We start from the raw sequence: 52,085 nt of genomic DNA on the forward strand, positions 1-52,085 counted from the left end.
CGCCTTTTTCAATCAAACGTGCCGCGCTTCCGACCTGCTCACGCAAGTCGGGCCGCAGCCATAAAGTCTTGACACGTGGCGATGCCATCGTGGAGCAGTCGGGCATGGTCTGGCGGAAAGAATGATCTGCCAGGGCGGACACAGCCATCCGGTGCTTGCCGCGGGCGGCTTCATCGCCTATTCCTCGCGCCCTATGTCCGCCATCCCAGCCGAATTCACGAATGTCACCGCCGTCACGAAAGCGAACGTCTATTTCGACGGCAAAGTCGTCAGCCACAGCATTCTGTTTCCTGATGGCAGCAAGAAGACACTCGGCCTGATCTATCCCGGCGACTTCCACTTCGGCACGGCCAAGGCGGAGCGCATGGAAATCGTCGCCGGCGACTGCGTGGTGAAACTCGACGGCAGCGAAACGAAGACCACTCACACCGGCGGCCAGTTCTTTGACGTTCCCGCCAACAGCGGCTTCGACATCAGCGTCAGCTCCGGCATCTGCGAGTACATCTGCTCCTTCCTCGACTAAACCGGGGCCTTCACACTTTCTTAACGCCCTGCGTCCGCCCGTTCACTGGCGGGCACTCAGGCGGCGCGACATGTGCCGGTGTCATGAACGACACCGAAAAAACCGGCCTCCACAAGCTCTCCACCACCACGCTCGTCATCGCGGCGCTCGGCGTGGTGTTTGGAGACATCGGCACCTCGCCGATCTACACGCTGAAGGAGTGCTTCAGTCCGCACAGCCCGCATCACGTCGCCACCACACACGCGAATTTGCTCGGCGTCGTCTCGCTCGTGCTCTGGTCGCTGATTTTGCTCATCTGCGTCAAATACCTCGTCTTCATCCTGCGGGCGGACAACAAAGGCGAAGGCGGCGTGCTCTCGCTGATGGCCCTGGCCTCACATGGCATGGGTGAAACGACGAAACGCCGCATCGTCATCGTGCTGCTCGGGCTGTTCGGAGCCGCGCTGCTGTTCGGCGATGGCATCATCACGCCCGCGATCTCCGTTTTGAGCGCCGTGGAAGGCCCCAAAGATGGCGGGTTGCTCGGTGCGGCTCCCGCAGATGCTTTGGAGGCCGAAACGTGGAATCATCGCATGCAGTGGCTCATCATGGGCATCACCGCGATCATCCTCATCGTGCTCTTTTCGGTGCAGTTTCTCGGCACAGCCAAAGTAGGTCGCTTTTTTGGCCCGATCACCGGTTTGTGGTTCGTGAGCCTCGGCGTGCTCGGCGTGTCGCAACTCATTCACGGCCCCGAAATCCTCGCAGCCTTAAATCCGTGGCATGGATGGCACTTTTTGACCACTGGCGGTCACGCGGGCTTTGTCATCCTCGGCAGCGTTTTCCTCGCGGTGACCGGTGGTGAGGCCTTGTATGCCGACATGGGCCACTTCGGTGCCTCGCCGATCCGTCGCGGCTGGTTCTCGCTCGTGTTTCCGGCCCTCGCGCTCAATTACCTCGGCCAAGGCGCTCTTTTAATGAAGCAGCCGGAGCTCGCGCACGCGCCGTTTTTCCAAATGGCACCCGGATGGGCCACGTTGCCGCTCGTGCTGCTCGCCACCGCCGCCACCGTCATCGCCTCGCAAGCGCTCATCACCGGCACCTACTCGCTCACGCTCAGTGCCGTGCAGCTCGGCTACCTGCCGCGTTTGAGCATCCGCCACACCTCCGAGCACGCTCGCGGCCAGATCTACATCCCGCTCGTGAATTGGGTGCTCATGCTCGCCTGCCTCGCGCTCGTTGTCGCATTTCGCACCTCGTCGAATCTCGCCGCCGCATATGGCGTGGCCGTGACGATGACCATGCTCATCACCACCATCCTCTTCTACTTTGCCGCGCGGCATCTGTGGAAGTGGAGCATGCTCAAAACGTTGCCGCTGTGCCTCGTGTTCGGTTTGATCGAACTCGCTTTCCTCAGCGCAAACTTGGTAAAATTCTTCGATGGCGGCTGGTTCCCGCTCGCCGTCGGCGCAGGCATTTTCGTCGTCATGACCACCTGGGCCACCGGTCGCAAGCTCGTCCGAGCCTCCATGGAACGCAGCGCCATCTCGCAAGAGATGCTCATCCAAAGCCTCGCCAGCGGCAAAGTCATCCAAGTGCCCGGCACCGCGATTTTCATGACCAGCACCAGCGGACGCACGCCCGTGGCGTTGCTGCACAGCCTGAAACACTACCAAGCCATTCATCAGCGCGTCATCTTCATGACGCTGACCACCGAAGACGAGCCCTGGGTGCCACCGAGCCGTCGCGTCGAGGTCGAAAAGCTCGGCGACCATTTCTGGCGTGTCACCGGTCGCTTCGGCTTCATGCAAAAGCCCAACGTCCCGCGTTTGCTGCGTCAGTGCGCCGCGCACGACCTCGACGTCGATCCCGACAAGGCCACCTTCTTCCTCGGTCGCGAAATCATCATCCCCAGCAAAGCCCCCGGCATGGCCAAATGGCGCGAACACCTCTTCTCCTTCGCCAGCAAGCTCGCCCAGCAACCCGCAACGTATTTCCAGATTCCCGTTGGGCGGGTGATCGAACTGGGGCAACAAGTGGAGATATGACCCACCAACAAGTTCACTTTAAGAAACTTAACTCTTGCTGAATACTACTCGCGAAAGAGTGCGTTTCCGTGGTAGAGTTTAATAATGACGGGAAAAGTTCACCATCTAAGAGCTGCCAGCTTCAACACGCGCCGGAATTTGCCGGTGAACGTGGCTCGGAAACGTGGAGAGGCGAACTTTCTCCGCGCCTTTGAAAAAACATATTTCGCCCGCCATTTGAATGGCGTGGCTGCTGGTGAATTTGCAATTGGGGGGTTTGGCGTCGCCGATTTGGTCTGGATCGCGTGGAAACCTCTGGCGGACGGTGAAGACTTCTCCGCAATCTCGCTGGAGAAGCAGCTTTCCAGGCGACAACTGTTCGCGTTTGAAGCCAAGCTTAAGGACTGGCAGCGAGCGCTTCAGCAGGCATTCCGCTATCGTTATTTTGCGGACAAGTCCATCGTTGTGATGCCTGCTGCGAATGCCAAGGCCGCCTTGGCTCACCTCGAAACATTCAAAGAGATGCAAGTCGGTCTTTGGACATTCGACTCAGAGAAACAATTGATCAGGGAGCACTACACCCCCACTCGCATCAAGGCATTGAGTGCGTCCGCAAGGTCGAGGGCCATCAAGATGCTTTCGTCAAAGTTTGATCTCCGCAAGCTCTGCGAATTTGCGGATACCTGTGTCTAATGCCTCGAGATGGGCATTGTTCGACCTGCCCGAGAGGCGCAGGCCTGGCGCGAGATTGATCTGTGCATAGAGTTCTTCAGCGTCGAAAATGCGCTTCAGACACTCGGCAAGCCCGCCTTTGCCAATTGGCACTCCGAGACTTGAAATAGCCTCCCAGGTTTGAAGGACCTCTTCGATCTGGCCATCAGGCTCAGAAGCTCGCTCCTCGGAGTAAAAATCATCAGTCGGAAGGCCGCTGAGGACTTCTGGGAAGCGCATTCGGAGGCGCTCCAACTCATCAAATCGAATTGAGTTAAGAAGCTTGGTCGAGAGATACCGTAGCACCGGACGCCTTCCACCTCCGGATGATGGAGCAAAACGATCCATCGAAAATACCTTCTGGCTATTAAACCAGCCGGTTGCCCCGGCTTCCCCTCCTGCGGCGCAAAGAAAGGGGGTCAAAATATCTGAATAGCCATTGATGACACGAAAGCCGTTCACATGAAGTGCCTGATTGATGAACATCCAGCCGCTCAACGTCCGGTGATCAATGAGTTCTGGAGCAATTTCCGAAGTAGGGTTGTTCACCAGCAAATAGAAGCCGTCTGGCCGGGACTCCATCACAGTGAGTTCCTGGACAAACTCCTCGAGTTCCTCCTTCTCTTGGATGGCCTCGGCATCCATCGCCAGCGTGACAAACAATGGCCGACGTCCTCCCTCTTTATCCCAGGCTTCTTTCGCGTGTCGGATGAAATTTCGGGAAATGAGTCCCTCAATCGAGTTAAATCGCCTGCGGATAACGATGTTCGGCGAGATGATAGCCGTTACATCGAGTTGAGATTGGAACTGGAGGCAGTTCTGAATTTCAGTCTTCAGCTTTGGCTCACTTTCCAGGTAGCTGCGGCGTCTTGGCGTAAAATAAGCCTGATAATCTTCCCCCAGCAGCTTTCCCAACCTCCCATCGGGTTCATGGGCAACCATGCAGGCATAGTATTGGGGATCAAACAGACGTTCGGCGGTAGGAGATTGCTCTTTGATCTCGCTTAGCGTTTCACCAATCCGCCTGGCATCGTAATCCTTTGGGCTGAGAATGGCCCCCTGGATCAGCCCGCGAGCCAAGCCCTGCAGCACCTTGTTTCGCTCACCGCTGCCAGCTTGGCTTCCGTGTTGTGCGTAAAGTTTCATGGTCAGGATTGGGTGACTTGAATGAGATGATCGAGATTCGCAGGCCGAAGAGCCGGCTTTTTCTTCAAAAGCTGGTCGATCAGATTGCAGAACTCCACAGAGTAAGTGGGACGCTCATCTCGCAAGTGTTTAGGCGCTGCGGTCAGTGCCCGCGAAATGGTGTGAATCTGGTCATCGCTGTCACGGGCGATTGGATGGCGTCCAGCCGCATATTCAAAGACAGTCAGTGCGATGGTATAGAGATCACTGCGGTAATCGAGACTAGCTCGGAAATTCGGATTGGCCATCTCTGGAGCCAGGTAGCGAAGCGTGCAGGGTGCTCCACCCACTGTGATTCCAGTTTCTTGCAAGCCAAAGGCAATGCCCAAATCTATCAGGACAAAGGGGCGGCTTTCATCATTCAGCTTGATGACATTCGCAGGCTTGATGTCGCGATGAACGTATTGCCTCGACCAAAGCTCTTTAACCGCCCTCAAGAGACAATTCATCAGTTTCTTGGCTTCCTCCTCATCCGGCAGCACGCCTTGCCCTCGGATCAATTCACGCAGATCGGGGCCAGGCAGAAACTCTTCCGAATAGATCGCATAGTGTGACTGGCCGACCTGATAACCTTTGAGCGGCAGCGTGCCTAGTTTAACCATGTAAGGCGTGGCGCATTGATTCAGAATATTGACCTCGCGGCGAACCCGCTGGAGACATTCATCGCGATACCTTTCCTGGTCATTTGAGCCATCGGTCAGAGGAATGGCAATCACCTTGATGACCTCGCTTTTTCCGAGGAATTCAGCTCGATAGACTGTCTTGAAACCTCCTGACCCGATTTCGACTATATTAGAAAAATCAGGAAACAGCGCGGCGAGGTTGGCAGGACTTAGTTTTGGCGGTGTAATCATGACTAAGACTGAACGCATTTTGGGACTTGAGAAGTGGAAAGTGTACTATCAAAAAGAGGAGTCGTTTACACCTTCTTAACGCGAAGCCGTGCCCTGTTTACTGGCGTGCCAGCATTTCACGCGCACGATAAACACATGAACGATCCATCCAAACCCCGGCAAGCCGTGCCAGTGCACGTCGTGGGCCAGTTTAGCTGGGGGCTGACGATTCTTTTTGTGCTCGCCTCGGTGTGCTGGGTGCTGCTGCCCTACACGGGTTCCACGTTTTCCGCGCTGGTGTTTTTGCTGGCCATCGTGCTCGCGGGCACGCGGTGGAATCGCGGGCCGGTGCTGGCGATGGGCGTGGTGAGTGCGCTGGTGTGGAATTTCATCTTCATCCCGCCGCGGTTCACGTTTCATATCGAGAAGCCGGAGGACGTGGTCATGTTTGCGATGTTCTTCGTTGTGGCGCTGAGCATGGGGCATCTCATCACGCAGCTTCGTGAGCGAGAATCGGCGCTGGAGCGCACGCATCGCGAGCAGGAGCAGCTTCAGGAGGCCAAACATCGCGCTGAGCTCGCGGCGGAGGCCGAGAGGTTGCATCGCACGCTGCTCGACAGTGTGTCGCACGAGCTCAAAACGCCCATCACGATCATCCGCACGGCCTTGGATGGCCTTGGCACCTCGAATCCCTTCGCGGCGGAGATCGACACGGCCACGCGGAGGCTTCAGCGCATTGTGGAGAACTTCTTGGAGATCACCCGTGTCGAATCCGATGCCGTGAAGCCTGCGCCGGACTGGTGCGAGTTCCTCGATGTGATCCACTCGGCCACCTCGCCCCTACAGCGTGAGCTTCTCCCGCATCCGCTGCGCATCCTCGGCGCGGAAAACCTGCCGCTGCTGAAGCTCGACAGCCGATTGCTCTCCCAAGCGCTCGCGAACGTGCTGCACAATGCCACGCAGCATGTGCCAGCGGGCAGCGAGATCGAAATCCATGCGACATTGACGCCGGAGAGCGCTTTGGAGATCCGCGTGCGCGATCACGGGCCCGGTTTGCCGCCGGAGATGGAGGAGCGAGTGTTTGAGAAGTTCGCGCGGGCACCGGGAGCGCCTGCGGGCGGCACCGGACTCGGCCTGGCCATCTCGCGCGGCTTGATGCGGGCGATGAAGGGTGACATCACTGTGCACAACCATCCGGAAGGCGGCGCGGAGTTTCGTTTTAGCCTGCCGGTCAAAACACGCCAGCCATGAGCAAAGCCCTCATCATCGACGACGAGCAGCAGATGCGCCGACTGCTGCGCATGCTGCTGGAGTCCCGCGGCTACGAGGTCTGCGAGGCCGATGAAGGCCAGCGCGGGCTTCAAGAGGCCGCGTTTCATCGCCCGGATGTCGTGTTGCTCGATCTCGGCCTGCCGGGTCTCGGCGGCCTGGAGGTGCTGAAACGGCTGCGCGAGTGGAGTGACGTGCCGGTGCTCATTTTGAGTGTCCGCGATCAAGAGGCCACAAAGGTCCAGGCGCTCGAAATCGGTGCCGATGACTATGTGACGAAGCCTTTTGGCAGCGCGGAGCTGCTGGCGCGGCTCGATGTCATCCAGCGGCGACGCGGACCTCGTCACACGCCCGAAATCATCGCCGGACCGCTCAAAGTCGATCTGTTGCATCATGAGGCCCAAATCGCAGAAGAAGCCCTCAAACTCACTCCGACCGAGTTTGCGCTGCTCAAAGTGCTCACCGAGCACGCGGGCCGGATTGTGACTCAAAACCAGATCGTGAAGCAAGTCTGGCCCGGCCAGTCCAGCGATCCGAGTGAGGGCCTGCGGGTCCACATCAATCACCTCCGCAAAAAACTCGGCGAGCGCGGCGTGCGTATCGTGAACGAGCCCGGCATTGGCTATCGGCTGGAGGTGGAGTGAAATCGGCTTTCATCATGCCAGCATCAAATCCGGGCATGAATTCAGGCTTTTCATGCCACGCGGAGTGTGATTCATGGCGGGATGTCCGCGTCTCCAACCACTGACGACTCATCCTCGCTCTCACGCCGTGCCTGGCTCGTCGTGGGTCTGCTTTTCCCCGTGGCGCTGCTGAACTACCTCGACCGGCAGATGATCGCCTCGATGAAGGTGTCCGTGATGGGCGAGATCAAGGACATCGGCAGCGAGGAAAACTGGGGGCACATGCTGGCCTCCTTCAAGTGGGTGTATGCCATCTTCAGTCCCATCGGCGGTTACATCGCCGACCGCTTCAGTCGCAAGCTGACCATCTGCAGCAGCTTGTTTGTGTGGTCGCTCATCACCTGGCTCACCGGGCATGTGGGCAGCTTTGACCAGCTTTACTGGGCACGCACGGCCATGGGCATCAGCGAGGCCTTTTACATTCCGGCGGCGCTGGCGCTGATCGCCGACTACCACACCGGCGGAACGCGTTCGCGCGCGGTGGGCGTGCATCAGATGGGCATCTACTGCGGAGTGATGACCGGTGGCTTCGCCGGATTTGTGGCCGATTCGCCGGATCTCGGCTGGCGCTCGATGTTCGATTTCACCGGACTGGCGGGAATCCTCTACGCCATTCCGCTGCTGTTCCTGCTGCGCGATGTGCCGCGTCAGTCTTCAGCTTCGGAGCCGATGGCGAAACCGTCTGCAGCGAATGCGTTCACAGAACTGCTCACGAACCGCAATTTCATCCTGCTGGTGCTCTATTTCACGCTGCCGGCGCTCGCCGCCTGGGTGGTGCGTGACTGGATGCCCGCCATTCTTCAAAAAGCGTTCAACATCAGCCAGGGCAAGGCGGGGGTGTCGGCCGCTCTCTACTGGCAGGCGGCCGCATTGCTCTCCGCCATCCTCGGCGGGTGGCTGGCGGATCGCTGGATGCAGCGAAGCGAGCGCGGCCGTATCTATGTCAGCGCGATCGGCATGATGCTGATCATTCCAGCCATGTATGGCGTCGGCAACGCGCCGGCGCTGAATTCCTTCGCGCTCGCAATCGGGTCGCTCGTCCTCTTTGGCATCGGCTGGGGCTTCTTTGACTGCAACAACATGCCGATCCTGAGCCAGATCACGCGTCCTGAGCTGCGGGCCACCGGCTATGGCGTCATGAACTTTGTCAGCATGACCTCAGGCGGTGTGGCGGACTGGGGCTTTGGCGTGATGTCAGATCGACACGTGCCGCTCAACCTGATCTTCGGCGTCTTCGCCCTCGTGTGCGTCGTGTCGCTCATCATCGTGCTCATGATCCGGCCGAAGCCGGGCGCGTGATCAGCCGCCGCATTTCTGACAGGGCTTGCCATCGGTGGCCTGGCAGGGCTTGTCGGCCTTGTAGAAGCGGCACTTGGCATTGTGGCGTGTGCCGGAGCTGCTGAGGCTCCAGCCGGTCGGCGCATTCGCACCGCCTGCGGGTGGGGTGCCATTCGCCGCGGCTTTCGGTGGCGGTGGCGCTTTGGATTCCTCACGCGTTGCAAGCACGATGACCGAAGACTTCCTGAGCGCATCCACTGCGGCCTCCATCTCGTCGCCATTGGTGCCGGACTTCAGCGTGGGGACGCCGGGCACGCGCTTCTCCTTGCCGTCCTTGTCCTTTTCGAGGGCCAGTTTCTCCAAAGCTTCGCTGCGCAGGCAGTCGGCCAGGCCTTTCGTGGCTGGTGGGGCGGTGCTGGCCGATGTCGCCGAGCGTTTGCCTTGAACCCGCGATTGCGCGGAGAAAAACAGGCCCAGCACGTCGCCCTTCTCGCCGATGACATAACCGCCGACGCTTTTCTCATCCACGGCCGCGTCGTGTTCAAAGCTGTCGGTGCCAGACACGTGACTGACGATGCCTTTCGTCAGCCGTGGTGGAGAGAAAGTCTTCCCTGTCGCGCTCGTCAAGGCGACGGCGTAGATCGTCTGGCCGAGTTCCAGCGGCTTGCGCGGCAGAAACCTTCCTTGCCCCATCTCGACCTCGCTCTGCAGCAACGCCAGCCCGAGTTTGTCATCGACCTTCAAGACCTTCGCCGGGACATCTTTGCCATCATGATGAAGCGCGACGGTCTTCGCGTCTTTAAGCAGCGCTGTCTCGGTGATGAAGAAACCTTTGCCCAGCGGCAGCCCCAGGCCGCGGGTGATGATCGTTTCGATCACGGGCTCCATGACAGACGGCGATGGCTTCGCAGAATCGCCGCCACTGGCCATCTGGATCTGCAACACCGTGTTCACCGCCTCATCGAGCGAGGTGCTGTAGGCATTGATCAATGAGCTCGTGCCGTCGAGCGCGTGAAAGGTGCGTGTGCCCGCGTGATAGAGCACCTTCTGCATCACCTTCTCGCCACGCTCTGCGGCGAAGTCATCGCTGCGCAGCACCAGAAACGGCGATCCGCCGGCAACCCACGTGCCTTTCTGATCCGGCAGCTCTTTGATCACGCGGCAAAGCGAACCTTCCGCCAGCCTCTGATCGACCTGCAAGTTCAGAGGCCCCGTCTTCACCGCCGCTTCCATCGTGACCTGCGCCTGCTGGGCGAATTGCTGGTCTTCTTTCGAAAACGCAGCCGCCGGATAGACGGTGCTGCGTCCATCTTTGGCTTTCAGCAGCAGCTTGCCGTCCTTCATCCCGGCAAACTGGGCCTCCACGGTGCGGGAACCGTCCGAACTACGCCATTCGCGCGCAGACAGATATCCGCATGCCATGAACGAGAAGATCAAAAGGCCCCGCCAGCTCATGTGCGCGAGCCTAGGCACGATCCTCCGCCGGGCAACTGCCTACTGCGGTCTGCCGCCCCGGTTCAGTTCACCCCAAACTTCTCCGAAAGCCACGGCGAGCGCCTGCCAGTCTTCCGCGCTGGTGTCCCAGCCGCCGCTGATGCGCACGACGCGTCGCAATTCGTCCGCGCTGGCTCCAAGCGCGGTCACGACGACGGATGAGCCTTCCTTGCCCGAGCTGCACGCCGAGCCGGTGGAGATGCTGAACCCGCGTCGCGACAAAGCCGTGAGCCACTTCAGGTTATGATGCGCTGGCATCACCATCAGCACGGTGTTCCAAAGGCGTGGCGCAGACTCGCTGATCACGCGCAGATCATCGAAGCGCGAGCGCAGGGCGTCGATGAAGGCATCGCGTCGCTGGCTTTGATCGATCTGGATCTGACTCAAACGCGGTGTGATCGTTTCCAAGGCCGTCACCATTGCCTCGATCGCCGGATAATTCTCGGTTCCGGCCCGGCGGCCACTTTCCTGCGGACCGCCCTGGAGAAAGCGGGGACCCAGCCGCTGATAAGCCGTCGGGTCTGCGACCACCAGAAAGCCAGCACCTTTCGGTCCTCCGAATTTGTGAGCGCTGCCCGTGACAAAGTCGCACATGCCCAGGTCTTCTGCGTCAAGCTTTCCCAGCCACTGGGAGGCATCGGTGTGAAACAAGACTCCTGCTTCATGGCAGAGAGCTGCCAACTCCTTCCAAGGCTGCTGGGCACCGCTTTCATTATTGGCAGCCATCAGCGAGACGAGCGAAGGCCTGTCTTTGATGGCCGCCTGGATCTGCTCCTTGGCAGCAGCGAGGTCCACGACACCGTCCGGACCGACTGGCAGACTGGGTTCTTGCCCCATCCAATACCAGGCAGGCTGCCTCATGCTGGGGTGCTCGATTCCAGAAAAGAGGATCCGGGCATCTTTGGGAAAGGTGGCCAGGACTGCGTTGTTCGACTCCGTGGCTCCGCTGGTGAAGACAATCCGCTCTGCTTCGACGCCGATCAGCGTCCCAAGCCGTTCACGAGCCGATTCGAGCTGCTGGCTGGCGAGTCCGGCGTCGCGATAGAGGCTGGAAGGATTGTGCCAGTGCTTGTCGCTCGCACGCAGCCACGCCTCGCGTGCTTCTGGAAGCAGCGGCGTGGTCGCGTTGTGGTCGAAATACCCGTTCATGCGGCGGATTTGAAACGCGATGGCAGCGGGATGTGCAGCAGCATCAGGATGAAGGCGAGGCCGATGTAGGGCAGCCAGGCCTCACCGCGCCCTTGATTGCTGATGCCGTTGACGAATCCCAGCGCGCCGACGCCTTCGCTCAAAGCAAATACGACGACGTTGCCGGCCACGAAGCGGCCACGATTCGCGGGATCATCGGTGCTGAGCTTTCCAGATGTGAAACCGCCCAGCAGCAGCTTCCGGAGCACGAAGCTCAACGCCGCGGCACTGCCGGCGGCCAGGGAGATCACGTTGCTGAGCGTGGAGGCCTCATTCTTGCCGGGAACGAAGGTCATGCTGCTGAGCATGGCGGCATATACGAGCAGTGAGGAGCAAAGCGCGCCCCAGATCACGAAGACAATCAAATGCGCCGGTTTCATGGCTGGAGGATGCGTTGGGGATGCGTGTAAACATTCATCGTTTCGCCACGCAGGAAGCCAACGAGCGTCTGTCCGGCTTCTTGGGCGAAATCGACGGCGAGACTGCTCGGTGCCGAAATGGCGGCCACCAGCGCGATTCCGCCTGCCAGGGCCTTCTGAATGATCTCAAACGACACCCGGCCGCTGACCAGCAGGATGTGCCGGTTGAGCGGCAGCATGCCGTTCATGAACGCATGGCCGAGGATCTTGTCGAGCGCGTTGTGGCGGCCCACGTCCTCGCGCAGCACGACCAGATGGCCGTCGAGGTCAAACAAACCGCTCGCATGCAGGCCACCGGTTTTGGAAAACGTCTCCTGCGCGGCACGCAGCTTGTCCGGCAGGCTTGCGATCAAGGCCGGTGTCACCTGCCAGCGGGTCTCCGCGGCAGGAAAGCGCTGAAAAACACTCTCGATGCTCGTCTTGCCGCACAGTCCGCAACTGGAGGCACTGAAGACGTGTCGCGTGAGCGAATCCCAGTTCACCACAGCACCGCCGAGCAGGACATCGACCACGTTGCCATGCTTGTTGCCGATGCTCGGACACTGCGAGACTTCAAGAATGTCACGCGGATGCTGCACGACGCCTTCACTGACGAGGAATCCAGCCGCGAGTTCCTCATCGTGGCCCGGGGTGCGCATCACGACAGCCACGGAGCGGCCCTCGACACGGATTTCGAGCGGTTCCTCCGTCGCGGTGACATCGGCGACCTCCACGGCAGCGTCTGAGACGTTGACCTTGCGCACATTCACCTGGGAGATCGCTGGACGAACCGCGCTCATCACGACGCCTCCATGAAATCGGCAGGCAGCACGCCAGCCGGCACACGACGCGGCTCGGCGATGAGGCGCACCATCTTGTCAAAGATCTCACGGCCACGGATGATCTCGATCTCCACGCGCATGAAATAGAAAGGGATGTCCGACTTTGGCAGCTTCGGGAAGCGCACGTAGTCTTTCTCGGTCGTGACCATGCAGTGAACGTCACGACGCTCGCAACGCTCCACAAATTGCCGCAGTTCCGGCCCGTGGAAGCGATGATGGTCGGCAAACCGTGCGATCACCTCGATCTTCGCGCCCAGTTTGCGCAGGCCGTTCTCAAAACTCTCCGGCACGGCGATGCCTGACAAGGCGCCGACGAATTTGTCCTTCAGGCCGTCGATGGGCATGCGCTCGCCGGTGTGGATGTCCTCGAAGTGCATGGCGCGGTGACGGCACTCGATGATCTCGGCCGCCCGGTTGTAGCGGCGGATCTGCTTGATGATGTCCTCGGTGTCGCCATCGGACTTCGTGATGAAGATGTAGCTGGCGCGGCGCAGGCTGCGTGGCGGCTCGCGCAGCGTGCCACGCGGCAGCATGTAGCCGTTGTTGCCGAAAGGCGCGGTCTTGTCGATCAGCACGATGTCGTGGCGATGTTTGAGGCGGAGGTATTGCAGGCCGTCGTCGAGCACGAGCACGTCCGCGCCGAAACGTTGGATCGCATGCGCGCCGGCCTTCACGCGGTTTTTGTCCACCACGACCGGGATGCCTTGGCAGTTCTTCGCCAGCATGAAGGGCTCATCGCCCGCGTTGTGCGAGTCGAGCAGCACCTTTTCACCATCGGAGACGATGCGCGGCAGCGGTTCGGCCGGCTTCGGGATGAAACCGAGCTTTGCCGCCATCTTCTTCGAAAATGGCAGCTTCTTCTGCCGCTTGCTCTTGTAGCCGCGGCTCAGGATGCACACGCGGCGGCCGTGCTCATGCAGCGCCTTCGCCAGCATCTCCACGACCGGCGTTTTGCCCGTGCCTCCGACTGTCAGATTGCCCACGCTGATGACCGGCACGCCAAGATGATGATCGTGAATGTAGCGATGGCGATAAAGATACAGGCGGGTGCGCACCGCCGCCGAATAAATGCCCGACAGACCACGGAAAACGAGCCGCAGCAACGACGCACGAATGCCGCGGCGGTTGTGGATCACCACGTCGATGACGAAGTTTTCGAGGTCTTCCAGAGTGTCTCTCACTGCGTGCCATAGGAGGCGGGGAACGGTGCCGCGTCAAACGAGACGCCTTGATGTTTCCAACGGCATTTCGTAGCATCGGCGCATGAAATCCGCCATCCTCGCATGTGCAGCCATGTTGTCCGCCTTCGACACCGTCTATTCACGCCCGCTCGCCGATGCGGCCAAAGACCTCGCCAAGTCTCTGGAAGCCGGCTGCATCGTCACCGGCGAACACATTGGCGATGAGTTGCATTTTGCCCTCGCTGGCAAGGTTCAGGAGGCCAAAGGAGCCGCGCCGGAGAAAATCCTCTTCGAAATCGGGTCGATCAGCAAAGTCTTCACCGGTCTGCTGCTGGCTCAGGCCGTGGTGGAAAAGAAAGTGACCCTAGAAACGACGATCGGCAGCCTGCTGGAGCCGAAGGTGAAGTTTGCGGATGCGCGTGTCGCCGCGATCACCTTGAAGCAGCTTTCCACCCACACCAGCGGCCTGCCGCGCCTGCCGGACAATCTCGCGGCGAGTATGAAGAACGAGGACGATCCGTATGCCGACTACGATGAGAAGCTTCTGTTTGACTACCTCTCCAAGGCCAAACTCGACAAAGATGGTCCGCATGAATGCAGCTACTCGAATCTCGGCGTCGGACTGCTCGGCCATCTGCTCGGCCGGGTGTATCAGACGCCGTGGAATGACCTCGTGGTGACGAAAGTCTGCCTGCCCCTGGGAATGAAGGACACGGCCGTGGAACCTGGAGCGCACGTGGTGCGTGCCGCGCCGCATGCTGGCGGGGAGGTCGTGAAGCCGTGGCACATCGATGCCCTGGCAGGTGCCGGGGCCTTGCGCAGCCACGCGGCGGACATGATGAAGTTCGGTGAGGCGATGCTGAATCCCGAAAAGACGCCGCTGAAGGAGGCTTTCGCGATGATGATGACGCCACAGGCCGACGCAGCAGCCATGGGTGGGAAGATCGGCCTCGGGGTCTTCATCGGACGATTCAACGGTGACCAGGTCTTCAACCACGATGGCGGCACTGGCGGCTTCTGCTCCGGTCTTCAAGTAATCCCAGCGAAGGGCATCGTGCGTGTCGCCTTGATCAACAACAACAGCATCGGTGGCTCAGCGGTGATTTCCGCCGTGTCAGAGCAGAACAAACCGGCTCCTGGCCCACAAAAGGAGATTCAAGTTCCCGCCGATGCCTTGAAGGAATACGTGGGCGTTTACAAGCTGGACAGTGACGCACGCTTCACCGTGATGCTGCATGACGGGCAGCTCTGGGACCGGCTCACGGGCCAGCCTTTCCTGAAGCTGTTCGCAAAGGAGAAGGACCGTTTCTTTTACAAGGCCGTCGCGGCGGAAATCGCGTTCAACCGCGAAGACGGTGCGATCAAATCACTGACCTTGTTTCAAAACGGTCGCGAAATGACGGCCCGCCGCACTGAGGACGCCGTTCCGGCCATCACGCTGCGCAAAGGCAAGGAATGGCAGCCTTACGCTGGTGAGTATCGGCTGATGGGAACGAAGAAACTCACGCTCACGGTGCGTGGAGACACTCTTTTCGCCAAACTGGAAGGCCAGCCGGCTGCCCCCGTGTTCGAAACCTCACCGGATCGCTTTGAATACGATGTGGTGGAGGCCGCGCTGGTCTTCACTCGCGACGACAAGAAGGAGATCAACGGTCTCGTGCTGCATCAGAACGGCCTCACGATTCCCGCGGCGAGGGTCAAGAGCCCGACCAATGCCCCGAAGGAGTGAGCCGGTTCTCCTTCTCCGCCAGCGCCAGGATGGTCTGAAAGTGCGGGCTCTTGCTCTCGCGATGCACGACGCTGGTCTCGATTTTCTTGAAGCCGGCCCTGCCCAGCATGTCATGCAGGTCGCTTTCGGAGAAGCCGAGCCACACGTCCGCGTAGAGGTCGCGTGCCTTTTCGAACTGATGTTTCAGCAGATCGAGCACCACGATGCGTCCGCCGGGCTTCAGGATGGTGAAGGCAGCTTTCAGCGCCTTCTCCGGATTCTGCGCGTGATGCAGCGCCTGGCTGAGGAAGACGAGATCCACATTCAGCGGCGGGATCGGCGGCGATTCGATGTCGCCCAGACGATACTCGAGGTTGGCGAAGCCGTGCTTCTGCGCCAGTTCCGCCCCGTAGGAGACCATCTTCTCGCTGTTATCGACCGCGATGACCTTCTTCGCCCGTTGGGCGAGCAATTGTGACAAGGTTCCCTCTCCTGCGCCCAGATCAGCGATGACCAGCGGCGGCATGAGCTTGAGCAAAGTCTCGCCCAGACCTTTCCACGAACGCCCTGGGATGTAGTGGCGGCCAAACTTACCCGCCAAGGCGTCGAAATAGGCCTGCGCTGTCTGCGCCCGTTTGCGCAGCACGACCTGCAAGGCATCGGAGTCCTTTTTGACCTCGCGGAGCTCCATACCCGCCGCCTCCAGCAGTGCGATGAAGTGCTCATGCGCCGGCTGGTCCTTGGCGCTGGGTTCATCGAGCTGGTAGAGCCGGTTTTTGCCGCTGCGGCGGTCACTCACCAGCCCGGCGGCCTTCAGCTTCGCGAGCTGGGCGGAAATGTTCGACTGCGGCAACGAAAGCACCTCCTGCAGCTCCGCCACGCTGAGTTCCTCCTGCTTCAGCAACAGCAGCAGCCGCACCCGCGTGGGATCGGCGATGAGGCTGAGGGATTTGAGGACGGAAGCCAAGGTCCGGCCATCGTATCAACGCATCATCATTCATCAATGCCGGAGTTTCCGACGGTCGCCGGCCTCGGATCACAGGTTCGATGCCGCCCAGACGCCCGCTTTGTCTCGCTGCGCTTGTTGCCGCAGTTGCTGGAGCTCCAGCGCGTAGTCGTTCAGCGAACGCGAGTCCGCAGGCAGGCTCGTCGTGACACCCGCGACACGGGCGTACCCCTTTTGCACCAGCAGGTCGGCCAGATACACCGGCGGCCGGCCAGGATGGATCTCCACCAGGATCAGCGCGTAGTAGCGGCTGAGGCCCGGCACTTCCTCCCAGCGGGTCATCACGGTGAAGGCATGCTGTTTGAGCAACTGCGTGACATACGCCACCGCCCGCTGGCCTTCCTCGACCACGCGCTGGCTGCTCACGCCAAAGTAGCGGCCCTGCTCCTGCACACGCTGCGGATGCGTGGTGGACGCGTCCAGCGCATCCACGAAGTAGAGCACGAACACATGCTCGTCCTCGGTGTCGCTGACCTTGATGCGCAGCGTGTCGGCTTCGTTCGTGCGGCTCTCGATCAGCCGCGCTTTTGGGAACACCTTGAACTCCGGCAACGCCACCCGCGCACCATCCGCCGTCTGGCCGGCCGGCACCTGCGCCACACCCACCGGCAGCGCCGCCACCGGCACCGGGCGGCTTTCCTTCAACAGGATCGCCACCAGCACGACGATCAGCACCAGCACGCAGGTGATGGCGAGATTGAGCAAGGTGTCGCGCAGGGGCATGATTCGAGGACGGCAGTGGGAGGGCGCACTGTCCCGTGATCGCGGAAAGGCTCAAGTTGCAAAGTGAACGTGAACCGGGCACCGCCACCAAACTTCCCCGGGCATGAAAGAAACAACGTCGGCAGTCACGATAAAACGGGCCGTCCGATGGCACCTGAAAACGCGATGAAACAACCCCTGGAATCTGCTGCGCGTGCTTTTGCCGCCTGACTGAAGCGATGAAAACCGCCGCATTCATCCTCCTCGCCGCGTTCTCCGCACACGCCGTCGATTTCGAACGCGACATCCGCCCGCTGCTTCAAGAGCACTGCGTCGAATGCCACGGTGCGAAGAAACAAAAGGGCGAGTTGCGTCTCGATGCGAAGTCTTTTGCCTTCAAAGGCGGTCATGAGGGTCCCACCATCATCGCAGGTCATGCGGATCGCAGTCCTCTCTTCCAGCGCATCACTCATGCCGATGCCGACGAACGCATGCCGCCAAAGCGCGAGCCGCTCACGGCACCACAGATGGCGGCCGTGAAGCAGTGGATTGATTCCGGAGCCGTGTGGCCGGAAAACGACGCGGATCGAGCCGCGATGGCGGACAAACGGCTCGATCATTGGGCGTGGCAGCCGATTCAAACGTTACAAGTTTCAGGTTCCAAGTTTCAAGTGCCGAACCCGGCACAAGGCGGCTCGAAAGCCCATCTTGAGACCTTGAACTTGAAACCTGAAACTCAGTCGCCCTCCATCGACACCTTCATTCATGCCAAGCTGGCCGACAAGGACCTCCAACCATCTCCCGCTGCCGATGCACGCACGCTCATTCGACGCCTGACCTTCGATCTGACCGGCCTGCCGCCCACGCCGGAGGAAGTGGAGGCGTTTGTGCAGGACGCCGATCCGAAGGCTTACGAGAAGCTGGTGGATCGGCTCCTCGCCAGCCCGCATCACGGCGAACGCTACGCCCGCCATTGGCTGGACATCGCGCATTACGCCGACACGCACGGCTTTGAGCGCGATCAGCGCCGGGACAACGCCTGGCGCTATCGCGATTACGTCATCCACGCGTTCAACACCGACAAGCCCTACGACCAGTTCCTTCGCGAGCAGATCGCGGGCGATGTCATCGCTCCACATGACGTGCAAGCCGTCGCAGCCACGGGATTTCTCGCGGCCGGGCCATGGGACTTCGTCGGACAGGTGGAAACGAAGAGCGATGTGCTGCGCCGCTCCGCACGGGCGCTCGATCTCGATGACATGGTCACCCAGGTCATGACGGCCTGCTGTGGTGTCACGGTGAACTGCGCCCGCTGCCACGATCACAAGCTCGATCCCATCTCCCAGCGCGAGTACTACTCGTTGTGGGCCGTCTTTGCCGGACTCAAACGCGGAGATCGCGATCTCGATGCCGCTGCATCCGTAAGGCTCGCCACCGAGCGCTCCAAAACGCAAAACCGGCTGCGGGAAGTCACAACCGAACTCGCCAAACTGACCGGGGAGGGTCTCGATCTCGCTGACATGATCGGTGGTGGCAACGGTCGCGGCACGGGAACCAAGGGCGCCGGCCTGCACATCGGCAACGGCACCGTCGTGAAAGACAAGCTGGGCTACCATCGCGACATCAAGGCCAACCGCTTGCAGAAGCCGGAGTGGGGCCATGTGAATGCGCCCAAGTTTGTGCAGTGGCTTTTCGTCCCCGATGGTCGCGAGGAGGTGAACGTCGCCTTCAAACAGCCGGTGACGGGCGTGCCGGCCACATCCGCGCACACTTGGGACGCCATCCGCAACGGTCCGCTGGCCGCACAAGTCTCCACCACGATCGACGGCATCGATTTCGCGCAGGAAGGCCGCAGCATCCTGGGCCTGCACGCGAACAGCGGCGTCACCTTCGATCTCAAAGCCATCCGCCAGTCCAGCGGCTACGCAAAGATGCGGCTCACCGCCCTGGTCGGCTTTGGAGCGGGTCCACAGGGGGCCGCCAGTCTCGCCGACTTCACCGTCTTCGTCGGCAGCGAACGGAAGTTCCAGCGCCTCAAGATGCGCAAAGATCAATTCGCCCGCATCGACCTCAGCATTCCGGCCAATGCGCCGACACTCACCCTCATCGCCACCGATGGCGGCGATGGCGGCATCGGCCACGATCTGCTGTTTCTGGGCGATGCACGGCTCTCTCTCGACATCGAATCGCAGCCGCTCTCCGCTGCCGACAAGGCCCGCGTGCAAAGCTTGCGTGCCGAGGAGAAGCAACTCAGCGCCCAACTGAACGCCAAAGTCACCACGGACAAAGTCTATGCGGTCATCGCCGACAAACCGCCCGCGATCCAGGTCCTCAAACGCGGTGATCCCGAGTCTCCCGGCCCGGAAGCCATCCCTCCCGGCACACTCAGCCTCTTGAATCAGCTCACGCCTCACTTCGGCAGCGCCGACATGCCGGAAGGCGAGCGGCGCAAGGCGCTGGCAGCCTGGATCACCGATCCACGCAATCCGCTGACGCGCCGTGTGATCGTGAACCGGCTGTGGCACTGGCATTTCGGGCAGGGCATCGTCAACACGCCGAGTGATTTCGGCCTCGGCGGCAGCAAGCCCTCCCATCCCGAGCTTCTCGACTGGCTGGCGGACGAACTACTGCGCAGCGGCTGGTCTTTGAAGCATCTGCACAAGCTCATCGTGATGAGCGACACCTACCGCCAGCGGAGTGAAGTGACGGCAGGAAATGCGGCGCACATCGACTCTGCGAACCGCCTGCTCTGGCGCCAGAATCCACGCCGTCTGGAAGCTGAGGCGCTGCGCGATGCCGTGCTCAGCGTCACCGGAAAGCTCAATCCACAGCAAGGCGGCCCCGCCTTCACCGACTTCACCTACACCGAGGGCTACGCACCGGTTTACCAGCACCTCACCGCCGACTCGCCCGAGTTGTGGCGGCGCAGCATCTACCGCTTTGTGGTCCGCAGCACGCCGCAGCGTTTCCTCACCACGCTCGATTGCCCTGATCCCGCCAATCTCACCCCTGCCCGGCTGACCACGACCACCGCGCTGCAATCCCTGGCCCTGTTCAACAACGACTTCATCCTGCGGCAGTCCCGTCATCTGGCGGATCGCGTCCGGCAGGCTGCGGTGGATGCCGACTCTGCCATCACACGGGCCTTCCAGCTCTGCTTTCAACGTCCGCCGACCCGCCAGGAGCTGACGGACGCCCGGTCACTCGATCTGTTCTCGCTTTGCCGTGCGCTTCTCAACTCCAGCGAGTTTGTGTATGTGGACTGATGTCTGATGGGGCCACGTCTTACAGCCGCGCCAGCGTCGTCGTGAGCAGTTTCCAAAACTTCTGCGCCGAGGAGATGCTCGCGCGTTCGTTTTCGGAGTGCGCTTCTTCGATGTCGGGGCCGAAGGAGATCATGTCGAGGCCCGGATAGGTCTGCGCGATCACGCCGCACTCCAAACCGGCGTGGCAGGCGCTCACGCCGACGTCGTGGCCGAAGATTTCGCGGTAGATGCCTTTCATCTGATCGAGGATGACGGAGCTCGCACTCGGGCTCCAGCCGGGATAGCCGTCGTCGTTGCGCACTTCGGCACCGAGCAGTCGAAACGGAGCCGCAAAGGCCGCGGCGACATCGCGCTTGCTCGATTCGACGCTGCTGCGTTGAAGCCCGCTCCATTCGGCATGGCCTTTCCCGAGCTCGATGAGCGAGAGATTCGACGACGCCTCGACCAATCCAGGCACTTCGGGGCTCATGCGATACACGCCGTTCACCACCGCTTGCAGCGCCAAAACGAGCGCTCGCTGCTTTTCGGCCGTCAGGGTCGAAACAGAGCCGTTTTCGAGCTTTGTCGTCGTGATCTGCAAATCGGGCTCGAGGCGTTTGAACTCATTTCGGATCGCTTCGGCCTCTTCGGCGATGTTTTGAGCAAAAACGGCCTCATCGAGCACCACGACGCGGGCGATGCATCGCGCTGGAATCGCGTTTCGAGCACTGCCGCCGCGCATCTCGATCAACGCAGCCGCTTTTCCGCCGCAGGCGGCCAAAAGTCGCGCCATGAGCTTGATGGCGTTGCCGCGGCCTTCGTGGATTTGCAGGCCGGAATGGCCTCCGCGCAGGCCTTCGACGCGAATTTCGGTGATGCTGGCCTTCTCGTGCTTCGTTTCGGGATAACTCCAGCTCACCAGCGTGTCGATCCCGCCCGCGCAGCCGATGGTGAACTCGTCATCTTCTTCCGAATCGAGGTTTAGCATCCTTTTGCCGGTGAGCAGGCCGCTTTGCAGCATGCGGGCACCGCTCATGCCCTGCTCCTCATCAATCGTGAGCAGCGCCTCGATCGGCGGATGCGGCAGATCCTTCGACGCGAGCACCGCGAGGATCGCCGCCGCGCCGAGACCGTTGTCCGCACCGAGCGTGGTGCCACGCGCTCGCACCCAATCGCCATCCACCCACATTTCGATGCCTTGATTCGCGAAGTCGAAGCTCACGCCGTCCGCCGCCTTGTGCACCATGTCGAGATGCGCCTGCAAAATGACCGGCGCACGTCCCGCACGGTCCGCCGTGGCCGGTTTCTTCACGATCAAATTGCCACCACTGTCCTCGAGGCACTCCAGCGCATGCCTGGCCGCAAACTCACGCACAAACGCCTTCACCTTCCCCTCCTTCTTTGACGGCCGCGGCACGGCATTGAGATCAGCAAAGCAATTCCAGAGAGCGCGGGGTTCGAGAGAGCGGATGGCGTCGGACATGAGAGTTGCCCGCGATGATGCCGAGTCCTGCCGCTAGCTCAAGCCGGGCGTCGGCAAACCGCAAACGCGTCCGTGAGGCGCTGGCGGAGCTGCGCATCGTCAAACGTGGCAATCAGCCGCTCGATCTCCACCGGTCGGATGAAATGATGCTTCAGCATCGCGCGGATGAAGGCGATGTCCTTCGGGCGTGCTGCGTAAAGCTTCGCGATGGTGAGATCGCACGGGTCAATGCACCAGCCGGTCGCGCCGCCGGTGTTTTCATTGCACACCGGTGTGAGACGCGTCTCCCATCCCTTCGGCAGCAGCGCTGTGTCCGGCCCCACGCCGTCGGCAAAGTAGCCGTAGGTTTCGCTGAAGCGTGACAGCTCACCGAGATTCCGTTCGATCTCGATGCGCAGATCGGGCTTGTCGCGTGCATAAATGTCGAGCTCCATCGACTGGCGCAGCTCGCGTGGCGCGTCGGGATGCTTGCCGAGCACCGACTGACTGCCGATGATGATGAAATCCTTCTCGCCGGTGGTGCCGCTAGACGCCCGCAAGAGATGCTCGAGTTCGGCGCGCTTCATATTTGTCGAGAATTTCCAGCCGCTTGTCTTGCGGCATCAAAACGGCAAACGGCGTGCTCTGACGCATGCGGACGGCCTCCTCGCCTCGATCATCCAGCACCGCCAGCACACCGCGCACGCCTTCGAGGTCGATCACACGCTGCCATTCTCTCAAAGCATCCTTGTTCTGCTCCGAGTAGTCCGGATTGCCCAGCATGCGGTCGATCCACGTCTTCACGAGTACGAGCTGCCCTGGTGAACGCCGCAGCACATCGGCGATCACCTGGTGCATCTCGTAGCTGCGCTCGTCGATGACTTGGTGCCAGTTCATGCACAGAGAATAACGCATCCGTTCCCTCGCGGCAAGACATGCCTTTTTCCCCGCAGGAAGCCGTTGGTCGTGTCGTTTCAGAATTCCGACCATGAAGTTGTTTCCGTTCATCCTCTTCGCTCTCTGCCCTCTACTCTCCGCTTCGGCTGCGGACAAGCCCGCGCATCTCTTCATCCTCACCGGGCAGTCGAACATGGCCGGGATGGACCCGAAGCTCGGATTTGAGCCGGAGGCGAAGATCGCGTTTCCGGATGCGGACGTGGCTTACATCAAGGTCGCGGTCGGTGGCATGCCCATCCGTTACTGGGTGGACGAATGGAACGACATCGCCACGAAGCACGGCGTCGATGTCGCGAAGGCGCGTGAGAAGGACAAGAGCAAGGGCACCCTTTTCTACCCGCGCATCCTGGAACAGTTCGCCGCGATGCTGAAGGAGCACCCGAACGCAAAATCCGTCACCTTCTGCTGGATGCAGGGCGAGAACGACTCGAAAACCGGCCTCCACGCGCCTTATGCGGATGCTTTGAAGCAACTCATCGCCAACCTGCGCCGCGATTTGAAGCACCCGGACCTCAACGTCGTCATCGGCCGCATCAGCGATCACGAACGCATCAACCCGCCCGCCTGGAAAATCGTCCGCGAAAGCCAAGTCGCCGTCGCCCAAGCCGATCCGCACGGCGCATGGGTCGATTGCGACGATCTCAACAACAAGGAGATCAAGGGCGTCATGACCAACGACCTCCACTACACCAAACCCGGCTACGAACTCCTCGGCCGCCGCTTCGTGCGTCAGGCGAAGGCTTTGATCGAAGGAAAGAAGGCTGCGGAGAATGGGCGGCCGGAGTGATTGCTGCCCACGCATCACTCGATCCTTGGGCGTTTTGGATCATAGATTTCGAATTTGGGATGCTTCCAAAACGCTTCGAGACCGATCCGCCCATAAAGGTCCACTTCGCTGCGATAAAATGGATAATACTGGCTTAGATGCACCCGGTAGTTCGAAAGTTGAACGGATGCGGCTTCTGGCTCCAAAATCGATTGGGCGAAGATCAAGACCGCATCCATCTCGGTGTCTTCCACCAGCGGTCCATCGACGGTGAAAACGTCTCCATAACAAAAGCGCTTTTTGCTGGCAAAGTAGGCCGTGAGATCCATCGCAACTGCAGGCCAGGCGTGACTGGTGGACTCCATTGAAATGATCATTTCGGGTCTGCTTTGGGTCCAATCGGGATAATTCCGCTGACTGAGCCCATAAGTAACACCCGTGATCATGCCGGGTTCTGGCGTGCTCTCGTAAATGAAAATGGAAATGGCTGGCCCACCATCATCTGCGTCCTGCTTTAGAATCTTTTGTTCCCCACCAAAGATCGTAGTTAGGTGATCCAGATAGACTTCGGCGTCGCTTTTGGGCATTTGGTTTTGAGTTTGTTGTCGCACACTGCTCTCGCAGGCCATTTTTCGTCAACTCCTCTTCCGACAATTTTCCCGCGAGTTCGCCCCGAGGGCCACGTTACCACGCGCCACCATGAAATCGCTCCTCGCCGCCTTCTTTGCCCTCGCTGCCACGGCTTTGGCCCAACCGAAGTTCAATGTGCTGCACATCGTCTCGGATGACTTGAACACCTCCCTCGGCTGCTACGGGCATGCGCAGGTGAAATCGCCGCATATCGACAAGCTCGCGGCGACCGGTGTGCGCTTTGAGAAGGCCTACTGCCAGTATCCGCTGTGCAATCCGAGCCGCGCATCCTTCATGACTGGCATGCGGCCAGGCAGCACGAAGGTGTATGAAAACAGCACGCATTTCCGCAAGGCATTGCCGGACGTGCTCAGCATCCCGCAGACGTTTTCGAAGGCGGGCGCATTCGCGGCACGCGTCGGCAAACTGTATCACTACGGCGTGCCGACGCAGATCGGCACCAGCGGCCTCGATGACGAGCCGTCGTGGCAGCAGGTCGTGAATCCCATCGGCCACGACAAGAAAGTCGAGGATCAGATTCACACGCTCGTGCCCGGGCAGTTCGGCGGCACGCTGAGCTGGTTCAGCGATCCCTCCGACGAGCCGCAAACCGACGCCGTGGGCGCGGCGGAGGCCATCAAGCTGCTCGAAGCGAAGAAGGACGGCCCGTTTTACCTCGCGGTGGGCTTTTATCGACCGCACACGCCGTATGTCGCGCCCGCGAAGTATTTCGAAGGCTATCCCATCGACCAAATCCAGCTCGCCACCGGCCCGATGAAGGACGCACCGGGCATCCCGGTCGCCGCTTACGCCAGCTACAAAAAAGATCAGGACCAACTCACCGACCCGATGCGCAAAGAGATCCTGCAGGCCTACTTTGCCTCCACCACCTTCATGGATGACCAGGTCGGGCAAGTCGTCGCCGCCATCGAGCGCCTCGGGCTGCGTGAGAAAACCGTGATCGTGTTTCACAGCGACCATGGCTACCATCTCGGCGATCACGGCTTGTGGCAAAAGCAAAGCATCTGGGAAAACTCCGCCCGCGTGCCGCTCATCATCAGCGTGCCCGGCAACGCGAACAACGGCAAGAGCTGCCCGCGCCCCGTCGAGCTGATCGACCTCCACGCCACGCTCGCCGATGTGTGCGGCCTGCCGCTTCCGCAAAGCGATGGCACTAGTCTGAAGCCGCTGCTCGACAATCCCCAGGCTGCGTGGGACAAGCCCGCCTTCTCGCAAGTGCTCCGTGGTGCCCCCGTCGCCACCACCGCGCCGAACTTTGACCCGAAGAACCTCGAAAAAGGCAAGAAGGGCCCGGGGAAAGGAAAGGGCAAAGGCAAGGCTGGTGCCTTCCTCGGCGTCAGCGTGCGTACCGAGCAGTTCCGCTACACCGAATGGGACGAAGGCCGCCAGGGCGCGACCCTCTTCGACCTGCAAAACGATCCGCAAGAATCCAAAGACCTCGCCAAGGATCCCGCACACGCTGAGACCGTCGTGAAGATGAAAGCCATGCTCGCGGGGCTGAAGAAGTGATCGACGCGGAAGTTGGAGTGCAGGCTTTAGCCGATCCGAACGATCCCCAGATCGGCTAAAGCCTGGACTCCAACTTTCCAACTCGATGCCGCTGGCAAGAAAGGGGCTCGTGAGGTTGATTTCAGGCTTTCCCGCCATGAAACGCCTTCTCGCTGCTTTTGCCCTGTTTCCTGTGATGAGCCACGCGGCTTTGGAAGAGGTCGCGCCGGGGCTGTTTGTGTCGAAAGGCACCTGCAACACCTACATTCTCCGCGATGGCGATGCGGCGCTAGTCATTGATCCGGGCGATGCGAACGTGCTGGAGCAGATCGGTGTGAAGGATGTCGAGCAGGTGCTGCTCACCGGGCATCATCGTGAACTGCTGCAAGGCATCCAACGCCTCGACCGCAGCATCACGAAGGTGGCTGCGCCGAAGGAGGAGCAGGAGCTGTTCGAGACACCCACGGCTTTTCGAAAGTGGCATCCGAGGCTGGGGGACAAATTCAGCGTGCATGGTTCCAGCTATGTGAGACCTCCGGCGCAGCCGGTGAAGGTGGATCGCTGGGTCGCCGATGGCGATGTGATCGAATGGCATGGCCGCACAATTCGCTGCGTGAGCACGCCGGGGCACTCGCCGGGCGGCACGAGCTATGTGTGGGAGGACAAGGTCTTCCTCGGCGGCGTGATGCACGATGGCGCGAAGATGACGAACTGGTTCGACACCGAATGGGACTACGGTTTCGCGAAGGGACTCGTTGCGTTGATGGGTTCGGTGGACCGATTGATCGCATTGAAGCCTGCGACGGCGTTTTCATCGCAGGGACCGGTGATCGCGAAGGCCACCGAGCAGCTCAGCGAGTTCAAAACGAAGCTCGCCGACTTCCGGCCGGACTACGTCCGCGGCTATCCGGTGAATGATTTGTCGAAACGCGGCCCGCATCCGGCCACGAAACCGACGAAGGCGCACTACATCGTGCAGGTCTCGCCGCATCTGTACATGTTCGGCCCGGAGATGGCGGGGAAGAATTTTGCCATTCTCATCGCCGACACCGGCCACGCGTTGCTGCTGGACTGCGGTTTGTTCCCGAAGCTCGTTCTGGAGCGGATCATCAGCGACATGAAGGAGCATCTCGGGCTCAAACAGATCGACGCGTGCTGGATCTCCCACTCGCATGGCGATCACTTCACGCTCTTCCCGGCGCTGCAGGACCATGGCGTGAAGTTTTGGACGATGGGCAGCATCGCCGACAAGTGTGAGAACCCGCGCTTCTACGACTACCCCGCGATGATCGGCGCCTACAACGCAGGCTTTGAGAAGGCGAAGATCGACCGCGTGCTGAAGGCGGGTGATGTGATCGAGTGGGAGGGTTACCAGCTTCACATCGACTGGATGCCCGGCCAGACGGAGTTCGGCAATGCGCTGTGGCTAATGCTGGATGGGAAGAAGGTCGTCTTCACCGGTGACAACCTTTTCGGCGATCCGAGCGATCCGGCGCAAAACGGCCACGAGTGCGTGAATGCCCGCAACAGCGCGATCATCGAGGAAGGCTATCTCGTGGCCGCGAAGTACCTGCAAAAGCTGCAGCCGGACATCATCATGGGTGCCCACGGCGTGCTCATGACGGAGCCCAAGGCCTTCATTGATCGCTACCACGACTGGGCGCTGCGGGCGATCAGCAAGTACAAGGCTCTCCTGCCCGATGCGGACTATGAATACGGCTTCGATCCTTACTGGGTGAGTGCGTATCCATATCGTGTCGATCTCACGAAAGAGGACACGCAGGTCGTGCAGGTCACGGTGCGGAACTTTCGAGACAGGCCGCAAAAACATCGCGTGGTATTGAAAACGCCTCCGGGCATCGTGGCGGTGCCAAATGTGCTCGAAGGCAGCGTCGCCGCGAAAAGCCGTGAGAGCTTTCCGGTGACGCTGAAGGTGCAAAATCGCAATCAACAGCCTGCGGGGGTGCAGATCGTGCCGTTTGACATCACGCTCGATGGCCGCCAACACGGAGAGCTGTTTGATTTCATCCTGATGACCCAGGAGCCGGTCAAAATCGAAGCCACCAAGCCATGAATGCCTTTTCAAGACGCCAATTCCTCGAAACGGCCGCAGGCGGCATCGGCGGCCTCGCCTTGACGACGCTGCTGGCTCGTGGAGCGCAGCCGCATCATGCCGCAAGGGCCAGCCGGGTGATCCAGATCTTCTGTCCCGGCGGCATGAGCCAGGTGGACACGTTTGATCACAAGCCGGAGCTGATCCGGCGCGCCGGGAAACCCTTCGATCCTGATGGCAAGCTGCAGTTCTTCGCGTCGAAGCCCGGCAACTGCCAGCCGGGCTGGTGGCCGTTCCGCCAGCATGGCGAATGCGGGCGCTGGATGAGCGATTTGTTTCCGAAACTGGCGACGCATGTCGATGACATCGCGTTTATCCACTCGATGCAGAGCAAGACGGCGCTGCATGGCCCGGGCTGTTTCATGATGAACACCGGCCAGACGCTGCCCGGTTTTCCCAGCATGGGTGCCTGGGTGACGTATGGCCTGGGCAGCGAGAGCGAGAACCTGCCTGCGTTCGTCGTGCTGCCAGATCCGCGTGGTTTGCCGCCTGGAGGGCCGATCAACTGGGGGGCGGGATTCCTGCCCGCCGTGCATCAAGCCACCACGTTGGATGGGTCGAATGCCGAGCAGCCCATCGCCGATCTGTTTCCACCAAAGGACTTCAGCGGCACCGGCCGTGCGGAGGACCGGCGCACGCTCGCTTTTCTGCAGAAACTCAACGCCAGTCACCGCGATGCGCGGAAGGCCAACACCGAGCTCGACGCACGCATCGCCGCCTATGAGATGGCCGCACGTTTGCAGCTCAGCGCTCCCGAGGTCACCGATCTCCACGGCGAGACGGAGCTGACGCGGCGGCTTTACGCGCTCGACGATCCCGAAATCGGCCCGTTTGGCCGCCAGTGCCTGCTCGCGCGTCGTCTCGCCGAACGCGGCGTGCGCTTCATCCAGATCTACTGCGGCGCTGAAAACACCACCGCGAAGAAAATCCGGCCAAACTGGGACAGTCACGAGGACCTCGTGCGCGACCACGGCTACTGGGGCGCGGTGCTCGACACCGGTGCCAGCGCCTTGCTGGCCGATCTGAAGTCACGCGGCATGCTGGACAGCACGCTGGTCATCTGCACGACGGAGTTTGGCCGCCAGCCGGCCGCGCAAGGCACCGGCGGCAAAGGTCGCGACCACAATGCCGGTGCCTTCACCGCGTGGATGGCCGGTGGCGGCATCCGCGGCGGCACGGCCTACGGTTCCACGGACGATCTCGGCTTCCAGGCGGTCGAAAACGCCGTGCACAGCTATGAACTGCACGCCACGGCGCTGCATCTGCTCGGGATTGACCACGAGAAGCTCACCTTCTATCACAACGGCCTCCAGCAGCGCCTGACCGGCCTCGAAGGCCACGGCGTCATTCACGACATCCTCGCCTGACATGCCTTCAGACACACCACACATCGCGATCATCGACTGGCGCACGGCTCCGCAAGGAGATGCGGAGTCGGCCATCGAGAAGAACATCATCGGCAGCGCCGCGAAAGTGACGCGGCATCTTTGCGACACGGATGCGGATCTGGATGACGAGATCGCAGGCGCGAATGCCATCATCATCTGGCACAACATGCCGCTGACCGCGCAAGGCATCGCGAAGCTGAAGCATTGCCGGGCGATCATTCGGAACGGCGTCGGTTTTGACAGCGTGGACATCGCGGCGGCGCGGGAGCGTGGCATCGCGGTGTGCAATGTGCCGGATTACGGCACGGAGGAGGTGGCGGATCATGCGATCACGCTCGCGATGGCGCTTTGCCGGCAGCTTTTCCCGCTGGATGCGGAGGCGAAGACGCTCGGATGGAACATCAAGGTCGGCGCGAGGCTGCGGCGGCTGCGCGAGCTGACGTTTGGCATCGTCGGCCTCGGCCGCATCGGCACGGCGACGGCGCTGCGCGCGAAAGCGCTCGGTTTCCGCGTGGTGTTTCACGATCCGTATCTGCCGAACGGCGCGGACAAGGCGGTGGGCATCGCGCGCGTGCGCTCGCTCGATGAATTGCTCGCGCAGAGCGATGTGTTGTCGCTGCACTGCCCGCTGAATGACGAAACGCGCCATTTCATCGCCGAACGTGAGCTGGCGCTGCTCAAACCGGGAGCGTTTGTGGTGAACACAGCGCGCGGCGGCGTCATCAAAAAGACGGCGATCCTCGCGGCCTTGCGTGACGGTCGTCTCGCCGGTGCAGGGCTCGATGTGATCGAGGACGAGCCGCTGCGCAGCGCGGAAGAGGCGGCGACGCCGAATCTGATCGCGACGTGCCATGCGGCCTTTTGCAGCGTGGAATCGAAGATCGAGATGCGCAGCACCTCCGCACGGATTGCTCTGGCCGCGGTGACAGGCAAAAGCCTGGAAAATGTCGTCAACGGAGTCGTTTGACCGCCATGCGCCTTCTTGCTGCCATCCTTTTCGCCGTCGTCCAGATCAGCGCCGCTGAACCGGCGGTGCTGCTTCAGGAGTCATTCAAAGAAGACCTGTCCAAGGACTGGTTCTGGGGTCTGGGCACCTGGAGGGCTGAAAACGGCGTCCTGCGCGGTTTTGAGTCCGGCGCACGTCGTCATGGGCCGGTGAAGATGCGCAAACTGCCGCTGAAGGATGCGACAGTGGAGTGCGAGTTCCGCCTCGAAGGCAAGGCGACCTTTGCCGGCGTCATTTTCAACGGCTCGCAGGAACGAGGACACCTCGTGCATCTCGTGATGAGCAGGGATCAGCTCCGCATCCTGGCTCATCCGAAGAAAGGCGAGACGAAGGAACTGCTGAAAACGCCTGCGAAACTCGCCGTGGGCGAGTGGCATCAGGTGAAACTCGTTTTCAAAGGCCCGACGATGTCCGCCACGATCGACGGGCAGACAATTTCCGCCGAGAACGACTGCATTGCCGAGGAGAAGCTGACGTTTGGCCTGGGAGGTGACTCGGGCGGGCCGGAAGGCGAGAAAGCGGGCGCGTTGGAGTTCCGCGGCTTGAAGATCACGCAGTGATCCTGGTTCGGAAGCGGATGATCAGCGCGGCGATGATCGTGCCGACGAGGTTGGCCACGAGATCCCAGCCGGTGTTCTCATAGCCGCCGACGTTTGTGTTCGGAATGGTGAGCACGGCGATGAATTCGATCACCTCGTTCAGAGCACCGAAGCCCATGCCTGCGGCAGCACAGAGCGCCAGCATGCCGAAGGTCGGCCGCACGGAACCGCCGTCCGGCTGTCGCAACGCCTGACGGAGGATGTGCCAGCAAAGCCACGTGGTGATGCCGAAACCGTAGGCGTGGACGATTTGATCGTATTTCAGCAGGTCGGGGATGAGCCAGAGGCTGTAGAGCACCTCGTGGTCGCCATTGTAGGGCCAGCCGGACGGCAGCGGACAGAGACCGCCGGCCATGTGCGCCAGTCCCCAGACGGAAAAGGCCCACAGCAGGCCGGCAGTCAGCTTCACGCGGCGGTGAACGAGGCTCATCACGGCGATGAGCACGAGCATGACCACGATGTAGAAAACGAACTCACGATTGCCACGCGAGACCGACACCGAGGCGGCCAGGGCGATGTAGGCGGCATTGAACAGGAAGACCGGCAGCAGCTTCGCGGGAGGAGAGGTGCTCATGCCCTCATCATGGCCGGGCTGCCCGCCCTGTGGCAAGAGCTTCCTGCCACTCAGGTTGACTGGCATCCCTCGTGCTGCATCCTAGCGCCGCTCCCCCCGCATGAAATTGCCCCTCCCGCTTTCCGTCCTGTCGCTGCTCGCCTCGCCTGCCCTGTCACAGGTGGCGCTGGATTCGGTGAAAAGCTTCAGTGATCTGGAAAAAGTGGCCGCGCAGCTTGCCACACAGCCTTACCAGGCACCGTCGCAGCAGCTCGATCCGTTCTTTGAGGGTCTGAAATACGACGGGCACCGCCAGATCCGCTTCCTGCGCGACAAGGCGCTTTTCGCCGACCTCGGCGACACGTATCGCATCGAGTTCTTCCATCCGGGCTGGATGTTCAAGAAGCCGGTCGTCTTTTACAACATGCAGGCGACGAAGACGGTGGATGTGCCGTTCGATCGCAGCCACTTTGAGTATGGCGAGCTGAAGGTGCCTGCGGATGCGAAGAATCCGGTGGGCTACGCGGGATTTCGTGTGCTGGCACCGGACTCGCTGGTGAAGCGACCGTTCGAGTTCATGGTCTTCATGGGCGCCAGCTACTATCGCGCGGTGACGACCGAGCTGGGCTACGGCATCTCGGCACGCGGCGTGGCGGTGAACACGATCGGCGGCGAGCCGGAGGAGTTCCCCGACTTCACACATTTCTGGTTCCAGCAGCCGAAGCCGGGCGACAAGTCGTTCAAGCTGCTCGCACTGCTGAACGGGCCGAGCATCACCGGCGCGTATGAGTTTGAATCGATGCCAGGGGTGACCACGGAGATGAAAATCAAGGCCACGCTGCACCTGCGCAAGCCGGTGAAGATGCTCGGCATCGCCCCGTTCTCGAGCATGTTCTGGTTCGGCGAGAATTCGAGCCCGAAGCCTTATGATTTCCGGCCTGAGGTTCACGACTCGGACGGTTTGCAGATCGAAATCGAGGGCGGGCCGTCGATCTGGCGTCCGCTGGATGTCAGCCGCGACCTGCGTCTGAGCATTTTCGAGACGGACAGGCTGAAGGGCTTCGGTCTGGCCGAACGCGACCGTGACTTCAACAACTTCCAGGACCTGGAGGCGGCCTATCATCGCCGTCCGGCGGTGTGGGTGGAGCCGGTGAGCGGATTCGGCAAAGGTGCGGTCACATTGGTGGAGCTTTCCACCGGCGAGGAGACCTGGGACAACATCGTGGCGATGTGGAAGCCGGATCAACTGCCCGCGACGCCAGCCGAGCCGCTGAAGGTCGAGTACAAGCTCAACTGGCTCGACCAGCACGAGCCGGGCAAGCTGTGCAAGGTGATCAGCTCACGTCGTGGCTTTGTGATGGACTCGGACGACCATCTTTACGTCATCGACTTTCAACAACGGGAAGTGCGGTTCAATCCATTCGACCAGAAACGGACGCAGCCACCGGACATCGACGTGGTGCTCAGCGGCGGCGAGGGCAAGGTGGTGGACAAGCGCGTGATGTTGAACACCGAAACCGGCGGCTGGCGTGCCTTCTTCAAGCTCGACATTCCCGAGAAGACCAACCTGCTGGAGATCATGATGGAGCTGAAAACAGGCAAGGAAGTGATCTCCGAACGCTGGATGTACCAGTGGCGTCGATGAAGCTGAACCTCCTCGATCTCGGCTGGAATGAGTTCTTTGAGCGGCAGTTCGAGCCGTTCCGGGCCGAAGGCTGGAAACCAGCGCGACTGATCCGCGACAACAAGATCAGCTACGGCGCTTTGCTGGAGGACGGCGCGAACGGCTTCGACGAGTTCGAGGTCGTCTTGAGCGGCAAGGTGTATCACGACGCCGAAACGGACGCCGAACTGCCTGCGGTCGGCGACTGGGTGGCATTGGAGGTCGGAGGTGAGAACGGCGACAACGTCATCCGTGCCCGATTGCAGCGGCAGACCTGTTTTTCTCGCAAAGCGGCCGGGGAAAGCGCCGAGGAGCAGGTCATTGCGGCGAATGTGAACGCGGTGATCGTCGTCACCGACGCAGGGCCCGATTTCAGCCCGCGACGCATGGAGCGCTACTTTGCGCTGATCGCCCGCAGCGGGGCGAAGGCGGTCGTGCTGGTCAACAAAGCCGATCTTTATCCTGGCGAGCAGAATCAGGGCGCTGCGGATGAAATCCGGGCACTGAACGCGGATGCCGAGGTGCATGTGACCAGCGTGAAGAAGCGCAAGGGCCTCAAGGTGCTCAAAGATCACCTCAAACGCGGCCAGACGGTGGCCATCATCGGCTCCAGCGGCGTGGGGAAGTCGGCGCTGGTCAATCTGCTGCTCGGAGAAGACTGGCAGTGGGTGGACGAGGTGAACGAGGTCACCGGCAAAGGACGCCACACCACGACCGCGCGTGAGCTGCTGGTGCTCGAAAAGGGCGGCATCCTCATCGACAACCCCGGCATCAAGGAAGTGCAGATGTGGACCGACGAGACCACGCTGCGTGAACGCTTTGCCGACATCGACGACATCGCGCTGCAATGCCGCTTTCACGACTGCAAGCACGGCAAGGACGCCGGATGCGCGATCCGCGGCGCGGTGGAGGCCGGAACGCTCGATCCGGCGCGTTACGAAGGCTATTTGAAGCTGGAGGACGAGATCGCCGCGCTGCGCAAGAAGCGCAAGAAGCGCCAGATGACCGTCGAACGCCGCAACAAGCGCGACCACAAGATCAAGGCGCGCAACAAGGTCGATCGTGAGGAGATTGAGCGTGATTTGAAGCCGAGGGCGTGAGGTCAGTCCTTCGTCACGGTCACCGTGGTGCCGTCCAGCACCCACTCATAGAAGAACTTTGCCGGATTCCCCTCAGTCAACGGCACCCGGATACAGCCGTGGGAGGCCGGATAGTTGGGGACGCTGCTGAAACCATGGATGAAGACATTGCCATGGATCTGGACGCTCCAGGGCATGGGCGCGTTTTGATACAGGGTGGAGTGGTGCATCACGCTGCGGAACGGACCCGCGCGAAACTCCCCTGCGGGTGTGCGTCCATTGCGGCCGGAACTGATGCGCGTCTGCATCACCAGCCGTTCTCCCTGCCAGGCGTGGAGCTGCTGCTTCTGCAAGCTTACCACCACGCGCTGGCCGGGCACCACGAGCGTGAACCCGCGGAAGAAGCCGCCCACGCGCACACGTCCTTGCTCATCCGGCGCGGTGACTTCGGCGCCTGCCAGGGCCAGTTGCTCGGTGCTCACCAGCTCCGTGCCGTCGGGCAGGCAGCGGAGCGATCCTGGCAGGATGGTGGCATCGTCCAGTTGGAAGACTTTGCCCATGTCGTCGCGTCGCAGCGGCCATTTCAGCTCGTCCGCCGCCTCATCCACTGGCAGGAACCACTTTCCGGACTCCGCGTGAAAAGTGATGGCCTCCAGAGTCCCGCCCACCGAGGCACCCGGACTGGCGAGCGACAGAAGCGCCACCAGGCATTGAAGAAGGATTGGCAGGCAGAAGCGCCGTTGCATGGGATGTGAGGAGCAGGTTGTGGCGTCCCAGGCATGTCTTGCATGAGATTCCCACGGCAAAACGGTTTCTGCTGCGCTAATCCTGCGTCATGCCTCCACCTTCCACCAGCCGCACCGGACTCGCCCGCGCCCTTTCAAAACTCGGCTTCTGCTCACGCAGCCGTGCCATGGAGCTGATTCGCATGGGCAAGGTGAGCGTGAACCACGTGGTGCGGAAGAATCCGGAGTTTCCGGTCATTTTAGGCCAGGACATCGTCACGATGGACGACGTGAGCATCAATCAGGCGAAGTCGGTTTACGTCATGCTGAACAAACCGCGCGGCCTGGTGACGAGTGCGTCCGACGAACTCGGCCGCGACACGGTGTTTTCGTGCTTTGAGGGCGCCAGGCTGCCGCATCTCTCGCCCGTCGGCCGGCTCGACAAGGCGAGCGAGGGTTTGCTGCTCTTCACCAATGACAATGCCTGGGCCGACGCGGTCACGAATCCCGCCACCCATCTGGACAAGGTCTATCACGTGCAGATTGACGGCCAGGCGGACGCTGCGCTGCTCCAGAGGCTCAAGACGGGGGTGGACGTGGAAGACGAGCGGCTCGCCGCGAAGAACGTGACCGTTTTGCGCACAGGCGAGAAGAACACCTGGCTGGAGTTCACGCTGGATGAAGGACGCAACAGGCACATCCGCCGCCTGCTGGAGGTGTTTGAGCTCGGGGTCCTGCGTCTGGTGCGGGTGAAGATCGGCAGGCTTGAGCTTGGGAACCTGACGAAAGGCCGATGGCGTGAGCTGACGCGCGCTGAGATCGCCGCGCTGAAACCTGCGCGGTGAGGGGTTGTGTGTTTCGCGGATGAAGTTCCGGCAGAACGCTTGACGCCTCCCTGGCGTCCGGGATAAGGGGCGGCATGTTTCGCGCATTGATTCTCCTTTCCATGCTGGCCAGCTCTGTTTTCGGCCAGGCACGACATCCGGCGCTGGCCAGCCACGAGGCCTTTCTGACCGAGATCGTGAACAAGAAGTGGGAATGCACCTTCACCAACTATCCGGAGCTGCGTTTTCACGCCGACAAGATCGAGATCCTGGACAGCACCGAGCGTGTCACGACCACGCTGGTGAAGCTGACGCATGTCGAACCCGGCGTCATCCGGGTGGACTTCAACTCGGGCGTCATCCAGGTGTTCGTGTTCTCCGACGATCTGCAAAGCTTCGCGCTCGCGAGCATGGATGAGATGAGCGAGTTCACGGTGAAGGATGCGCAGGGACCGTCCAAGCTTCCTGAAAGCCCAGCCGCGGCACCGCTGGAGGTGCAGTTCACCACGCATCCGTTCTGGAAGGCAGCTCGGGTGCATGCGGGGAAGTTTGAGGTGCTGGACGGCAACGGCACGGTGTTCGCCACGAACGAGGCCTTCCCCTACTACCCTCATGCGCAGGGCATCCTTCTGCCGGAGAAGCGGGTGGGCATGACGCTGCTTTCCCGACAGAAACCGGGCGGCTGGTACCTCGCGGGCAAAAACCTGGGCACCGGTGTGCGGACGGACAAGTCGGGTTTCTTCCGCACCTTCCTCTCCAGCAAGCTGGTGTCGTACAACCTGCGGTCCGCGCACTTCAACTACGCCCTGCTCAACGCCGGCCTGCCGGATCTGGCCGCCGCCCAGGAGCGCTATGCGGTGCAACTGACCACCAACTTCTACGGCGAGACCTCGGAGCAGCTCGGCGCGTGCTGGAACGAGATGGGCACGCTCCGTGGTTACGCACGCAGCTATGCGAAGGCGCCGGAATACCACCTGAAGGCCCTGCAGCATGCCCGCCAGCACTTCAGCGCGGACAAGCAGAAGCTCCTGGCCTACAGCATCGACCTGGCGGGCAGCCAGAATGACGCGGGCGACTTCGCCAGCGCGAAAAAGACGCTCTCGGAGGCCTACGCGCTGCTCCCGGCGGACGGCAGCGACTTCCGCAGCACTTATCTCTTTCATCAGGAGCTCGGCACGGCGGAGTTCGGCCTGCGCAACTACCCGCAGGCGGCCAAACTGTTCCAGGAAAACTCCAAACGTGCCGAGGCATCCCGCATGACCGGCAATGTCACCGAATCGCTGCTGTCTCTGATTCCCTGCCAGATGATGCAGAACCAGACCGCCCAGGCTGAAGCCAGCCTGAAGCAGTGCATGCAGGTCCAGGACGAGCGCAGCAAGGCCAACCCGACCTACGACTACGACACGTGGAAGATCGCCTTCGCCTGCGTGGCGCTGGGGAAGAACGAGGATGCGGTGAAATACGCCCCGGTCCGGCAGCGGCGGAACTGGGTGGCGTATGAGGAGTACGGCCGCATGGTCAGCCTGTTCAACGGCAATGACAGAGCCGGTGCGCAGGCTCTGGCGCGGGAATTCGTGGGCCGCTTCTCGAACATCGGCGAGATCAACGTGCGCAATGACATCGACCCGATCACCGTGAAGCTCACGCAGGCCATCGCAGAGCAGACGCCGGCCGCGATCAGCGCCCTGGAGCAGCTCTGGGCGCAGCAGGTTGACAGTCTCAAGAACCGCCCGCTGAAGAACTATCTCTTCGCCAAGGTCATGGTCTCCACGCTCGCGAAACTGCGTTCCGGCAGGTGATTGGTGGCAACAGCCAAGATTGACGCGAAGAATCCTGTCGCTTTCGCATCCTGCGGCCGTTTGTTGCCGCATGCTTCACGCCCTTCTCGATGCCACCCAAGTTTTAGGCACGGTCGAAATCGACGGTGTCACCCACGAAGTCTGCGCCGAGGCCGTTGCGAATCACGACCGGCGTGAAAACAAGCTCACGGTGAACTTGCGGGCCTTCCTGCGCAGCGAGCAGCAGACGCACATCGGCGAAACGGCCTCCGCCGCCTGGCTGCCAGCCCCGCAAACCGTCACGGAGCATGTCGAGGCCGGCGAAGCGCACGAGGTGGCCAGCGACGTCTTCGCAAGCTGGCGGCACAAGGTGGACGCGGCGATTCCGCGTTGAGCAGTGCTACTTGAGCGAGGCCAGGGCTTCCAGGGCGAGCTTCCTGGCGCCGGGCTGTTTGAACTTGTCGCTGGAGGCGGCAGTGAAGTCCGCCCGGGCGGCGTCGGTGCTGCCGAGCGCCTGATGAGCACGACCACGATTGTATAAAATGTAGGCGTCGTCTGGCGTGAGCGTCAGAGCCGCGTTGTAGGCGTCGAGGGCGTCATCCGTGCGGCCAAAGATCAGCAGGCAGTCGCCACGACGGTTCTGGGCTTTGGCGGTGAGCGCTGCTTTTTTCACATGATCCGGCAGCAGGCAGTCGCGCAGGGCCGTGAGCGCCAGTTCACAGATCTGCATGGCCGATTCGACCTTCAGCGAAGGTTCGGTGGCTTCTTTGAGCGCGTCCTTGGCCTGATCGAGGAGCGTTTCGAGCGGAGCGACGGCAAAATCGCCAGGGCCCCGGCTTGCGGCCACTTGCTGCAAGGCAGCGATGCATTCGGCCGCCTGGCCCGAATCGGCGAGTTGGGCAATTTCCTTGGCCGTCGGGAGAACGGGTGGCTTGCCGGGGGCCAGGGCACGGGATGGATCGGTTGCGGGCGTTGCAGCCGCCATCACCGGTGGAACAGGCGGGCTGGAAGGCGCTGACGGGCCGGCCAGATAAATGTCGTCGCCAACGAGACGTGAGTACTCGGCAGGGATCTGCCCGCCGTTCGAGCGCTCCAGCACGCCCGCGCGGGTGCGCTTGAAGACCTGCTCGATGGTGAGTCCAGGTGTGCGCAGGTGCTTGAGCAGTTCCTCGGTGTAGAGGCCGTTGGAGCCTTCGCCATCATGCGCGGTGCGTCCGGCGTCGGTGGAAAAGGCGATGAGCGATCCGGCGGGCGGTTTCATCTCCGTCAGGCCGCCTGCGCCCGTGGCATCGCGTGTGCGCGGATTGCGGGCGATGGGTGTGTTGCGGCACGCATCGAGGATGACGAGGTTGCAGCGGGCACCGGCGGCGTTCATCTCGGCCACAGCCTGCTCGGCGTTGAACAGCCGGGTCTCGGCGAGGAGCCGCAGGGCTGTGTCGTCCGCGTCCGCCGGATCGTAGCCGCTTTTCACGGGAATGAGGTAGTTGGAGCCGGCGACGTTGATGCCGTGGCCGGCAAAGTAGAACAGCGCGACTTCGGCACCTTTGAGCTGCTTGCGGAAGTCCATCACGGCGGACAGCAACCCGTCGCGGGTGAGGTTGTGCTCCTCGATCACGGTGAAACCGAGGCCGCGCAGCGTTTTGGCGACAGCTTTTGCATCGTTCACCGCGTTGCGCAGCGGTCCGATGCTGGCTTCATACCTGGCGTTGCCGATCACGAGGGCAGTGCGCGAAACCTGGGCGGCCAGGGCCATGGGCAGCAGGCAGATAAGCAATGCGAGGCGGGGAAGGGAACGCATGGGCCGGATTTTGGGAGCAGTTGGAGAAAACGAAAAGAGAAATGATGGTCGGCGGCGGCAGAGAAGCTGTCGGGGCCAGGTTTTTCGTTGGCGGCCTGTCTCTGCTGCCCAGAATTCGCCCTCATGCGATTCGTTCCTGTTGTGACACTGATCTTGCTGGCGGCCGGTTGTGCATCGGATGCCGGAAAAGGCCCTGCGGTGGCCGAACTGGTGCCGGGAGATCCTTCCGCCCCGTCGCAAGTGACCCCGGATGAGGCGATGCAGATCGCGCAGTCGTTCACACGGCATGCCTGGCGGCCGTTTGCGTCGAACATCCTGCATGGGAAGGACGCGAAAGGGATTCTCGTCAACACGCCGGACGTCACACACGAACCGCAGCATGAACGGCGTGGCTGGTGGGTGCCGGGGCAGGTGAACGAAGGCATTCCCTACAAGTGGGGCGGCTTTGATGATCCGGCGTCGTTCGATGCCGCCATCGCGAATGGCAGCGCTGGCGGGGATGTGTCGTCCCCTGAGAAGCGCCGGGCTGACAACGCTGGCGTCAGCGACCGGGCGGCAGGAGTGGACTGCTCCGGCTTTGTGTCGCGGTGCCTGAAACTGCCGCGTGTGCATGACACCTCGCAGCTTCCTGCCGTGTGCAACGAGCTGCCCAGCGCCCAGGACCTGCGTGCCGGGGACCTGCTGAACATCCCCAGACGGCATGTGATCCTGTGCGCAGGCTGGTTCGATCCGCAGCACACGTGGATCTACTACTATGAGACGGGCGGCGCTCCTGATTACTGGAAGCCGGGGCTGAAACAGGCCCCGCTCGCGGCGCTGCTGGAACTTGGCTACAAGCCGCTGCGCTACAAAGGCATGGCCTATGAACCGGTGCCCAGCGGCAAACAGCCACGTGAGGTGCTGACACGCGCGGTCAAAACGACCGCGGCCGTGGTCGAGCATCCGACCGTCGGGGAGCCGTGATCCATCACTCCGCCCACGCCTCGCGCAGCAGCCGGAGGTAGTTGCCGTGCATGATGTTGGCGATGTCCTCGGGCTTGTAGCCGCGTTTTTCGAGCATGGCGGGGATGCGGGCGAGGTCGGCGATGGTGTCGAGATCCTCAGGCGTCTGCTCAATGCCGTAGCCGCCGTCGAGATCGGTGCCGATGCCGCTGTGGAGCGCGTTTCCAGCAAGCTGGCAGACATGGTCGATGTGATCGCAGATGACTTCGAGCTTCAGTCCGGCCTCCTGCGGGGTGGTTTTGCCACGAACCCAGCCAGGGATCATCATCCAGGCATCGAGCGCGGCACCCATGACGCCTCCGCGTTCGATGAGGGCTTTGATTTGCTCATCGCTGAACTGTCGCGGATCGGGAACGAGGGAGCGGCAGTTGCTGTGACTGGCCCAGACGGTGCCGTGATGGATGTCGAGCGCCTGCCAGAAGCATTCGTCGCTGAGGTGGGTGACGTCGAGGATGATGCCGAGGCGGTCCATCTCCTGGATCAATTCTTTGCCGCCGGGGCGCAGCGGGCCGACCTGATCGTGGCCGAGCGCATAACGACAGACGCCGTAGTGCGCGGGTCCAAGGGCGCGAAGGCCCTGCGCATAGGCATCTTCGAGATGGCCGACGCTGCGGATGCTGTCGGCTCCTTCGAGGCTGAGGATGTAGCAGATCGGCTTCGTGTCGTCCGGAATGCTGTCATCCGTCCAGAGGGCGACGGCTTCATCGAGTTCGCGGAGATTGGTGATCTGGCGCATGTGGCCGTCTTCCTCCATGGCGCGATACCAGGCGAGCTGACCCTGGGTTTCGGCATAGGCTTGCTCGGGGGACATCCAGTTGGCAATCGGTGACACGCCAGGCATGCAACCGGCGAGCTGGGTGGCGACGCACACGCCGACTTTGCCTTTGCGCATCTCCGGAAACGCCGTGGTGCCGCCAGCGCGGCCTTTGCCGGTCATTCCGGCCTCACGACGCCGGATTTCATGAACAGGAAGGCGGAGGTCGCGATTGAAGCCGCCGAGGGCGTTCAGACTGAGGTCGAGGTGGGCGTCGAAGGTGAGCATGAGGCTGAAATGACGAATGACGGAATGCAGAATGACGAATGGAGGGCCACTCTACGGAATTTGTGTCATGCGTCATTCAAAGCGATAACCGGCACCGTGAACCGTGCGGATGATGCGCGGCTGGGAGGGGTCTTTCTCGATGCGTTTGCGGAGCTGCGAGATGTGCTGGTCGAGCGCACGGCTTTCCGGGAAGTAATCGACGCCCCAGACCTCGTCGGCGAGGGTGTTGCGGTCGATGACCTTGCCACGGCGGTCAAAGAGCAGGCGCAGGACTTTGACGTCACGCGGGCTGAGCTGGATCTCCTGCTTGTCGCGATAGGCCCGGAGCTCGGTGGGAACGATGCGGAGATCGTCCATGGTGAAATCGTCGTCCGTCTTGCCAGCGCCGCGGGAGGCGGTGCGGCGCAGGATGGCCCGGATGCGGGCGATGATCTCCTTCACGCCGAAGGGCTTCGTCATGTAGTCGTCAGCACCGAGTTCGAGGCCGAGCACGGTGTCGATTTCCTCAGCTTTGGCGGTGAGGAAGAGGATGGGCACCTTTTCGTCCTGTTTGCGGATCTGTTTGCAGACCTCGTAGCCATTGAGGCCGGGCATCATGACGTCAAGACAGACGAAGTCAGGATTCTCCACGCGGAAAAAATCCACGGCCTGCAGTCCGTCGCCGGCGGGGATGACTTCGTAGCCTTCCATGGTGAGCACCTCACGCAGGGCGTCGCGCGTGTGGTCGTCGTCTTCGGCAATGAGGATCTTGGTCATGACTGGTTCGGGAGGGTGAGGATGAATCGGGCGCCGTCGCGATAGTTCGGGCAGACAGTGAGCGAGCCGCGGTGCAACTGTGCCAGTTCGCGGGAGATGGTCAAACCAATGCCGGTGCCGCTGACGCCCTCGGCGAGGTCGGAGCGGAGGCGCTCGAAGGGCTCAAAGACCGTACGGCGCTTGTTCGCGGGAATGCCGGGGCCGTGATCCTCCACGATGACGCGCGTGTGGCGTTCGTCGTGCTCGGTGCGGATGGCGATCCATTTGCCGCTGTTGCCGTATTTATCGACGTTGGAGATGAGGTTGCCGAGGATCTGCTCCAACGCGTCGGGATCGGCTTTGACGGTGCCCGGCCCGTTGAAGGAGGTGACGATCTCGAAGCCCTTGTTTTCCAGCAGCGGCTTCCAGAACTCGACCACGCGGGAGACATTGGCATCGAGGTCCAGCGGGAGGGGCTGGATGGTGAGCTTGTCACGCTGCTGGCGGGCGTAATTGAGCACGTTCTGGATCAGGCGGTCGAGGCGGGAGGTCTCGGCCTCCACGACTCCGAGCTGGCGCTTGGCGATGCTGTCGCCGTTGGATTCGGCACGATGCGCGGCCATCTCGGCATAGAGCCGGATGTTCGTCAGCGGCGTCTTCAGTTCATGCGAGATCTGGTTCACAAAGGTGACCCGCTGCTGGGCGACACGGATCTCCCGGGCGCTTTCGTGGAAGTACAGCCAGCCGACGACGAACACCAGGACGATGCCCGAGCCGACGCCCAGGAGGATGGGAAAGAGGTAGGGCTTCGGGAATTCCTCGTTTGCAGGTGTGTAGGCCATCTCCCACTGGGACAAGGGCTCGGAACAAGCCCGATGTGCCGCAGGCGGGCCTTCCGAGCCGGGAAGTTTCTTTCCCCATTCATGCAAAGGGATGCCAGTGACCGTGGTCAGCATCATGCGGCCGGGCGGGGTCGCCAGGCCCGGCTGGGGAAGGCGCTGAAACAGCGAGTTCATGAGCATCTGAGGATTCATCAGGGCGCAAGCGAGGCTTCCATCGGCAAAACGATGCCAGTAGATGAAGGTGGAGTCGCCCACGTGCCAGCCGCTCCAGGTCAGCGGGGCCTCGGCGGCCACCGGTTTGTCGTCGATGTGGTAGCCATGCATTTTCAGGTACGTCATCCACATGGACGAGCGGGGACCGATGGAGAAGCCGCCGGCCACACGCACGCGCTGGAACGGCGGTCCGCCATCATCAAGGGCGAGCGAAAACTGCGGCATGCTGTCCGGGCTCTGGGTGGCGTTGAACAGGGCCGTGAGGCGCTCAAGTCCGTTGAATTCCTCCCCTGCATCGTAGGGTGCCTTCCCCTCGAAGTTCTCGGAAGCGGCGTCTTTTCCAGCGGCGGACCATGTTTGGGCGACCCATGGATGGCTGGCCAGCCGCTGGGCCATCAGCCGGGCGGAACCGATGCTTTGAGCACCCCAGACATCCAGGCGGTCCGTGAGCTGGCGCATGTCGTGCAGCAGGTGATGGTCGGAGGAGCTCAGACGCTCCGCCAACACCGCCTGCATGGACGCATCCGTGCGTTTTTCGGCATCCCGGATCAGATAAGTGCCCAGCCACGCCAGCAGGGCGAGGGGGAGAATCACCAGGATGATAAACAGGATCGTGGAGCGGCGCTGGACCATGAAGCAGGGCGATAATTTAGCCCTGTCGTCTATTTGGTCATCTCAATTTTATAAAATCCATAAAAAGAACCGGGGCGGACTTTGAGGTCCGCCCCGGTTGACTCACGGTGTTTCCAACAGCCAGAAGGAGAACAACACTTCAAGAAAGGGGTGATCGGAGGTCAGCGCCGAAATCGCGTTCCGTTGATCTGTGGAGATTTTTACGCATTTCCAGAAAAGCGGGTCAGCATGATGTGAGAGGGTTGTAAGGACTTTGTAAGCCTTCGCCGACGCCACATTTTCCCTTCTTGCCTTCCCAGCGGACGGCCAAGGAGCTCACTTTTTGCGGAGGGCACCCCAAGCGGCCCGGAAAGGCCACGAAATCGCCAGAAACACCGCTCCGACGATGCCCGCAAACAATTCTGCCGGAAGCAACAGCAGACGCAGGGGCGGCCGCATCACTGTTTTCAGCGTGGGCACCTTCTCATAACCCAGGTGCAGCAGGATGATGGCGATGATGCCGGTGAATTTCACCGCCTTGGCCAGGTGGTAGTGCCCGTCCGCCTCGCTGATGAATTTGAAGCCGCCCAGTTCGACCACCTGCTTGATGCTGTGGTCCCAATAGAGCTCCAGCCCCAGAAGCATGCCGACAAAACCGACCAGCAGGAAAGCCGTGTGCTCCAGCCAGGGCTGTTTTTCGAGCAGTTTGATGCAGTAGCCGGCCACCAGACGCAGCGTGATGATTCCCAGCGTCACGCCGACATAGACGAGCACCTTGCTGTCGCGGGCGAAGGCCACGGCGGCCACCACGTTGTCAAAACTCAGGCTCAGATCGAGGAAGGCGATCATCGCGATCGTGGTGCCGAAGCTGTGATGGCTCACATTCACCACCTCCCCTTCCTCCGGAGCCGCATCCTCCTGCTCCGCGAAGTGGGCACACATCAGCCACACGAGGTAAAGCGATCCGGCCAGCATGAGCCAGTGGTTCCCCATGATGAATCCGGCCGTCAGCAGCGCCACGATGCGGAATCCGTAGGCACCCGCGTAACCGATGGTCATCGCCGTCTTGCGCTGCTTCGGGTCGAGGTGGGATGCCATGGCGGCAATCGCCAGGGCGTTGTCCACGGAAAGCAGGCCCTCAATCAAAATGAGGGCCATGACGACGGGTATGCCGTCTTTGACGGTCTGCCAGAGGTCGGCGGCGGCGAGGAGGTCGGGAATCATCGGGCGCGAATCATGGCGGACAGGCCCGATCTTTCCAGCGCCAAATCAGGCGAATGAAACAACCGGCTGGCCGCCACCCGAACGATGCGGAAATCAGGAATAGGAGGACTCCACGCGCTTCGCGACGTCCTTGTAGCCGTAGTCCGCGTTGTAGATTTCCTTCAGCGCCTCGAGGCTGGCAGGCTTGTCGCCCATCTTCTCCAGCACGTGCGCCAGTTCGTAGAGCACTTCCTTCTTGATGGCGTCCATCACCACCAGCTCCTTCGCGGCCTCCATGAGGGATGTCTTGGCCAGGTCGTTCATGTTTTTGCGCTCGAAGCAGCGGCCGAGCATGAGAATCGCCTTGATGCGCATGTTCGGGTTCGACTTCGCCTGCTGCAGCTCGGGAATGGCCTCGGTGTACATCCCGGCGTTGAAGAAGGCCTGGCCCAGCTCGTAGCGCAGCGTCTTGTCCGTCGGGTTGCGGTCCACACGGCCTTTCGCCTCGTTGATGACGACAGCGGAGCGCTGGCGGCGGATTTCAGCCACCTGGGCGCGTTTGTCCTCGATGTCAGGCGCGTCGGGATCGCCCTCGATCTCGCGCTCGTAGTCCTCGATCTGCTTGTCCTGCACCTTGTCGCGGATGATCTCGACCTTGCGCTGCAGCGCCACATCGCCCGGATTCAGCGTGTTCAGGGCGTAATCGTAGAACATCAGGGCGTTGTCGATCTGGCCCAGGCGCTCGTAGAGGTCGGCCATTCGCTTCACGACGACGATGTTCGTCTGGTCGGCGTTGTACTGGTCGATCGTCTCGGCCAGGAACTGCTCCATCTGCTCCTTCGTCATGCCCTGGCGGTTGAGCATTTCGAGCTTGGCGGCCTCGCCGGAGTCCTTCATCGCCTTGCGGAAGTCACCCTCGGCGCCCCAGCCCTGGTTTTTGATCGAGCTCTTGGCGGCGGCGTCCTTCTCACCTTTGTTCGCGTCCATGTCACGCGGGTCGATCTTCACGATGGAGCGATACACCTCGCCGGCCTTTTCAGGCTCGTTGTGCGCCATGTAGTGCAGCGCCAGCTTGTGCATGTTCTTCGTGTTCTCCGGGTGCCCGCGGCGCAGGGTCTCCAGCGCGAAGGCGGCCAGCTCGGGGAAGTGGATCTTCATCGCCAGGTCGTAGAGCTGCTCGTTCGCGCTCTGGCTGAAGGGGTCCTTGCGGAAGGTGTTCTCCTCAAGATCAGCAATCTGCTCTGCCGGCTCCTTCTTCGAGCCCCCTTTGAACAGGCCGCCGCCCAGGCCGAAACCCTTCTTGGCGCCGCCCACGAACTCGCCCTCCGCGCTGCGCAGCAGTTTGCGGCCGTCGAGGAAACCGAGGTTGGCCGTCACGATGGGCAGCACCTGGTCGATGACGTATTCCCAGTTCTTCCGCTCCGCGGAGATCAGCGCTTTTTTCCAAAGGGCTTGGTATTTGGGGTCGAGTTCGGCTTCCTGGACGATCATAATTCCTTGGTGTCTGGGTTGAGTGAAAAGAGACGGGCGGCGGTCATTTTTTTGCTCCGCCAAACCATGCGCCGAGCGCGCGCAATTCCTCGCCAGTGCCCTCCGTCAGCCCCTTCATCGTGAATCCGTGCTCAAAGAGCACCATCCAGAAGAAGGTGGCGACGAGGAACGCGAGGGTCCAGAGGACTTTGTTGAGGATGCGCATGCCGGGAATTTCCGTCACTCTATGAAGAAAAGCGCGGAATCGTCCAGCACGGAGTTTTTCCCTGCGGAAAAACGCAATTCAGCCTCACTCCCGCTCAAACAGCAGCCGCAGGCTGTTCAGACACACCACCACCGTGCTGCCCTCGTGCGTCAAGACACCGAGCGTGAGCGGAACGATGCCGAACAACGACGCCACGGCCATCACGATGACGCTGCCGAGGGAGATGACGATGTTCTGCTGGATGATGCGCCGGGCGTGCTGGCTGATGCGGCGGGCGGAGAGCAGTTTTTCGATCTTGTCCTGCATCAACACGACATCGCTCTGCTCCAGCGCCGCATCACTGCCGCGGGCACCCATGGCGACGCTCACATAGGCGGCGGCGAGGCTCGGGGCGTCGTTCACGCCATCGCCGACCATGGCGACCTTGCGGCCTTGCTGCGTGAGTTCACGGATGGCGGCCACTTTGTCCTCGGGATGCAGCCCGGCACGCACTTCGCTGAGGCCGAGCTGCTTCGCGACCTCGGTGGCGGCGGCGCGGCGGTCGCCGGTGAGCATCACGGTGCGCACGCCGTCCGCGGAGAGCTGTTCCAGCACGGCGCGGCTGCCGGGGCGCACCTCGTCCTTCAGCAAAATGCGGCCGACAATCTGCTCATGCAGCACCCAGACCTCGCTGAAGCCCAGCGGCGCGTCCGGAACGCCCGCCAGAGCATCTCCGAGCGCGCTGTCTTTGACGAGTTCACGCCGGCCCACGTAGCTCAGACCGGCCTCCGTGCGCCCGCGTAGGCCCTGTCCGGCGATGGAGTGAAATTCGGCCAGTTTTTCAGCCAGGATGCCCTGCCCCTCTCCATGACGCGTGATGGCGCGGGCGATGGGATGATTCGAGTTCGATTCGAGGCTCACCGCGATGCGCAAAACGTCGTTTTCGCGGCCAGCGGGGAAGGATTCGATCTTCGTGACCTTCAGTTCGCCCTCGGTGAGCGTGCCCGTCTTGTCCATCGCCACCACATCGACCTCCGCGAGCTTTTCGATGGCCGCGCCGCCGCGGAAGAGCACGCCGCGTCGCGCTCCCCAGGCGATCGCGGCCAGAATCGCCGATGGGATCGACAAAACGAGCGCGCAGGGGCTCATGACGACCAGCAGCGTCATCGCACGATAAAACGACGATTTCGACGCGGCGGCGTTTTCAAAGGGAGGAATGCCAAAACCGAGCCACCACACGAAAAACATCACCGCCACGATGCCGAGCGTCAGAATCGTGTAGCGCGTGCCAAAGCGGTCCGTGAAGCGCTGGCTCGGCGCCCGCATGTGCTGGGCCGTCTGGATGAGCGTGATGATCTTCGAGAGCGCGCTTTGCGTGGCGGGACGGTCCACGCGCACCTGCACGAGGCCCCAAAGGTTCAGCGTGCCGCCGAAAATGGCCGCGCCGGTCTCCTTCGTGATCGGCAGCGCCTCGCCCGTGAGCGTCGATTCATCCGCCGCGGTGAGTCCGGAGGTCACCGTGCCATCGACGGGGAACAGCTCGTCCGGTTTCACCACGATGACATCGCCGACGCGCAGCGCATGCACATCCCGGTCCTCGGTTTGACCGTCGGGAAGGAGCACATGCGCGAATTTGGGCGCGGCCTTGGTGAGCGAATTGATCTCGCGATGCGTGCGGTAGAGCACGAAATGCTCCAAAGCACCGCTGGTGGAGAAAAGGAACAGCAGCAGCGCTCCTTCCTCCCAAGCGCCAATCGCCACCGCGCCGAATGCGACGGCGAGCATGAGAAAATGCACGTCGAGCCGGCCTTCCCGGATGTTTTCCCACGCATCCTTCGCCGCGTCCCAGCCGCCCGCGACGAGCGACACGATGAAAAAGGCCGGATGGCCGAAAATCCAGCCCAGCACCAGCCCCACGCCGCAAACCGCCGCCTGCAGCGCGAGCATGCGCCACTCATTCTCACGCGCCTGCTCGATCTCATCCGGTTCCGGCCATTCAAACTCGCGCCATTTCCAGAATTTCGGCGCCGTGGGGCAGGAGGGCTTCCCAATCTGCATCACGCCGCCCGTCTGCCTCACATCAAACATGGCCGTGTGCGCCGGCACCTCCTTGAGCCATTTTGCGTCGATGCTGCGCAACACCTCCGCGAGCTTCGCCTGGAGCAACTCGCCATCCACCCGCCCCAGCGTCGCCATCTCGACCTTCTTCGACCCCGGATTCAACCGGATCGCCTCCACCGACGGCTCGTCGAGGAGGAAGGACTCGATGGCGGCGATCCAGGTGTTGTCGGGGGTGTTGGGCATTGGCAACTTGCGATGGCTAATTGAGAATTCGGCACATCTCGCGCAAATCTCGCCATGGTGGGACCGAATCAGGATACCCTTTGTGGCTGATCACACCTGTCTTGGCATCCACAAAGATGTCTGGTTGTGCTGTTCCGCTGTAGCCAACCACGGTCAAAGCGCGCCATCGACCCTTGTCGCGAATCACTGGAAAGTTTGCCCCACACATGCCCTCGTAACGGGCAAAATATAATGTGGCAAGAAGGTCGGCTTCCGCCGCATCAATTCCATCATCGAGCTTGATGCTTTCAAATTGAGGCCGCCATGAACGCGTTTTGTCGAAGGCATAACTGTTTGGAACGACTGGATTGGAGTTCGAACAACCAACCAGGGAAACGCCAGCCAGCACGGACACGAACACACTGAAAAGGCAGCGCTTCATTCGTTCGTCACCTCCGGATACTGCTGCCGCAGGAAGATCAAATCGGCGAGATCCTTCTCACGATAGGTTCTGCGTTTCATACGCCAGAGCAATCGAGGAGAGGCGAAGGGGATGGGAACACCTTGGATTTCACGAATGACCACATCCTTGGACGCTTCATCGTAAACAATGCCGGAGGCCGATTTCATGAGGTCGATCACGATCTCATCCGCCACACGGACGACCGTGTATTTTTCCACCTCACCGGGCTGGAGATGGAGCACGGCCTTGTCCGGCAGCGATTCCAGGCAGCGATAAACCTTGGCCTCGTTTTCGGAGCTGGTATCGAAGAGAAGGTCCACATCACCCGTGGTGCGGCCATAGCCGGCATACATGATGGCGAAGCCGCCGACGATCATGTAGCGTGCCCCGCTGGCATTCAGCAGACGGCACATGGCGACCAGATCGTCCTCCGTGGGAGCACGCGATACTAGCTCGCCCGCTTGCGGTTCATCATTCTCGTCATCCATGCATCCGCCTCCTCGTGGGTTTTGAAACGATACACGCCGCGAGGGCAGATGCCGCGTTTCTGGCCTGCCATGACCTGATTGAGCGTCTTTTGGAGGCCGGCGCCGGAAGGCGGCACGCGGCGGCCCACGGTCTTGCCGATGAACTCCTCCACATTGACGACGGGTCTGGGCTGCATGGCGCGAAAGTAGGCGTGGCAGGTGAAGTTGCAAGGTGCGTGACAAGCGCGGGCGGACCGCACACAATGCATGCCATGACCACCCACCTCGTCGCCGGAGCCTTGCGCCTGTTTTCGGGCTCGGTGGCGCGTTGGCAGGGATGTGGGCCGGATTTGAAGCAGCGTGTGTATTTCGCCAATCACACGAGCAATCTCGATGGGCCGGTGCTGTGGGCGTCATTGCCTCCGCCGGTGCGGGTGCTCACGCGACTCATTGGCGCGAAGGATTACTGGTCGGTGGGTCGCGTGCGGCCGTTTCTGGCGTATCGCGTGTTCAATGCGGTGCTCATTGAGCGCAAAAAGCCGACGCCCGAGTGCAATCCGCTCGATGACATGGTCAATGCGCTCGGTGAGCGGCATTCGCTGATCATTTTTCCCGAAGGAGGCCGCCAGACCTCGCCGGAGCCGCAACAGTTCAAGCCCGGGCTGTTTCATCTGGCGAGAAAGCGGCCGGATGTGGAGCTGGTGCCGGTGTGGATGGAGAATTTGAACCGCATCCTGCCAAAGGGCGAGATCCTGCCCGTGCCCGTGCTCGGCAGCGTGACCTTCGGTGCGCCGATCCGGCTGGAGGAAGGCGAGACGAAGCCGGATTTCCTCACGCGAGCACGTGAAGCGGTGATGGCGCTGCGACACTGATCACCGCTGAATCGGTGGCAACTTCGCGGCCAGCTTCGCACGCAGGTCTTTTAGCACTTCCGCATGCTTCGGATCGTTCGCGAGGTTGGTGTACTCGTGCGGGTCGGTGTCGTGGTCGTAGAGTTCGATGCCGTCGCGGCCTTCGTTCCATTCGGTGCAGCGCCAGCGGGCGGTGCGGATCGTGCGGCCCCAGAATTCGGCGTTTTTGCCGCGGCGGGCCTGGGTGAAGGCGGCATCGTGGAGCTCGGTGGACGCGTTTTCAAGGAAGGGACGCAGGCTTTTGCCTTCGAGTTGCTTGGGCGCGGAGACGCCGCAGAGATCGCAAAGCGTCGGGAAGACATCGGTGAGCTCGATGAGGCTGTCGCTGCGCTGGCCGGCGGTTTTCATGCCGGGCGTGGCGAGGATGAAGGGCACGCGGGCGCTTTCCTCGAAGAGGCTGCGTTTGTGCCACAAACCGTGCTCGCCGAGGTGCCAGCCGTGGTCGGAGGTGAAGAGGATGACCGTGTTGTCATCGAGGCCGGCCTGTTTGAGCGATTCAAGCAAGCGACCGACCTGCGCATCGACGTAACTCACGCACGCGAGGTAGGCGCGGATGGCGGCGCGTCGCTGCTCGGGCGTGGCGGTGAGCGCGTAGCCGGGCACCGCGCCGTTGCGTGCGGGCTCGGGGATGTCGGCTTCGTCGTCGGCGGGCGCTTCGGGCAGCGTGATGCTTTCGAAGGGATACAGATCAAAATACTTCGCCGGAGCCACGAGCGGCAAATGAGGCCGATGGAAGCCGACGGCGAGGAAGAAGGGTTTGTTGTTCTCCCGCTTGCCGAGCCATTCGATGGCCGTTTTGGCGAAGACGCCATCGACGAGTTGATCGTCATCGCCAGGGATCTCCTGCCAGCCGAGGCCTTCTTTCTTGCCGCGCTTCACCTGCACGCTGCTTTTGCGATCCGGCGGGAAGGGCAGCTCGCTTTTGAAGGGCGTGCCAAAGTCCCAGCCTTGCGGATCGTCCATGCTTTCGAGGCCGCTCGGCACGCCCAGATGGAAAATTTTGCCGCAGCGGGCCGTGGCGTAACCGTTTTCACGGAAGTGATGCGGCATCGTGAGCACGCCGGGATGGTTCTTGTAGAGGTTGTCCTCGTTGTTCGTGACCCGCGTGGTGTTTGGTCGCATGCCCGTCATCATGGATGAACGCGACGGATTGCAGTGCGGGAACTGGCAGAAGGCCTTGTTGAAGACCACACCGCGTTTGGCGAGCGCGTCGAGGTTCGGCGTTTTCGCCTGCGGATGTCCGTAGCAGCCCAACGTGGCCGCGAGGTCGTCGGACATGAGCAGGAGGACGTTCGGCTGTGCCGAAAAGGATGAATGCAGAATGGCGAATGACGAAAGGAGGACGAGGACGAGCGATTTCACGATGGGGCGTGAACGAAGCGCCGGGCAGCTTCCTTCCGGTGAGTTGGAGTGCAGGCTTTAGCCGATCTGGGGGCTTACGAACGCCCCAAACGGTCGGCTAAAGCCCAATGCCATCAAGGTTGATGGATTGGGACAACGCTCAGAACCCAATCTCTATCAGGGTCGCGGCGCGA

At 61.5% G+C, this 52,085-nt stretch carries 48 protein-coding genes; 21 read left to right on the plus strand and 27 right to left on the minus strand.

Translation table 11 applies throughout. The annotated features are described in order from the left end of the window. Window positions 1-193: 193 nt before the first annotated feature. From IAE77_RS24470 to IAE77_RS24480, 3 genes are all read left to right on the plus strand, one after another. The gene (locus IAE77_RS24470; protein WP_294232375.1) at window positions 194-523 is read left to right on the plus strand and encodes a pyrimidine/purine nucleoside phosphorylase; all 330 of its coding nucleotides are present in this window, start codon (window positions 194-196) and stop codon (window positions 521-523) included. An 83-nt stretch (window positions 524-606) separates the two neighbouring features. Further along, window positions 607-2,550: a potassium transporter Kup gene (locus IAE77_RS24475; protein ID WP_294232376.1), complete on the plus strand. Its 1,944-nt coding sequence runs from the start codon at window positions 607-609 to the stop codon at window positions 2,548-2,550. Between the two features lie 84 nt (window positions 2,551-2,634). After that, window positions 2,635-3,222, plus strand: a complete 588-nt coding sequence (locus tag IAE77_RS24480) for a hypothetical protein (protein ID WP_294232377.1) — start codon at window positions 2,635-2,637, stop codon at window positions 3,220-3,222. Here IAE77_RS24480 and IAE77_RS24485 read toward each other — a convergent pair. Further along, a complete protein-coding gene (locus IAE77_RS24485) occupies window positions 3,172-4,386 on the minus strand; it encodes a hypothetical protein (RefSeq protein ID WP_294232378.1) in 1,215 nt (404 codons plus the stop codon). The genes IAE77_RS24480 and IAE77_RS24485 overlap by 51 nt on opposite strands. Window positions 4,387-4,388: 2 nt before the next feature. Beyond that, entirely contained in the window at window positions 4,389-5,279 is an 891-nt protein-coding gene (locus IAE77_RS24490) for a serine/threonine-protein kinase (RefSeq protein WP_294232379.1), read from the minus strand. 135 nt (window positions 5,280-5,414) lie between these two features. On the opposite strand from IAE77_RS24490, the gene IAE77_RS24495 reads away from it, so the two are divergent. The 3 genes from IAE77_RS24495 to IAE77_RS24505 all read left to right on the plus strand — a co-directional run bounded on the left by IAE77_RS24495 (window position 5,415) and on the right by IAE77_RS24505 (window position 8,509). Further along, entirely contained in the window at window positions 5,415-6,509 is a 1,095-nt protein-coding gene (locus tag IAE77_RS24495) for an ATP-binding protein (RefSeq protein ID WP_294232380.1), read from the plus strand. Next, window positions 6,506-7,171 carry a response regulator transcription factor gene (locus IAE77_RS24500; RefSeq protein WP_294232381.1) on the plus strand — a complete coding sequence of 222 codons (666 nt, stop codon included), beginning with the start codon at window positions 6,506-6,508 and terminating at the stop codon, window positions 7,169-7,171. The genes IAE77_RS24495 and IAE77_RS24500 overlap by 4 nt, the downstream gene beginning before the upstream one ends. Before the next feature lie 81 nt (window positions 7,172-7,252). After that, window positions 7,253-8,509: an MFS transporter gene (locus IAE77_RS24505; protein WP_294232382.1), complete on the plus strand. Its 1,257-nt coding sequence runs from the start codon at window positions 7,253-7,255 to the stop codon at window positions 8,507-8,509. Here IAE77_RS24505 and IAE77_RS24510 read toward each other — a convergent pair whose 3' ends face one another. From IAE77_RS24510 to lpxK, 5 genes are read right to left on the minus strand one after another with little or no spacing between them, the layout of a single operon-like run. Beyond that, entirely contained in the window at window positions 8,510-9,943 is a 1,434-nt protein-coding gene (locus IAE77_RS24510) for a trypsin-like peptidase domain-containing protein (RefSeq protein WP_345781016.1), read from the minus strand. Between the two features lie 39 nt (window positions 9,944-9,982). After that, window positions 9,983-11,131: a cysteine desulfurase family protein gene (locus IAE77_RS24515; RefSeq protein WP_294232384.1), complete on the minus strand. Its 1,149-nt coding sequence runs from the start codon at window positions 11,129-11,131 to the stop codon at window positions 9,983-9,985. Continuing rightward, a complete protein-coding gene (locus IAE77_RS24520) occupies window positions 11,128-11,550 on the minus strand; it encodes a hypothetical protein (protein WP_294232385.1) in 423 nt (140 codons plus the stop codon). Before IAE77_RS24520 ends, IAE77_RS24515 begins: the two co-directional genes overlap by 4 nt. Next, entirely contained in the window at window positions 11,547-12,368 is an 822-nt protein-coding gene (gene fdhD, locus IAE77_RS24525) for a formate dehydrogenase accessory sulfurtransferase FdhD (RefSeq protein ID WP_294232386.1), read from the minus strand. The genes IAE77_RS24520 and fdhD overlap by 4 nt, the downstream gene beginning before the upstream one ends. Continuing rightward, window positions 12,368-13,591 (minus strand): tetraacyldisaccharide 4'-kinase, encoded by a 1,224-nt coding sequence (gene lpxK / locus IAE77_RS24530; protein WP_294232387.1) that lies wholly within the window; start codon window positions 13,589-13,591, stop codon window positions 12,368-12,370. The genes fdhD and lpxK overlap by 1 nt, the downstream gene beginning before the upstream one ends. Before the next feature lie 82 nt (window positions 13,592-13,673). Here lpxK and IAE77_RS24535 point away from each other — a divergent pair, with 82 nt between their 5' ends. Continuing rightward, window positions 13,674-15,320: a serine hydrolase gene (locus tag IAE77_RS24535; RefSeq protein WP_294232389.1), complete on the plus strand. Its 1,647-nt coding sequence runs from the start codon at window positions 13,674-13,676 to the stop codon at window positions 15,318-15,320. On the opposite strand, the gene IAE77_RS24540 is transcribed toward IAE77_RS24535, so the two are convergent. Together IAE77_RS24540 and IAE77_RS24545 are read right to left on the minus strand one after the other, a co-directional pair. Further along, window positions 15,289-16,266 carry a metalloregulator ArsR/SmtB family transcription factor gene (locus tag IAE77_RS24540; RefSeq protein WP_294232391.1) on the minus strand — a complete coding sequence of 326 codons (978 nt, stop codon included), beginning with the start codon at window positions 16,264-16,266 and terminating at the stop codon, window positions 15,289-15,291. The genes IAE77_RS24535 and IAE77_RS24540 overlap by 32 nt on opposite strands. A gap of 69 nt (window positions 16,267-16,335) precedes the next feature. Then, complete coding sequence (locus tag IAE77_RS24545) at window positions 16,336-17,028, minus strand: hypothetical protein (protein ID WP_294232393.1); 693 nt, start codon at window positions 17,026-17,028, stop codon at window positions 16,336-16,338. Window positions 17,029-17,246: 218 nt separating this feature from the next. Between IAE77_RS24545 and IAE77_RS24550 the strand changes: the two genes are divergently transcribed. Further along, entirely contained in the window at window positions 17,247-20,273 is a 3,027-nt protein-coding gene (locus IAE77_RS24550) for a DUF1553 domain-containing protein (RefSeq protein ID WP_294232395.1), read from the plus strand. A 19-nt stretch (window positions 20,274-20,292) separates the two neighbouring features. Here the strand turns inward: IAE77_RS24550 and IAE77_RS24555 are convergent, their stop codons facing one another. From IAE77_RS24555 to IAE77_RS24565, 3 genes are read right to left on the minus strand one after another with little or no spacing between them, the layout of a single operon-like run. Continuing rightward, on the minus strand, window positions 20,293-21,735 hold the full coding sequence (locus IAE77_RS24555; RefSeq protein ID WP_294232397.1) for an aminoacyl-histidine dipeptidase: 1,443 nt from the start codon (window positions 21,733-21,735) through the stop codon (window positions 20,293-20,295). A 38-nt stretch (window positions 21,736-21,773) separates the two neighbouring features. Then, window positions 21,774-22,301, minus strand: a complete 528-nt coding sequence (locus IAE77_RS24560) for a DUF6036 family nucleotidyltransferase (RefSeq protein ID WP_294232400.1) — start codon at window positions 22,299-22,301, stop codon at window positions 21,774-21,776. After that, a complete protein-coding gene (locus IAE77_RS24565) occupies window positions 22,261-22,611 on the minus strand; it encodes a hypothetical protein (RefSeq protein WP_294232402.1) in 351 nt (116 codons plus the stop codon). The genes IAE77_RS24560 and IAE77_RS24565 overlap by 41 nt, the downstream gene beginning before the upstream one ends. A gap of 91 nt (window positions 22,612-22,702) precedes the next feature. Here IAE77_RS24565 and IAE77_RS24570 point away from each other — a divergent pair, with 91 nt between their 5' ends. Further along, a complete protein-coding gene (locus tag IAE77_RS24570) occupies window positions 22,703-23,458 on the plus strand; it encodes a sialate O-acetylesterase (RefSeq protein ID WP_294232403.1) in 756 nt (251 codons plus the stop codon). A 14-nt stretch (window positions 23,459-23,472) separates the two neighbouring features. Here the strand turns inward: IAE77_RS24570 and IAE77_RS24575 are convergent, their stop codons facing one another. Beyond that, entirely contained in the window at window positions 23,473-24,024 is a 552-nt protein-coding gene (locus IAE77_RS24575) for a suppressor of fused domain protein (protein ID WP_294232405.1), read from the minus strand. A gap of 112 nt (window positions 24,025-24,136) precedes the next feature. Between IAE77_RS24575 and IAE77_RS24580 the strand changes: the two genes are divergently transcribed. The 5 genes from IAE77_RS24580 to IAE77_RS24600 all read left to right on the plus strand — a co-directional run bounded on the left by IAE77_RS24580 (window position 24,137) and on the right by IAE77_RS24600 (window position 30,643). Then, window positions 24,137-25,597 (plus strand): sulfatase, encoded by a 1,461-nt coding sequence (locus tag IAE77_RS24580; protein WP_294232407.1) that lies wholly within the window; start codon window positions 24,137-24,139, stop codon window positions 25,595-25,597. Between the two features lie 136 nt (window positions 25,598-25,733). Continuing rightward, on the plus strand, window positions 25,734-27,650 hold the full coding sequence (locus tag IAE77_RS24585) for an MBL fold metallo-hydrolase (RefSeq protein ID WP_294232409.1): 1,917 nt from the start codon (window positions 25,734-25,736) through the stop codon (window positions 27,648-27,650). Continuing rightward, on the plus strand, window positions 27,647-29,056 hold the full coding sequence (locus IAE77_RS24590; RefSeq protein ID WP_294232411.1) for a DUF1501 domain-containing protein: 1,410 nt from the start codon (window positions 27,647-27,649) through the stop codon (window positions 29,054-29,056). The genes IAE77_RS24585 and IAE77_RS24590 overlap by 4 nt, the downstream gene beginning before the upstream one ends. 1 nt (window position 29,057) lies before the next feature. Beyond that, on the plus strand, window positions 29,058-30,044 hold the full coding sequence (locus IAE77_RS24595; RefSeq protein WP_294232413.1) for a C-terminal binding protein: 987 nt from the start codon (window positions 29,058-29,060) through the stop codon (window positions 30,042-30,044). A 5-nt stretch (window positions 30,045-30,049) separates the two neighbouring features. Continuing rightward, complete coding sequence (locus IAE77_RS24600) at window positions 30,050-30,643, plus strand: family 16 glycoside hydrolase (protein ID WP_294232415.1); 594 nt, start codon at window positions 30,050-30,052, stop codon at window positions 30,641-30,643. Here the strand turns inward: IAE77_RS24600 and IAE77_RS24605 are convergent. Next, a complete protein-coding gene (locus tag IAE77_RS24605) occupies window positions 30,633-31,256 on the minus strand; it encodes a DUF2238 domain-containing protein (RefSeq protein WP_294232417.1) in 624 nt (207 codons plus the stop codon). The genes IAE77_RS24600 and IAE77_RS24605 overlap by 11 nt on opposite strands. Window positions 31,257-31,356: 100 nt before the next feature. On the opposite strand from IAE77_RS24605, the gene IAE77_RS24610 reads away from it, so the two are divergent. Both IAE77_RS24610 and rsgA read left to right on the plus strand, forming a co-directional pair. Then, window positions 31,357-32,880 (plus strand): glucan biosynthesis protein, encoded by a 1,524-nt coding sequence (locus IAE77_RS24610; protein ID WP_294232422.1) that lies wholly within the window; start codon window positions 31,357-31,359, stop codon window positions 32,878-32,880. Next, window positions 32,877-33,998, plus strand: a complete 1,122-nt coding sequence (rsgA, locus tag IAE77_RS24615) for a ribosome small subunit-dependent GTPase A (protein WP_294232425.1) — start codon at window positions 32,877-32,879, stop codon at window positions 33,996-33,998. The genes IAE77_RS24610 and rsgA overlap by 4 nt, the downstream gene beginning before the upstream one ends. A 2-nt stretch (window positions 33,999-34,000) precedes the next feature. On the opposite strand, the gene IAE77_RS24620 is transcribed toward rsgA, so the two are convergent. Continuing rightward, window positions 34,001-34,723, minus strand: coding sequence for a L,D-transpeptidase (locus tag IAE77_RS24620; protein ID WP_294232427.1), 723 nt, complete (start codon window positions 34,721-34,723; stop codon window positions 34,001-34,003). Between the two features lie 89 nt (window positions 34,724-34,812). On the opposite strand from IAE77_RS24620, the gene IAE77_RS24625 reads away from it, so the two are divergent. The 3 genes from IAE77_RS24625 to IAE77_RS24635 all read left to right on the plus strand — a co-directional run bounded on the left by IAE77_RS24625 (window position 34,813) and on the right by IAE77_RS24635 (window position 37,698). Next, window positions 34,813-35,547 (plus strand): pseudouridine synthase, encoded by a 735-nt coding sequence (locus tag IAE77_RS24625; RefSeq protein WP_294232428.1) that lies wholly within the window; start codon window positions 34,813-34,815, stop codon window positions 35,545-35,547. A 74-nt stretch (window positions 35,548-35,621) separates the two neighbouring features. Next, on the plus strand, window positions 35,622-37,325 hold the full coding sequence (locus IAE77_RS24630; protein WP_294232430.1) for a hypothetical protein: 1,704 nt from the start codon (window positions 35,622-35,624) through the stop codon (window positions 37,323-37,325). A 70-nt stretch (window positions 37,326-37,395) separates the two neighbouring features. Then, on the plus strand, window positions 37,396-37,698 hold the full coding sequence (locus IAE77_RS24635) for a hypothetical protein (RefSeq protein ID WP_294232433.1): 303 nt from the start codon (window positions 37,396-37,398) through the stop codon (window positions 37,696-37,698). 6 nt (window positions 37,699-37,704) lie between these two features. Here the strand turns inward: IAE77_RS24635 and IAE77_RS24640 are convergent, their stop codons facing one another. Next, window positions 37,705-39,102 carry a caspase family protein gene (locus IAE77_RS24640; protein ID WP_294232434.1) on the minus strand — a complete coding sequence of 466 codons (1,398 nt, stop codon included), beginning with the start codon at window positions 39,100-39,102 and terminating at the stop codon, window positions 37,705-37,707. A 123-nt stretch (window positions 39,103-39,225) separates the two neighbouring features. Between IAE77_RS24640 and IAE77_RS24645 the strand changes: the two genes are divergently transcribed. Then, a complete protein-coding gene (locus IAE77_RS24645; RefSeq protein WP_294232436.1) occupies window positions 39,226-40,065 on the plus strand; it encodes a hypothetical protein in 840 nt (279 codons plus the stop codon). Between the two features lie 4 nt (window positions 40,066-40,069). Here IAE77_RS24645 and IAE77_RS24650 read toward each other — a convergent pair whose 3' ends face one another. The 10 genes from IAE77_RS24650 to IAE77_RS24695 all read right to left on the minus strand — a co-directional run bounded on the left by IAE77_RS24650 (window position 40,070) and on the right by IAE77_RS24695 (window position 49,836). Beyond that, window positions 40,070-41,146, minus strand: coding sequence for a membrane dipeptidase (locus IAE77_RS24650; protein ID WP_294232438.1), 1,077 nt, complete (start codon window positions 41,144-41,146; stop codon window positions 40,070-40,072). A 72-nt stretch (window positions 41,147-41,218) separates the two neighbouring features. Beyond that, the gene (locus IAE77_RS24655) at window positions 41,219-41,902 is read right to left on the minus strand and encodes a response regulator transcription factor (RefSeq protein ID WP_294232440.1); all 684 of its coding nucleotides are present in this window, start codon (window positions 41,900-41,902) and stop codon (window positions 41,219-41,221) included. Beyond that, on the minus strand, window positions 41,899-43,569 hold the full coding sequence (locus tag IAE77_RS24660; RefSeq protein ID WP_294232442.1) for a HAMP domain-containing sensor histidine kinase: 1,671 nt from the start codon (window positions 43,567-43,569) through the stop codon (window positions 41,899-41,901). The genes IAE77_RS24655 and IAE77_RS24660 overlap by 4 nt, the downstream gene beginning before the upstream one ends. Window positions 43,570-43,884: 315 nt before the next feature. Further along, window positions 43,885-44,772, minus strand: a complete 888-nt coding sequence (locus tag IAE77_RS24665; protein WP_294232443.1) for a DUF475 domain-containing protein — start codon at window positions 44,770-44,772, stop codon at window positions 43,885-43,887. Between the two features lie 93 nt (window positions 44,773-44,865). Further along, entirely contained in the window at window positions 44,866-46,242 is a 1,377-nt protein-coding gene (locus IAE77_RS24670; protein ID WP_294232445.1) for a hypothetical protein, read from the minus strand. A 43-nt stretch (window positions 46,243-46,285) separates the two neighbouring features. Further along, window positions 46,286-46,447, minus strand: a complete 162-nt coding sequence (locus tag IAE77_RS24675; protein ID WP_294232447.1) for a hypothetical protein — start codon at window positions 46,445-46,447, stop codon at window positions 46,286-46,288. Between the two features lie 84 nt (window positions 46,448-46,531). Then, complete coding sequence (locus tag IAE77_RS24680; RefSeq protein WP_294232449.1) at window positions 46,532-48,730, minus strand: heavy metal translocating P-type ATPase; 2,199 nt, start codon at window positions 48,728-48,730, stop codon at window positions 46,532-46,534. 16 nt (window positions 48,731-48,746) lie between these two features. Next, window positions 48,747-49,151, minus strand: coding sequence for a hypothetical protein (locus IAE77_RS24685; protein WP_294232451.1), 405 nt, complete (start codon window positions 49,149-49,151; stop codon window positions 48,747-48,749). Beyond that, window positions 49,148-49,660, minus strand: a complete 513-nt coding sequence (locus IAE77_RS24690; protein WP_294232452.1) for a nucleotidyltransferase — start codon at window positions 49,658-49,660, stop codon at window positions 49,148-49,150. The genes IAE77_RS24685 and IAE77_RS24690 overlap by 4 nt, the downstream gene beginning before the upstream one ends. After that, the gene (locus tag IAE77_RS24695; RefSeq protein ID WP_294232453.1) at window positions 49,621-49,836 is read right to left on the minus strand and encodes a hypothetical protein; all 216 of its coding nucleotides are present in this window, start codon (window positions 49,834-49,836) and stop codon (window positions 49,621-49,623) included. The genes IAE77_RS24690 and IAE77_RS24695 overlap by 40 nt, the downstream gene beginning before the upstream one ends. 75 nt (window positions 49,837-49,911) lie before the next feature. On the opposite strand from IAE77_RS24695, the gene IAE77_RS24700 reads away from it, so the two are divergent. Beyond that, window positions 49,912-50,511 (plus strand): lysophospholipid acyltransferase family protein, encoded by a 600-nt coding sequence (locus IAE77_RS24700; RefSeq protein WP_294232455.1) that lies wholly within the window; start codon window positions 49,912-49,914, stop codon window positions 50,509-50,511. On the opposite strand, the gene IAE77_RS24705 is transcribed toward IAE77_RS24700, so the two are convergent. Further along, a complete protein-coding gene (locus IAE77_RS24705) occupies window positions 50,512-51,912 on the minus strand; it encodes a sulfatase (RefSeq protein WP_294232456.1) in 1,401 nt (466 codons plus the stop codon). Between the last annotated feature and the right edge of the window lie 173 nt (window positions 51,913-52,085).

The sequence above is a fragment of the Prosthecobacter sp. genome (assembly GCF_014879935.1).
Classification (GTDB): domain Bacteria; phylum Verrucomicrobiota; class Verrucomicrobiia; order Verrucomicrobiales; family Verrucomicrobiaceae; genus Prosthecobacter.

Excerpts from the sequence above, each read along its gene's own strand:
- IAE77_RS24650 (WP_294232438.1), bottom strand. The coding sequence starts at position 41,146 with ATGCTCACCTTCGACGCCCACCTCGACCTCAGTCTGAACGCCCTCGGC.
- IAE77_RS24600 (WP_294232415.1), top strand. The coding sequence starts at position 30,050 with ATGCGCCTTCTTGCTGCCATCCTTTTCGCCGTCGTCCAGATCAGCGCC.
- IAE77_RS24560 (WP_294232400.1), bottom strand. The coding sequence starts at position 22,301 with ATGAAGCGCGCCGAACTCGAGCATCTCTTGCGGGCGTCTAGCGGCACC.
- IAE77_RS24695 (WP_294232453.1), bottom strand. The coding sequence starts at position 49,836 with ATGCAGCCCAGACCCGTCGTCAATGTGGAGGAGTTCATCGGCAAGACC.
- IAE77_RS24580 (WP_294232407.1), top strand. The coding sequence starts at position 24,137 with ATGAAATCGCTCCTCGCCGCCTTCTTTGCCCTCGCTGCCACGGCTTTG.
- IAE77_RS24515 (WP_294232384.1), bottom strand. The coding sequence starts at position 11,131 with ATGAACGGGTATTTCGACCACAACGCGACCACGCCGCTGCTTCCAGAA.
- fdhD (WP_294232386.1), bottom strand. The coding sequence starts at position 12,368 with ATGAGCGCGGTTCGTCCAGCGATCTCCCAGGTGAATGTGCGCAAGGTC.
- IAE77_RS24535 (WP_294232389.1), top strand. The coding sequence starts at position 13,674 with ATGAAATCCGCCATCCTCGCATGTGCAGCCATGTTGTCCGCCTTCGAC.
- IAE77_RS24475 (WP_294232376.1), top strand. The coding sequence starts at position 607 with ATGAACGACACCGAAAAAACCGGCCTCCACAAGCTCTCCACCACCACG.
- IAE77_RS24520 (WP_294232385.1), bottom strand. The coding sequence starts at position 11,550 with ATGAAACCGGCGCATTTGATTGTCTTCGTGATCTGGGGCGCGCTTTGC.
- IAE77_RS24550 (WP_294232395.1), top strand. The coding sequence starts at position 17,247 with ATGAAAACCGCCGCATTCATCCTCCTCGCCGCGTTCTCCGCACACGCC.
- IAE77_RS24630 (WP_294232430.1), top strand. The coding sequence starts at position 35,622 with ATGTTTCGCGCATTGATTCTCCTTTCCATGCTGGCCAGCTCTGTTTTC.
- IAE77_RS24490 (WP_294232379.1), bottom strand. The coding sequence starts at position 5,279 with ATGATTACACCGCCAAAACTAAGTCCTGCCAACCTCGCCGCGCTGTTT.
- IAE77_RS24610 (WP_294232422.1), top strand. The coding sequence starts at position 31,357 with ATGAAATTGCCCCTCCCGCTTTCCGTCCTGTCGCTGCTCGCCTCGCCT.
- IAE77_RS24480 (WP_294232377.1), top strand. The coding sequence starts at position 2,635 with ATGACGGGAAAAGTTCACCATCTAAGAGCTGCCAGCTTCAACACGCGC.
- IAE77_RS24625 (WP_294232428.1), top strand. The coding sequence starts at position 34,813 with ATGCCTCCACCTTCCACCAGCCGCACCGGACTCGCCCGCGCCCTTTCA.
- IAE77_RS24690 (WP_294232452.1), bottom strand. The coding sequence starts at position 49,660 with ATGGATGACGAGAATGATGAACCGCAAGCGGGCGAGCTAGTATCGCGT.
- IAE77_RS24670 (WP_294232445.1), bottom strand. The coding sequence starts at position 46,242 with ATGATCGTCCAGGAAGCCGAACTCGACCCCAAATACCAAGCCCTTTGG.
- IAE77_RS24485 (WP_294232378.1), bottom strand. The coding sequence starts at position 4,386 with ATGAAACTTTACGCACAACACGGAAGCCAAGCTGGCAGCGGTGAGCGA.
- IAE77_RS24675 (WP_294232447.1), bottom strand. The coding sequence starts at position 46,447 with ATGCGCATCCTCAACAAAGTCCTCTGGACCCTCGCGTTCCTCGTCGCC.
- IAE77_RS24685 (WP_294232451.1), bottom strand. The coding sequence starts at position 49,151 with ATGAAGCGCTGCCTTTTCAGTGTGTTCGTGTCCGTGCTGGCTGGCGTT.
- IAE77_RS24470 (WP_294232375.1), top strand. The coding sequence starts at position 194 with ATGTCCGCCATCCCAGCCGAATTCACGAATGTCACCGCCGTCACGAAA.
- IAE77_RS24635 (WP_294232433.1), top strand. The coding sequence starts at position 37,396 with ATGCTTCACGCCCTTCTCGATGCCACCCAAGTTTTAGGCACGGTCGAA.
- IAE77_RS24605 (WP_294232417.1), bottom strand. The coding sequence starts at position 31,256 with ATGAGCACCTCTCCTCCCGCGAAGCTGCTGCCGGTCTTCCTGTTCAAT.
- IAE77_RS24495 (WP_294232380.1), top strand. The coding sequence starts at position 5,415 with ATGAACGATCCATCCAAACCCCGGCAAGCCGTGCCAGTGCACGTCGTG.
- IAE77_RS24590 (WP_294232411.1), top strand. The coding sequence starts at position 27,647 with ATGAATGCCTTTTCAAGACGCCAATTCCTCGAAACGGCCGCAGGCGGC.
- IAE77_RS24620 (WP_294232427.1), bottom strand. The coding sequence starts at position 34,723 with ATGCAACGGCGCTTCTGCCTGCCAATCCTTCTTCAATGCCTGGTGGCG.
- IAE77_RS24575 (WP_294232405.1), bottom strand. The coding sequence starts at position 24,024 with ATGCCCAAAAGCGACGCCGAAGTCTATCTGGATCACCTAACTACGATC.
- IAE77_RS24570 (WP_294232403.1), top strand. The coding sequence starts at position 22,703 with ATGAAGTTGTTTCCGTTCATCCTCTTCGCTCTCTGCCCTCTACTCTCC.
- IAE77_RS24505 (WP_294232382.1), top strand. The coding sequence starts at position 7,253 with ATGTCCGCGTCTCCAACCACTGACGACTCATCCTCGCTCTCACGCCGT.
- IAE77_RS24700 (WP_294232455.1), top strand. The coding sequence starts at position 49,912 with ATGACCACCCACCTCGTCGCCGGAGCCTTGCGCCTGTTTTCGGGCTCG.
- IAE77_RS24680 (WP_294232449.1), bottom strand. The coding sequence starts at position 48,730 with ATGCCCAACACCCCCGACAACACCTGGATCGCCGCCATCGAGTCCTTC.
- IAE77_RS24640 (WP_294232434.1), bottom strand. The coding sequence starts at position 39,102 with ATGCGTTCCCTTCCCCGCCTCGCATTGCTTATCTGCCTGCTGCCCATG.
- IAE77_RS24595 (WP_294232413.1), top strand. The coding sequence starts at position 29,058 with ATGCCTTCAGACACACCACACATCGCGATCATCGACTGGCGCACGGCT.
- IAE77_RS24645 (WP_294232436.1), top strand. The coding sequence starts at position 39,226 with ATGCGATTCGTTCCTGTTGTGACACTGATCTTGCTGGCGGCCGGTTGT.
- IAE77_RS24510 (WP_345781016.1), bottom strand. The coding sequence starts at position 9,943 with ATGAGCTGGCGGGGCCTTTTGATCTTCTCGTTCATGGCATGCGGATAT.
- IAE77_RS24665 (WP_294232443.1), bottom strand. The coding sequence starts at position 44,772 with ATGATTCCCGACCTCCTCGCCGCCGCCGACCTCTGGCAGACCGTCAAA.
- IAE77_RS24555 (WP_294232397.1), bottom strand. The coding sequence starts at position 21,735 with ATGTCCGACGCCATCCGCTCTCTCGAACCCCGCGCTCTCTGGAATTGC.
- IAE77_RS24585 (WP_294232409.1), top strand. The coding sequence starts at position 25,734 with ATGAAACGCCTTCTCGCTGCTTTTGCCCTGTTTCCTGTGATGAGCCAC.
- rsgA (WP_294232425.1), top strand. The coding sequence starts at position 32,877 with ATGAAGCTGAACCTCCTCGATCTCGGCTGGAATGAGTTCTTTGAGCGG.
- IAE77_RS24565 (WP_294232402.1), bottom strand. The coding sequence starts at position 22,611 with ATGAACTGGCACCAAGTCATCGACGAGCGCAGCTACGAGATGCACCAG.
- IAE77_RS24660 (WP_294232442.1), bottom strand. The coding sequence starts at position 43,569 with ATGGTCCAGCGCCGCTCCACGATCCTGTTTATCATCCTGGTGATTCTC.
- IAE77_RS24545 (WP_294232393.1), bottom strand. The coding sequence starts at position 17,028 with ATGCCCCTGCGCGACACCTTGCTCAATCTCGCCATCACCTGCGTGCTG.
- IAE77_RS24655 (WP_294232440.1), bottom strand. The coding sequence starts at position 41,902 with ATGACCAAGATCCTCATTGCCGAAGACGACGACCACACGCGCGACGCC.
- IAE77_RS24500 (WP_294232381.1), top strand. The coding sequence starts at position 6,506 with ATGAGCAAAGCCCTCATCATCGACGACGAGCAGCAGATGCGCCGACTG.